Source organism: Elusimicrobiota bacterium (assembly GCA_041660925.1).
Classification (GTDB): domain Bacteria; phylum Elusimicrobiota; class Elusimicrobia; order UBA1565; family UBA1565; genus JBAZUV01.
Genome location: JBAZVI010000006.1, coordinates 229,069 through 278,495 on the forward strand (window position 1 = coordinate 229,069; position 49,427 = coordinate 278,495).

At 70.1% G+C, this 49,427-nt stretch carries 42 protein-coding genes and 2 tRNA genes (1 of these 44 running past the window's edge); 16 read left to right on the forward strand and 28 right to left on the reverse strand.

Annotated elements, in window-relative coordinates; translation table 11 throughout:
• From WC969_10265 to WC969_10290, 6 genes are all read right to left on the reverse strand, one after another.
• Positions 1-429, reverse strand: the beginning of a protein-coding gene (locus tag WC969_10265; GenBank protein MFA6030228.1) for a hypothetical protein. 534 nt of this gene lie to the left of the window's left edge; only the first 429 of its 963 coding nucleotides appear in the window; it begins with the start codon at positions 427-429; the stop codon falls past the left edge of the window.
• A gap of 114 nt (positions 430-543) precedes the next feature.
• Positions 544-2,328 (reverse strand): ATP-binding cassette domain-containing protein, encoded by a 1,785-nt coding sequence (locus WC969_10270; GenBank protein MFA6030229.1) that lies wholly within the window; start codon positions 2,326-2,328, stop codon positions 544-546.
• Positions 2,329-2,403: 75 nt separating this feature from the next.
• Positions 2,404-2,811, reverse strand: coding sequence for a response regulator (locus tag WC969_10275; protein ID MFA6030230.1), 408 nt, complete (start codon positions 2,809-2,811; stop codon positions 2,404-2,406).
• A gap of 422 nt (positions 2,812-3,233) precedes the next feature.
• The gene (locus WC969_10280) at positions 3,234-3,545 is read right to left on the reverse strand and encodes a hypothetical protein (protein ID MFA6030231.1); all 312 of its coding nucleotides are present in this window, start codon (positions 3,543-3,545) and stop codon (positions 3,234-3,236) included.
• The gene (locus WC969_10285) at positions 3,542-4,693 is read right to left on the reverse strand and encodes a hypothetical protein (protein MFA6030232.1); all 1,152 of its coding nucleotides are present in this window, start codon (positions 4,691-4,693) and stop codon (positions 3,542-3,544) included. The genes WC969_10280 and WC969_10285 overlap by 4 nt, the downstream gene beginning before the upstream one ends.
• A complete protein-coding gene (locus WC969_10290) occupies positions 4,694-6,130 on the reverse strand; it encodes a hypothetical protein (GenBank protein ID MFA6030233.1) in 1,437 nt (478 codons plus the stop codon).
• Positions 6,131-6,279: 149 nt separating this feature from the next.
• On the opposite strand from WC969_10290, the gene WC969_10295 reads away from it, so the two are divergent.
• The 8 genes from WC969_10295 to WC969_10330 all read left to right on the forward strand — a co-directional run bounded on the left by WC969_10295 (position 6,280) and on the right by WC969_10330 (position 17,624).
• Positions 6,280-7,104 (forward strand): hypothetical protein, encoded by an 825-nt coding sequence (locus tag WC969_10295; GenBank protein MFA6030234.1) that lies wholly within the window; start codon positions 6,280-6,282, stop codon positions 7,102-7,104.
• A gap of 67 nt (positions 7,105-7,171) precedes the next feature.
• Positions 7,172-8,161, forward strand: coding sequence for a hypothetical protein (locus WC969_10300; GenBank protein ID MFA6030235.1), 990 nt, complete (start codon positions 7,172-7,174; stop codon positions 8,159-8,161).
• Positions 8,162-8,392: 231 nt separating this feature from the next.
• Positions 8,393-8,707 (forward strand): ferredoxin family protein, encoded by a 315-nt coding sequence (locus WC969_10305; protein MFA6030236.1) that lies wholly within the window; start codon positions 8,393-8,395, stop codon positions 8,705-8,707.
• Positions 8,704-10,593: a C39 family peptidase gene (locus tag WC969_10310; GenBank protein MFA6030237.1), complete on the forward strand. Its 1,890-nt coding sequence runs from the start codon at positions 8,704-8,706 to the stop codon at positions 10,591-10,593. Before WC969_10305 ends, WC969_10310 begins: the two co-directional genes overlap by 4 nt.
• Complete coding sequence (locus WC969_10315; GenBank protein ID MFA6030238.1) at positions 10,590-12,533, forward strand: N-acetylmuramoyl-L-alanine amidase; 1,944 nt, start codon at positions 10,590-10,592, stop codon at positions 12,531-12,533. The genes WC969_10310 and WC969_10315 overlap by 4 nt, the downstream gene beginning before the upstream one ends.
• Complete coding sequence (locus WC969_10320; GenBank protein MFA6030239.1) at positions 12,530-13,375, forward strand: GAF domain-containing protein; 846 nt, start codon at positions 12,530-12,532, stop codon at positions 13,373-13,375. The genes WC969_10315 and WC969_10320 overlap by 4 nt, the downstream gene beginning before the upstream one ends.
• Positions 13,376-13,847: 472 nt before the next feature.
• Positions 13,848-15,665 (forward strand): S41 family peptidase, encoded by a 1,818-nt coding sequence (locus WC969_10325; protein MFA6030240.1) that lies wholly within the window; start codon positions 13,848-13,850, stop codon positions 15,663-15,665.
• A gap of 87 nt (positions 15,666-15,752) precedes the next feature.
• Positions 15,753-17,624: an adenylate/guanylate cyclase domain-containing protein gene (locus WC969_10330; GenBank protein MFA6030241.1), complete on the forward strand. Its 1,872-nt coding sequence runs from the start codon at positions 15,753-15,755 to the stop codon at positions 17,622-17,624.
• A 130-nt stretch (positions 17,625-17,754) separates the two neighbouring features.
• Here WC969_10330 and WC969_10335 read toward each other — a convergent pair whose 3' ends face one another.
• On the reverse strand, positions 17,755-18,408 hold the full coding sequence (locus WC969_10335; GenBank protein MFA6030242.1) for a hypothetical protein: 654 nt from the start codon (positions 18,406-18,408) through the stop codon (positions 17,755-17,757).
• 216 nt (positions 18,409-18,624) lie between these two features.
• Here WC969_10335 and WC969_10340 point away from each other — a divergent pair, with 216 nt between their 5' ends.
• Together WC969_10340 and WC969_10345 are read left to right on the forward strand one after the other, a co-directional pair.
• On the forward strand, positions 18,625-19,215 hold the full coding sequence (locus tag WC969_10340; protein ID MFA6030243.1) for a L,D-transpeptidase family protein: 591 nt from the start codon (positions 18,625-18,627) through the stop codon (positions 19,213-19,215).
• A gap of 18 nt (positions 19,216-19,233) precedes the next feature.
• Positions 19,234-20,727, forward strand: coding sequence for a S41 family peptidase (locus tag WC969_10345; protein MFA6030244.1), 1,494 nt, complete (start codon positions 19,234-19,236; stop codon positions 20,725-20,727).
• A 148-nt stretch (positions 20,728-20,875) separates the two neighbouring features.
• Here WC969_10345 and WC969_10350 read toward each other — a convergent pair whose 3' ends face one another.
• Positions 20,876-22,042: a hypothetical protein gene (locus WC969_10350; GenBank protein ID MFA6030245.1), complete on the reverse strand. Its 1,167-nt coding sequence runs from the start codon at positions 22,040-22,042 to the stop codon at positions 20,876-20,878.
• Between the two features lie 187 nt (positions 22,043-22,229).
• Here WC969_10350 and WC969_10355 point away from each other — a divergent pair, with 187 nt between their 5' ends.
• On the forward strand, positions 22,230-24,164 hold the full coding sequence (locus WC969_10355; protein ID MFA6030246.1) for a TonB-dependent receptor: 1,935 nt from the start codon (positions 22,230-22,232) through the stop codon (positions 24,162-24,164).
• On the opposite strand, the gene WC969_10360 is transcribed toward WC969_10355, so the two are convergent.
• From WC969_10360 to WC969_10400, 9 genes are all read right to left on the reverse strand, one after another.
• Positions 24,161-24,475: a DUF190 domain-containing protein gene (locus WC969_10360; protein ID MFA6030247.1), complete on the reverse strand. Its 315-nt coding sequence runs from the start codon at positions 24,473-24,475 to the stop codon at positions 24,161-24,163. The genes WC969_10355 and WC969_10360 overlap by 4 nt on opposite strands.
• Complete coding sequence (crcB, locus tag WC969_10365) at positions 24,472-24,864, reverse strand: fluoride efflux transporter CrcB (protein MFA6030248.1); 393 nt, start codon at positions 24,862-24,864, stop codon at positions 24,472-24,474. Before crcB ends, WC969_10360 begins: the two co-directional genes overlap by 4 nt.
• Before the next feature lie 214 nt (positions 24,865-25,078).
• On the reverse strand, positions 25,079-25,507 hold the full coding sequence (locus tag WC969_10370) for a hypothetical protein (protein MFA6030249.1): 429 nt from the start codon (positions 25,505-25,507) through the stop codon (positions 25,079-25,081).
• A 93-nt stretch (positions 25,508-25,600) separates the two neighbouring features.
• Entirely contained in the window at positions 25,601-26,122 is a 522-nt protein-coding gene (folK, locus tag WC969_10375) for a 2-amino-4-hydroxy-6-hydroxymethyldihydropteridine diphosphokinase (protein MFA6030250.1), read from the reverse strand.
• A complete protein-coding gene (folB, locus tag WC969_10380) occupies positions 26,119-26,484 on the reverse strand; it encodes a dihydroneopterin aldolase (protein ID MFA6030251.1) in 366 nt (121 codons plus the stop codon). The genes folK and folB overlap by 4 nt, the downstream gene beginning before the upstream one ends.
• Before the next feature lie 39 nt (positions 26,485-26,523).
• The gene (locus WC969_10385) at positions 26,524-26,865 is read right to left on the reverse strand and encodes a 4a-hydroxytetrahydrobiopterin dehydratase (protein ID MFA6030252.1); all 342 of its coding nucleotides are present in this window, start codon (positions 26,863-26,865) and stop codon (positions 26,524-26,526) included.
• Between the two features lies 1 nt (position 26,866).
• Positions 26,867-29,089, reverse strand: coding sequence for an ATP-binding protein (locus WC969_10390; GenBank protein MFA6030253.1), 2,223 nt, complete (start codon positions 29,087-29,089; stop codon positions 26,867-26,869).
• Between the two features lie 16 nt (positions 29,090-29,105).
• A complete protein-coding gene (locus WC969_10395; GenBank protein MFA6030254.1) occupies positions 29,106-31,367 on the reverse strand; it encodes an ATPase, T2SS/T4P/T4SS family in 2,262 nt (753 codons plus the stop codon).
• The gene (locus tag WC969_10400; protein MFA6030255.1) at positions 31,364-32,455 is read right to left on the reverse strand and encodes a type IV pilus twitching motility protein PilT; all 1,092 of its coding nucleotides are present in this window, start codon (positions 32,453-32,455) and stop codon (positions 31,364-31,366) included. Before WC969_10400 ends, WC969_10395 begins: the two co-directional genes overlap by 4 nt.
• A gap of 64 nt (positions 32,456-32,519) precedes the next feature.
• Between WC969_10400 and WC969_10405 the strand changes: the two genes are divergently transcribed.
• On the forward strand, positions 32,520-33,269 hold the full coding sequence (locus WC969_10405; protein MFA6030256.1) for a response regulator transcription factor: 750 nt from the start codon (positions 32,520-32,522) through the stop codon (positions 33,267-33,269).
• Here WC969_10405 and WC969_10410 read toward each other — a convergent pair.
• From WC969_10410 to WC969_10460, 11 genes are all read right to left on the reverse strand, one after another.
• A complete protein-coding gene (locus WC969_10410) occupies positions 33,241-34,449 on the reverse strand; it encodes a hypothetical protein (GenBank protein MFA6030257.1) in 1,209 nt (402 codons plus the stop codon). The two genes, WC969_10405 and WC969_10410, sit on opposite strands and share 29 nt — an antisense overlap.
• A complete protein-coding gene (locus WC969_10415; GenBank protein MFA6030258.1) occupies positions 34,446-34,664 on the reverse strand; it encodes a DUF167 domain-containing protein in 219 nt (72 codons plus the stop codon). The genes WC969_10410 and WC969_10415 overlap by 4 nt, the downstream gene beginning before the upstream one ends.
• 153 nt (positions 34,665-34,817) lie before the next feature.
• A tRNA-Pro gene (locus WC969_10420) sits at positions 34,818-34,890 on the reverse strand.
• Between the two features lie 553 nt (positions 34,891-35,443).
• Positions 35,444-35,803 (reverse strand): hypothetical protein, encoded by a 360-nt coding sequence (locus WC969_10425; GenBank protein ID MFA6030259.1) that lies wholly within the window; start codon positions 35,801-35,803, stop codon positions 35,444-35,446.
• A 379-nt stretch (positions 35,804-36,182) separates the two neighbouring features.
• Positions 36,183-36,743, reverse strand: coding sequence for a hypothetical protein (locus tag WC969_10430; protein MFA6030260.1), 561 nt, complete (start codon positions 36,741-36,743; stop codon positions 36,183-36,185).
• Positions 36,744-36,745: 2 nt separating this feature from the next.
• Positions 36,746-36,877 (reverse strand): hypothetical protein, encoded by a 132-nt coding sequence (locus WC969_10435; protein MFA6030261.1) that lies wholly within the window; start codon positions 36,875-36,877, stop codon positions 36,746-36,748.
• A gap of 255 nt (positions 36,878-37,132) precedes the next feature.
• Positions 37,133-37,203 (reverse strand) — tRNA-Gln (locus WC969_10440).
• An 84-nt stretch (positions 37,204-37,287) separates the two neighbouring features.
• The gene (locus WC969_10445) at positions 37,288-38,253 is read right to left on the reverse strand and encodes an AI-2E family transporter (protein MFA6030262.1); all 966 of its coding nucleotides are present in this window, start codon (positions 38,251-38,253) and stop codon (positions 37,288-37,290) included.
• A gap of 23 nt (positions 38,254-38,276) precedes the next feature.
• A complete protein-coding gene (locus tag WC969_10450; GenBank protein MFA6030263.1) occupies positions 38,277-40,319 on the reverse strand; it encodes a hypothetical protein in 2,043 nt (680 codons plus the stop codon).
• A 165-nt stretch (positions 40,320-40,484) separates the two neighbouring features.
• The gene (locus WC969_10455; GenBank protein MFA6030264.1) at positions 40,485-41,687 is read right to left on the reverse strand and encodes a class I SAM-dependent rRNA methyltransferase; all 1,203 of its coding nucleotides are present in this window, start codon (positions 41,685-41,687) and stop codon (positions 40,485-40,487) included.
• Complete coding sequence (locus tag WC969_10460) at positions 41,684-42,418, reverse strand: hypothetical protein (protein MFA6030265.1); 735 nt, start codon at positions 42,416-42,418, stop codon at positions 41,684-41,686. Before WC969_10460 ends, WC969_10455 begins: the two co-directional genes overlap by 4 nt.
• Positions 42,419-42,472: 54 nt before the next feature.
• Between WC969_10460 and WC969_10465 the strand changes: the two genes are divergently transcribed.
• The 4 genes from WC969_10465 to WC969_10480 all read left to right on the forward strand — a co-directional run bounded on the left by WC969_10465 (position 42,473) and on the right by WC969_10480 (position 49,317).
• A complete protein-coding gene (locus WC969_10465; protein MFA6030266.1) occupies positions 42,473-43,996 on the forward strand; it encodes a sodium/solute symporter in 1,524 nt (507 codons plus the stop codon).
• Positions 43,997-44,176: 180 nt separating this feature from the next.
• Complete coding sequence (locus WC969_10470; protein ID MFA6030267.1) at positions 44,177-47,977, forward strand: M48 family metalloprotease; 3,801 nt, start codon at positions 44,177-44,179, stop codon at positions 47,975-47,977.
• Positions 47,978-48,207: 230 nt separating this feature from the next.
• Positions 48,208-48,360, forward strand: coding sequence for a hypothetical protein (locus tag WC969_10475; protein MFA6030268.1), 153 nt, complete (start codon positions 48,208-48,210; stop codon positions 48,358-48,360).
• A gap of 144 nt (positions 48,361-48,504) precedes the next feature.
• Entirely contained in the window at positions 48,505-49,317 is an 813-nt protein-coding gene (locus WC969_10480) for a hypothetical protein (GenBank protein MFA6030269.1), read from the forward strand.
• The last annotated feature ends 110 nt before the right edge of the window (positions 49,318-49,427 follow it).

Here is a 49,427-nt window from a genome sequence, read left to right on the forward strand (position 1 = left end):
CACATTCCGGATGAGTTCGCTGAAGATGTAGCCCAACGTCTTCGCCTGCTCATGCTCCAGGTGCAGCATCGGGATCATGTCCGTGATGAAGCGCGTCTGCTCCTCGGCGGTGCGGATCTGCGTCAAAGGGATGAAGCGGCCCGCGGGCTCGTGCTCTTGGATGACGCTGTCCGAGGAGATGCCGAGAAGTTTGAAGAGCCCCATACGGACGAGATAATGCCGCGAGGCCGCTTCGAATCTCTTGCAGTGCAGTTTCTCCGGTCCGACCCTGAGCCCGAGCGCGGCGATCATGGAGAGCACCGCCGGGTGAACGGCGATCCACTTGTCGTTCGCGGTGATTTCCAGGGTTCCGGAGTCCGCGGGGTCGAATCCGCGAATGAATGGATCGATATTCCCGAGGAAGGCGCTGTTTGGAAGGTGAATCTTCATCTAGTTACATTATACCGGGATTCCCGGTAATTTGTCAATATCCCGGGATTCCCGGTAATTACTACAATTAAAAGCTCATAAAATCACCTATTTTGGTAGATGGAAGGGACGACGTCAGGAGGCCGAGCGCAGCTTGTTGAGCGCGGATTCGACCTGCGCCATGCGCTCCTGGAGCTCGTGCATCTCGTCGCCGATGGCCGTGACCTTCGCGAAGTCGGCGTAGAGCTCCGGGTCGGAGAGCTGGCCGGCGAGCTCCTCGAGGCGCGCGGAGGCCTTGGCGGCCTCCTTCTCGAGCTTCTCGGCCTCGCGCAGGCGGGCCCGCTCCTCCATCCTTTCGGCGCGGGAGTCCTTCTCCGGGACCGGCGCGGGGGCGGGCGCCCCCCCCTTCTTCGCGGGCGCGCTCGCCGCCGCCTCGTCCTGGAGTTGCGCCTGCCGCCGCTGGAAGTACTCGTAGTTGCCCGGGTAGAGCGTGACCTTCCCGTTCTCGACGTGCACGACATGCTCGGCGATGGAGTTGACGAAGTGGAGGTCGTGGCTGATGGTGCAGATGGTGCCCTCGAACTCCTTGAGCGCGGCGATGAGGGCCTCGACGCTGGCGATGTCGAGGTGCGTCGTCGGCTCGTCGAGGAGGAGGATGTTGGGCGGGTCGAGCAGGAGCTTCACGAGCGCGAGCCGGCTCTTCTCTCCGCCGCTCAGGACCTTCACTTTCTTGAAGACGTTGTCGCCGGGGAAGAGGAAGGTGCCGAGCGCGGTGCGCGTCATGAGCTCGGAGTTCATCCGGTCGTTGTCCATGGCCTCCTGGAGCACGGTGCGCTCGGGGTCGAGGTGCCCGACGCGGTGCTGGGACATGTAGCCGACCTTGGCGTTCAAGCCCACGACGCGCTCGCCGCGGTCGGCCTCGATGAGCCCGCCGAGCATCTTGAGGAGCGTCGACTTGCCGGCCCCGTTCTTCCCGACGAAGGCCATCTTCCAGCCGCGCTCGAGCTCGAAGTCGAGCCCCTCGTAGACCTTCACGTCCCCGTAGGCCTTGGAGACGCCCTTCAGCGAGAGGACCCGGGTCCCCGCGCGCCGCGGCTGCGGGAAGCGGATGCGGACGGTCTTGTCCTCCTCGGGAAGCTCGATGCGCTCGAGCTTGTCGAGGCGCTTGATCATGCTCTGCGCGCGGTTGGCCGTCGAGACCCGGGCGCGGTTGCGGTCGATGAAGTCCTGCATCTGCGCGATCTCGATCTGCTGCTGGCGGTAGGCCGAGCGCACGCGCTCCTTCTCCGCCTCGCGCTCGCGCAGGAAGGCCTCGTAGTCGCCGCGGTAGACGCGCAGCAGATGCTCCTGGAGGCTCACGATGGCGTCGCAGATGGAGTTGATGAAGGCCCGGTCGTGCGAGATGAGGAAGATCGCGCCGGGGTAGCTCTTGAGGTAGTCCTCGAGCCAGAGCAGGGAGTCGAGGTCGAGGTGGTTGGTGGGCTCGTCGAGGAGGAGGAGGTCCGGCTCCTGGAGGAGGAGGCGGGCCATCGCCACGCGCATCGCCCAGCCGCCGCTCAAGGCGTTCACCGGGCGCTCGAAATCGGAGACCTTGAAGCCCAGGCCCATGAGCACCGACTTGGCCTCGGAGGTGCGCCGCCCGTCGGGGTCCTCGTGCTCGGCGAGCGCCTCGGCGAGCACGGTGCGCTCCGACACAGGCGCGTTCTCCTGCGGGAGGTAGCCCACGGAGACGCCGCGCTTGACCTGGATCTCGCCGGAGTCGGGCTCGACCTCGCCGAGGAGCATCTTGAAGAGCGTGGACTTGCCCGCGCCGTTGGGACCGACGAGCGCGTAGCGGTCGCGGGAATTGATCTGCAGCGAGCCGCCCTCGAAGAGAGCCTGGCCGCCGTAGGATTTATGGACTTCGCGCAGCGTGATCATCGCTTCTCCGACGGAGATGATAGCAATTCGGGGGGAGCGGCGCCCCGCCGCCCGACGAGGGAAGCCCCGTCCGCGTCAGTTCGAGCGCTTCGCGAGCACGGCCGCGACCCGGCTTCGCAGCACGTGCGGGTCGAAGGGCTTCTCCATGAAGACGGCGATGTTGGCGCACGAGATGAAGAGCTCCCGCATGTGCGGACGGGCGGTGAGGACGAGCACGGGGATGTTCCGGGTCCGCGCGTCCGCGAGCAGCCGGGCGTTGAGGGTGTAGCCGTCGATGCCCGCCATCATGATGTCGAGGATGATGAGGTCGGGCAGCGACGCCTTCGACGCGGCCGCGTCGAGGCCGAGGCGTCCGATGGCGGCCTCGCCGCCGTCGACCCCGCGCACGCGGTAGCCGTCCTTGCGCAGCACGGCCTGGAGCAGCGTCTGCATCTCGTCGTCGTCGTCGACGACCATGATGTCCCGCGGCTTCTGTTCCTCCATAAGACCCCCTGGGCGCGCAACGCGCCCATGAGAGACTTTAGCAGGCGCTCGACGGGCGCGGACGAGGCTTTCAGCCCAGGGGGCCCCGGACAAGGGGTCTATCCCGGGAGCGCACCAATACCGGAGAGGACGATAACCGTAGGTTAAGAGCACCTAAAATAACCTGGGGTGGCCTTGGAAGCCCCGAGATGGGGTCGAGACCGCGGCGGGACGCCGGGGGCATAGCCGCAGCGCTATGTACCCGGCGGCCCAACAATGGTATCGGCCCTATATCGGGGCTTCCCTTCGGGCGAGGCCGATTTCGACCCGCCTGCGTTGTTGCCGCGACGCGTACATACCTTCGGGTATGCCCGCGCCGCGGGCGCCGCGCATTCGAGCCAAACTCGGCCCCGCCAAGGCCGCCCCAGGTTATTTTAGGTGCTCTAAGAAGCGAGGAGGGCGACGAGCGCCTTGGCCAGGCGCGCCTGGAGCCCCTCGTCGAGGAAGCGGAGCTCGGCGACGAAGTAGCCGTCGAGGTCGCGGAACACCTTCAGCACGTCGGCGCGGGAGAGCTCCGCCTTCTCGGAGGCGGCCTCGAAGCTCAGGCGCACGACGTCGCCCTTCGCCAGGCGCGTCAGCGTGGCGACCCGGCCGCCCTTCGCGTGGAGCTCCACGAAGCGGCCCCAGCCCTCCATGCGCCCGTCGCTCTCGGGGAAGACGAAGGAGAGCGGGACGTGGCGCGGGGACGAGGTCATCGGGGCTCGAGCGCGACCGAATGCACGAAGACCCGGCCCGGCTCGTCGCCCTTGGGGAGGCGCTCGGCCGCGGTCCAGAAGCGCTTGCCGTCGAAGGCGAGCCCGGTCGGCTTCCAGCCGCCGCGGCGGTACTCGGGCAGGACCACGCGGCGCAGGATGCGCTGCGGGTCGGCGATGTCGTGCTCGAGGAGCTCGCGGTTGCCGCCGTCGAGCGACCAGAGGGAGCGCCCGTCGTAGGCCAGCGCGACGGAGCGCGCGCCCGGGTAGCGGTAGCTCGCCGCGATGCTGAGCTGCGCGTCGAAGACGCGCTTATGCAGGCGGTTGTCCTTCGCGTCGCAGGTCCAGAGATAGAGGCCGTCGTAGGCCATGCCGACGGTCTGCGGGGCGGCGTCGTCGAAGCGGCCGAGGACGCCGAGCTTGTCGTCGAGCATGTGCTTGACGATGCTGCGCGGAGCGGAGGCGACCCAGAGGGAGTCGGCCGCGAAGGCCATCGCGCCGGGGATCTCGTTGGGGAAGTGCCGCGTCCCCGCGACCTCGAGCGTCCGGGCGTCGTGGCGGTACACCGTCTGCGAGAACCAGTCCGAGACCCAGAGCTGCTTGTCGCGGAAGGCCAGCCCGGCCGGATGGTTGTAGGGCAGCGCCCACTCGGTGGGCTCCGGAGCCGGCGGCGGCGGCGGCGTACGGTAGGCGAGGTAGCCGGCCGCGAAGAGCAGGACCGCGAGCACGGCGGCGAAGCGGAGCACCGGCGAGCGCGTCACGACCGGCGGCGGCAGGATCTGGAACTCCGTGCCCTCCGCGCGCAGGGCTTTGGAGAGCGCGGCGGCGAGGTTCTCCGGCGTCCAGGGCGCGCCCACGACCTCGAAGGCGCCCAGGCGCAGGAGCTCGACGGCGCGCGCGGCGCTGCGCGGCTTGAGCGCGACGACGACGGGGATCAGCGGGGCCGCGCGCCGGAGCTCGGCGAGGACCCCCTCGGGGTCCTCCCGGCCTTCGACGGCGGCGAGCACGGCGGCGGGGCGCTCCCTGAGCACGAGCTCGAGGAGGTCCTTGAGCTCTCCGGCGCGCAGGGTCCGGTGCCCGCGCTCCTCGACGGCGAGGCGGAGCTCCTCGCGGGTCTCCGCGTCGCGGGCGAAGAGCGCGATGACGGACATCTATCGGGTCCTGGGAGCCGGGATGGTCAGGACGGCGTTCTCGACGGGGAGGCCGCGCTCGACCTTGTCGGGGTTCGCCTCGAAGACCTGCTCCCAGAGCCCGCCGTCCCCGTAGTACTCCTTCGAGATGCTGCGCAGGGTCTCGCCCGCCTTCACGACGTGCTTGCGCGGGAAGCCGGAGGGAGCGGCCTTGGCCGGAACGCGGGCGGGCTTCGGCCTGGCCTGCGGGGCCGGGGCGGGAGCGGGCGCGGCGGTCTCGGGGTACGGCACGGGGAGAGCGGGGAGCGCCTCGGAGCGGGGGCCGGGGCCTTCGACGGGGCTCGGGGCCCCCTGCGGATGGTTGAGCTCGTACTGCGCGCGCTCGAGGCGGAGCTCCGAGTCGCGCAGGCGCTCCTGCACCTCTTTGAGCCGCTGCTGCTGGGCCTGGACCTGCCCCTCGACGCTGGTCTTGTCGGCCTCGGCGGAGGCGACCTGCCCTTCGAGGGTCTTGCGCCGGTCCTCGAGGTCCCCGATATCGGTGCGCAGGTCCTCGGCGCGGCGCGCGGCCGAGCCCACGTAGCGCCCGGAGAAGGGCGGCGCGCCGAACTTGTAGGTGGCGGTGAGCTGGCAGCCGCCGCCGGAGCGGCGGAAGCCCGCCCACGGGACCGTCATGGCGACGTCGATGATGAGCGGGGAGAAGTTGGCCCCGAAACCGAAGGCGTAGTTGCCCACGCCGTCGAGGGGCAGGCCCTTGCCCGCGCGGACCTTCAGGAGCTGCTCGAAGAAGTCCACCTCGACGCCGGGGAAGAACTGGGTGAGGCTTTCGCGCACGCGCAGGTCGCCGGCGAGGAGGAAGCGCTTGTAGAGGCGGTAGCCCACGCCGAGGTTCAGCGAGGGGTCGGGGACCTTGAGCCCGGTGGTGAGTCCGGTCACCGAGGCGCCGGCCTTGAGCCCGCTGCCGGAGTCGAAGAGCGCGCCGAAGTCGATGCCGGGGCCGAACTTGGACGGGGAAGACGGGTCCTTCGAGACGTTGACGAAGCGCACGTTCGCACCGAGCTTCAGCGGCATCTTCAGGTAGAGCTGCGGCACGCGGATCTGGTGCGAGAAATGCAGGAGGAAGGCGTCCTTGTCGCCGCCGTTGTTCTGCCGCAGGTTCGTGAACGAGGCGCCGACGGTGGAGCCGGGGAGGATCGGGAGCGGGCGCGTGTAGGTCGCGGTCTCCAGGGTGAGCATCCCGACGGGGGAGTGCATCCTCGCCACCCCGCCGTGCACCTGCGTATAGTCGCTTCCCGCGAGGCCGGCCGGGTTGAAGTACATCGCCTCGGGGCCCTCGGCGACGGCCGTGTAGGCGTAGCCCATGCCCATGGGGCGGGCGCCGGGGACGACGTCGTTGAACATGGCCGCGCGCGCCGCCGACGGCGCGAGGAGGAAGGCGAGCAGCAGGAGGCCTTTCTTCATGGCGGCTCATTATACAACACGGGGCTTCCGACGGCTACGCGGGTCGGAAGCCCCGTGGGAGCAAATCAGCGCTTCCGGGCACGAACATGGCACGGCCCGGAAGCGCTGAGATGTTGACAAGTCCGCGCTATCTCGGTACTCTGCGCCGGATGACCCGTTCCGAGGACAGCTCCGCCATCCCGTTCATGCTGCTGGTCTTCCTCTTCGTCAACGTCGCCCTCGTGGTCGTGGGCTGGCACGTCCGCCAGATGCGCCGCGCCGAGTACGGCGGCGGCGGCCTCGATCTCTCGGCCCCCGCGTCGACGCCGAAGAGCGCCCTCGCCCGTCCGCTCGGGGGAGGGACGCCCCCCCCGGCCGAGGCGCCCGTCGGCCCGGCCCCGGAGCGCGCCGCACCGGCGGTCCTCGCGGGCGCGCCTTCCTCCGTCGTGCCGGAGCGGCTCGGCCCCGCGAAGCCCGCGCCGCGCGCGCCGGCCGCCGCGCCGAGCCCGCTGCGCGCCGCGGCCCGCCTCTACTTCAAGCTCAAGTCCTCTCCCCGCTTCCGCTCCTCCGAGACGATCCGGAAGTGGAAGCAGGAGTTCCTCGCCCAGCCCGACCTGCGCGCGCTCGACGCGCGCTACCGGCGGGACGGGGACGCGGCCGCGTTCCTCAAGGGGCTGGCCCGCTCGCCGAACCTCCGGCCCCTGCTCGCCCGGCACATCGCCGAGCCCGACGCGCAGGCCTTCGTCAAGGAGCTCGCCGCCAAGCCCGAGACGCTCTCCGCCGCCCGCTCCCTCGGCTCCGACGACGCCGTGCGCGCCGCCCTGCGCGGCCTCAAGGTCCCGGGACTCCCCTCCCTCGACGCGGCCGCGCCCGCCGTGGACCCCGGGATGAAGAAGACCTCGGAGGCCATCCGCCGGACGAAGCAGAACTCCGCGCTCAAGGGCATGCTCGAGGACGGGGGCGCCCCGGGCCTCGACGAGCGGAGCCGCAAGTGAGGAGCCCGCGCGCCCTTCTTGACACGCCGCATCCGAGGTGCCATACTTCGCGTTGACGGCCCTGACGATGAACGAGAACAAGTCCCTCTACCTCTTCGGCTCGGTCCTGGCGGTGCTCACCGTCGGGGCGCTGGGCGTCCTCTTCGTCTTCATGAAGCCGGCGAGCGTCAAGGAGGCCGAGGTCATCGGACTCTCCTCCACCCATTTCCCCGACGCGGGAGGGAAGGGCGCGAACGCCCCGGCCGCCTCCGTCGCCGCCGCTCCGACGACGACCGCCCCCGTCCAGACCGGCCCTTCCTCCCTCTCCTTCATCCAGAGGGGCGAGGGCGTCGAAGGCGCCGGCGGCGCCGGCGGGGGCATGGGGACGACGAAGGACGCGGAGACGGCCGCCGCGCGCGGCGACGCCTCCGGGGTCCTAAGCGAGCTGCGCAAGGGCAACGAGAGCGACCGCCGAGCCGCGGCGACGCGCACCCGCGCGACGATGCAGGCCGTCGTCGACGCCGTCCACGAAGCGCAGCCCTCCTGGTACCGGGAGTTCCTCTCCCACCGGGAGCTCAAGCGCATCGCCGACCAGTACGACCGGAACAAGGATTTCCGCGCCTTCGTCGGGGCCCTCGCCGACTCGGGCGTCTTCATGAAGATGCTCGCCGCGAAGGCCGGCACGAGCGGGATGCGCGCGGTCGTCCGCTCCATCTTCGGCGACGAGCGCCTCGCGCGCGACGTGCGCCGCGTGGCCGACGAGAACGCCGACGAGCCCAAGCTCGCCGCCATCGTCAAGAAGTACGGCCGCAAGTGCGGCCTCCCCAGGGACCTCCTCGCGGGCGCGGGCGCCGACGCCGCCGAGGAACCGGCGCCGGTCGCGGCGCCGAAGGCGACGCGGCGCACGAGCGCCGCCCCCAAGCTCCAGTTCAAGACCTTCGACAACGGCCGCGGCTCCTCAGGCAGCCAGTTCCGCGGCGGCCAGCTCGGCGGCGGCCAGCAGCAGCAGCAGGCCCCTGCGGGTCTCCCCCCCGGCATGGACGTCGAGCAGCTGAAAAAACAGTACGGAGCCAAGTAACGAGCTCGGCACCGTCCGCTCGGTGCCTGATACCCGGTTCCACGGGTGTCTGGCACCGCTCGATTCGGTGCCGAGCATGTACTGAGTACTAAAAGCCGGAGCTCCCCTCCCTGCCCTCCCCTGAAGGGGAGGGAGTTAGGGAAAGCAAACCCCGATAGCGCCGCTCATTCCATAATCCTCTCCGATGTTCTAGAATCGTTCACCATCGCGCGCGCGCGCGGGGAGGACATCATGCCCCATGTCGTGACCGAGAAGTGCCTGGGAGAAGTCTACGCGGCCTGCGTCGAGGGCTGCCCCGTCGAGGCGTTCCACCCCGGCGAGTACAAGGGACAGCCGTTCATGGTCATCGACCCGGACCTCTGCATCGACTGCGGGGTCTGCCTCCCCGAATGCCCGATCGGCGCCATCGTCGGCTCGGTCGACGACAGCCCGGAGTGGGCGAAGGTCAACGCCGAGCTCTCCCCCGTCTTCAAGAGCAACCCGAAGGCGACGCCTCGCGACCAGAAGGAAGCCCCGCACAAGCCGGAGAACAAGCTGGTCAAGTGAGGCTGATCCACCTCTCCCCGCGCGACCTCGAAGGCGCTTCGACCGCGGGTCTGCGCCGCCTGAGCTTCGAGAAAGGCCTCCTCGAGGGCTCGGGGACCCTGGAATCCCCCGTCCTCGAGGCGGCCTTCCCCTTCGACCGCCTGCTCGGCTCGTGGAGCGCCGACGTCCCCGTCGGCGCCGCCGTCGAGATGCGGGTGCAGGTCCGCGCGGGCGGCGCCTGGTCGAAGTGGTACCGGCTTCCCCGCTGGGAGGAAGGCGCCTCGACGAGCTTCCCCGACCAGGCCGACGAGGTCGGGCGGGTCGGCGCCGACACCCTGCTGCTCGCGCGCAAGGCCGACGCCTTCCGCTACCGCCTCATCCTCGAGGGCGGCCGCCGGGGCAAGCCGCGTCTGCGGCGCGTGGCGGTGAGCTACGACGACGCCTCCCTCCCGCTGCCTCCCGCCGCGCCGTTCGTCCACGGTCCCTGGGTCCGGGAGCTCGAGCTCGCCGCGCGCTCGCAGATGGAGGAGGACGAGCGCCACCGCAACGACATCTGCAGCCCGACTTCGCTCGCGATGGTGCTCGAGTACTACGGCCGGAAGCTCTCGACGGAGAAGGTCGCCGCGCTCGTGCGCGACACCGGCGCGGGCATCTCCGGGAACTGGACGCTCAACGTCGCCTGCGCGGGAACCCTCGGCCTCTGCGGCGAGGCGGCGTGGCTCCCCTCCCTCGAGGACCTCCAGGAGGAGATCGCCGCGGGCCGCCCGGTCGTGGTCTCCATGACCTACTCGGAGGACGAGCTCCACGGCGCCCCGCTCAAGCGCACGAAGGGGCACCTCGGCGTCGTCGCCGGCTTCACGGCCGAGGGCGACGTCGTCGTCTACGACCCCGCCGCCCCGGACCGCTCGAGCGTGCGCCGCGTCTACCTCCGCCGCGAGTTCGAGCTCGCTTGGCTGCGCAACAAGCGGGGATTGAGCTACCTCCTCGCCGAGCGCTTCCCCGAGGAGCTCCGCGTAGGAGTGGCCACGGCGGACCTGCGCACCGCGCCGCGCGCCGCCTCGCGCCCCGACCCGATGGACCGGCTCCTGGGCTCCCAGCTCCTCTACGGGGAGCGGGTGCGCGTCCTCTCCGCCCGCGGGGACTGGGCGCGCGTCGAGGCCCTCGAGCAGGAGCACTGCGCCCGCGACGGACGCTGGTCGGGCTATCCCGGCTGGGTGCGCGCCGACGCGCTCACCAAGGGCCTGCTGCCCTACCGCCCGGGGAACGTCCTGCGCGCCAAGCGCACCGAGATCCACGCGGACGACGGCTCGGTGGACCTCACCCTGCCGCTCGGCGCGCGCCTCTCCTCGGAAGGCGCGTCCCCGCGCGACACCGTGGTCCTCGTCGACGGGCGCCGCGTCCACGTCGAGACCGGCCACCTGCGTCCGCTCGAGCCGCCCGCGCCCGCCGAGGTCGCGCGCCGGGAGATCCTCGAGACCGCCGCGCTCTTCCTCGGCGACCGCTACGTCTGGGGCGGGCGCTCCTCGCTGCAGCGCCGCGCCGGCTGGGGCGTCGACTGCTCGGGGCTCACGCACCTCTCCTATCGCGCGGTGGGGCTCTCGATCCCCCGCGACGCGCACGACCAGTACCTGCGCTCCCGGCGCCTGCGGCGCGAAGAGCTCCGCCCCGGCGACCTCGTCTTCCTCACCGCGGGGGAGCGGAGCGACGAGATCGACCACGTCATGCTCTACGCGGGCGGGGACGGCCTCATCGAGAGCCGCAGCCACCCGGGGAAGACCCTGCGCACGACCTTCATGGAGCGCTTCGGCGCCGCGCTCGACTCCGTCGAGGACGGCGCCGTGCTCCTCGACCGCAGCGGCCGCAAGCCGCGGCGACGCAAGATCCGCTTCGGAGGCTTCCTGCCGTGAACCTCCTCCTCCTGCTCTTCTGCGCCGCGGCGTCGGCGCAGACCCCGCCGCCCGCCGTCTCGACGGCGACGGCGGCCGAGACCGCGGCGGGCTCCCCCGCTCCGAAGAAGCCCGCCGTCCGCCGCCGGGCGGGCGCGAAAGCCGTCTCCGCGCAGAAGCCGGCGGCCAAGGAGCCGTCCCGGCCGACCGGGCCCTCGGTGATGGTGGTCTATCCGCCGGAAGGCCAGGTCCTCGACGGCGTGCGCGCGGCCTTCATCCTCGGCGCGGTGAACGCCCCCGAGCGCCCGTTCCGGGTCAACGGCGTCGCGGTCAAGCCGCATCCGAAAGGAGGCTTCCTCGCCTACGTCCCCGTCGAGCCCGGAGTCTTCACCTTCCGCTGCGAGCTGGACCTCCCCGGAGGGACGACGACCTGGACGCGCACGGTCCAGGTGCGGACCCCGGCGCCGCTCCCCCCCGTCGACCCGCCCGCCATCCTGCCCGAGACCGTGGAGCCCTCCGAGGACGTCGAGCTGCGCCCCGGGGACTGGCTCACGGTGCGCATGCGCGGCTCCCCGGGGCTCCTCGCCTCCTACACGATCCACGGGGTCGCCGGCGCGCTCCCCATGGCCGAGTCGAGACCCGGAGTCTACGAGGGCGCCTGGCAGGTCCGCGCCGGAGACCGCTTCCAGGAGTCGGAGGTCGTCATCACCCTCAAGGGAACGGCGAAATCCCCCGCCCGCGCGACGGCGCGCGGCCGCCTCACCGTGGCCCACCAGCCCCCCGGCGTCGTCGCGGTCCGCAGCGAAGGCATCGTCAACGTGCGGGGCGCGCCCGGACAGGGCTACATCCTCTTCCCCCCCACCGGGACCCGCTTCCTGGCCACCGGCCGGTCCGGCCGCGAGCTGCGCGTGCGCCTCTCGGAAGGCCTCTCGGGCTGGATCGACGAGCGCGCCTTCGAGTGGCTGCCGCCCGGCACCCCGCCGCCTCAGGCCGTGCTCGGCGACGTCTCGCTGGCCGGCGGCGAGGACTCCGCGACGGTCGTCCTCGACCTCTCGCAGAAGGTCCCCTTCCAGGTCGACGAGGACCCCGGCCTCTCCGAGATCCGCCTGCGCCTCTACTCGACGGTCCCGCACGTCAACTGGCTCGCCTACCGCGAGGACGACGCCTTCGTGCGCAGCGTGGACTGGACCCAGCCCGAGAACGACGTCGTCGAGCTGCGCGTGCGCCTCGGCGAGCGCGTCTGGGGCTACGACGCCTCCTGGAAGAGCGGCCAGCTGCGCCTGGAGCTGCGCCGGGCTCCGCGCATCGCCCCCGCGCCCTCCTCCGTGTTCAAGGGCCGCGTCATCGCCCTCGACCCGGGACACGGCCCCTCCGCGCCCGGCGCCGTCGGGCCGCGCGGGACCTGGGAGCAGGACGCCAACATGCGCCTCGCCCGCGACGTGCAGGCGCTCCTCGCGCTCGAGGGCGCGCAGGCCTTCCTCACGCGCGGGACCGAGGACGACGACGTCCCCCTCGGCGAGCGCACCCGCCGCGCCTGGGCCCGCCGGGCCGACCTCCTCCTGAGCATCCACAACAACGCGCTCGCCGACGGTGACGACCCCTTCGCCCGCCCGCACGGCTCCGCGGTCTTCTTCTACCACCCGCACAGCCAGGCGCTCGCCGCGGCCGTCTACGGCGCCTACCGCCGCCTGGGCCCGCTGCCCGGAGAGGGTCTGCGCTACGGGAACCTCTTCGTGGCGCGCGCGCCCCAGATGCCTTCGGTGCTGACGGAATCGGCCTACCTGATGTTCCCAGCGCAGGAGGAGCTCCTCCTCGACGCCGCCTCGCGCAGGAAGTTCGCGGCGGCGATGGTGGAGGGTCTGAGGAGCTTCCTCGAGGCCGAGCGCCGCCGTCAGGGCCCCGCGGGAGCGACCCCCGCGCGCGCACCCCAGACGAAGAAGCCCCGCAGGGAGGCCCGATGACGGGCATCGACCGGCTCTACGACGTCCTCGAGTTCCTCTCCACGCTGCGCGAGCCCGAGGACGCCAAGGTGTGGTCGCGGGTCCTCGAGAAGACGGCCGCCTCCCTCGGCGCCGCCTCCGGCGGCTACCTCTGCTCGGACGCGAAGACGCGCCTGCTCACGCCCTTCCACGCCGTGGGCGCGGAAGCCTCCTCGCGCGTCCCCGTCCCCTCCGGGGAGGGGATCTGCGGCTGGGTGGCGCGCTACCGCGAGCCGGCCCTGGTCGCGGACACGGCGTCCGAACCGCGCTACCGCCGGGAGCTCGACGGCCCGGCGCGCACGCTCATGTGCCTGCCGGTCTTCGACCGCCTCGACTTCGCGGGAGCGCTCGTCTTCGCCGACAAGGACGGCGGGCCCTTCACCCCGGAGGACCTCCGCTTCGCCGCGACGGTCGTGCAGCAGACCGCGATGACGCTGCGCCGCCTGCGCCTGGAGGGGATGCTCAACCGCGTCACCGCCTACAACTCGAGCATCCTCGACAACCTTTCGGGAGGCTTCATCGCGGTGGACCTTCGCGGGCACGTGATGATCTGCAACCCCGCGGCGCGCCGCATCCTCGCGGTCCAGGGAGACGTGACGGACCTTCCCATCGAGAACGCGCTGCCGAACCTGCCGGACCTCGCGGCGGTGCTGCGCCTGGCGCTCTCGAGCAAGCAGACCGTCAAGCGCCGCGACCTTCCCTGGAAGCTCGACGGGAACCCCCGCCTGCTGGGCTACAGCACGCTCCTCATCCAGGACGCCGACGGGAAGTTCACCGGGGTCGGCGTCACCTTCCAGGACATCACGAAACCTGCGGCCGCCTGAAGGCGGCCGCAGGTTTCGTGCTCTAACCCACACCCCTCCTCCCCAAAACACACGTTCCTATCGGGAACTCGAGGCTGGGAACAACTCCATCTAAACACTGCCGGGAAATCCAAAGGATTTCCCGGCAACAGAAGAGGCCGTCGGACGACCCCGTGGGTGCGATTTCTCCGTCGACCCTGCGCTGGTCCGAACCGGCCTCTACATACATAGCATTGCGCCGGAAGCCGGTCTTTACAAGGTCTTTCTGATGTGACCTGAGTCACGCTCCTCCCGGGACATCCCGGGTCTTTCATCACCGCGAAGTATCCAAGCGCGCGCCGTTCGGTACCTTCCCGTATAGGCCCATTTCCCCTCTCCGGGTGCCCCGGAGTGCCCATGCCCCTCGCCGGGCTCCGGACTATCCTCTGCTTGGACGCCCCCCGCGGGGCGCCGGAACGAAGACGGAAGCCCGGGACCCCGGAGGTCCATCGTGATGAAGAGCGCCCTGACGCCGATCCTCTCCCTGCTGCTCGCGGGAACCGCCGCCGCCCAGGTCACCTATGTCCCCTATTCGGCCGTCCGGGGACAAGCCCTCGGCCGCGACAACTCCGCCCCCGCCGTCGGGTTCGCCGTCCCGGTCAAGTACCGGATGGAAGGGCCCGCCGTCGAGAAGCGCACGACCGCCCCGAACCTCACCGCGGCGCACGTCCAGCGCCTCTTCGAGGGGCTCGCCGCCGTCGAAGGCTCCTCCGGCCGGGTCTTCACCCTCGAGCCGAAGCACGCTCAGGCCATCAAGACCATCTTCGACAAGCTCGACGCGCAGATGCCCGAGCCCATCACCGCCCAGCGCTGGGACGAGATCATCGACGTCATGCTGAAGACCTGCCGGGAGAACTTCGCGAAGAGCGGCTTCAACTGGGACAAGACCATGACCCAGGCGCTCGACGAGGGCGTGATGAAGGCGCAGATGCCGCCGAACATCACCGAGGAGCAGGCGAACGACCTCATGGCCCGCGTCATCGGCATCATGGAGAAGGTCGACCGCAAGGAGTCTCTCTCCGACCAGCAGGTCGCCCGCCTCATGCAGGGCCTGATGATGATCGACTCGAAGTTCGTCGACCCCATCAGCACCGAACGCTGGGACGCCATCCTCAAGGACATGGGAGACCTCGCCGAAAAGGAGTACGCCGGCAAGGGCCGGAACTGGGACACCGTCATCGACCACATGCTCCAGAGCGCGATGACGGCCCTCAAGGAGCCGCACTCGGTCTACATGGACCCGGCTCAGGCGAAGATGCTCTCGGACTCGATGAGCGGGACGCTCATCGGCATCGGCGTCGGCGTCTCCTCCGACACGAAGGGCATGAAGCTGGACACGATCTACCCCGGCTCGGGCGCCGAGAAGGCGGGTCTGCGCGAGGGCGACGTCATCGTCTGGGTGCGCGACGTCGGACAGGGGAAAGTCGGCCGCTCTCTGGCCGGCCTCAAGCTCGACGACGCGGTGAAGCTCGTGCGCGGCGAGGAGGGGACGATCGTCGAGGTCAAGGTCCTGCGCGGAAGCGAGACCGTCGGCCCCATCCCCGTGACCCGCAGCAAGGTGGAGCTCCCCAACGTCTTCTCGAAGATGGCCGCCCCCGGGATCGGCTACGTCTACCTGCTGCAGTTCTCGCAGAAGAGCGACGAGCGGGTGCTCGGCGCGGTGCGCGAGCTGCGCGGGAAGGGCGCCAAGTCCGTCATCCTGGACGTGCGCGGCAACCCGGGCGGCATCGTCCAGATGGTGGCCTCCATCGTCTCCGAGTTCTTCAAGGACGGAGACCTCATCGTCGCCTTCAAGCATCAGGGCAAGACGGCCTTCCAGGCCGTGACCGAGGGGAACGGCGAGTTCGTCGACGTGCCCGTGGTCGTCCTCGTCGACGACGGCTCGGCCTCCGCCAGCGAGATCCTCTCCGGCGCCATCCAGGACAAGCGGCCCGGCTACGCCGTCATCGGCAGCCGCAGCTACGGAAAGGGCACCGAGCAGGTCATCCTCCCCCAGCTCGACGGCCGCGCGCTCAAGATCACCGAGAACCGCTGGTACACGCCCAACGACCGCAACATCGCGGCCCAGGCCGATCCCAAGACCGGCCTGGAGATGCCGGGCACCGGCGGAGTGGTCCCGAACCTCACCGTCGAGGTCTCCGAGGATCAGCGCGGGAAGATCATGAAGAGCATCATGCAGGACCTCTTCGGGAGGAAGCAGGAAGGCGAGCGCCCCCGGGACCCCGTCCTGGAGAAGGCGATCGAGGTCCTCTCCGGAGCCAACGCCGGATAGGTCGGGGTCCGCGCTTCCTCACTCCCGCCCCTCCCCCCCTCGGGGGAGGGGCGGGTCGTGAAGAACCCCCGCAGCCCCTTTCCCCTCATGCAAAAGCGTCCCGGAAGAACCTCGTCCTGGCTTCGCGCAGCCGCACTCACCGGCGCGGCCGCGCTCGCCGCGCTCGCCGCGGCCGGCGGGATCATCGCCGGTCTCCGCCTCGAGGTCGTGACCGCCTCCCTCTTCGTCGGCCCTCTCCTCGGGCTCCTCGTCGGGAGCTTGCTCGGCCGAGCCTGCGGGCGCAAAGGATTCCTCCTGCCGCCGCTGCTCATCGTCCTCCTCCTGGCCGCGGGCCGGCTCGAGTTCGGGGTCGCGTTCGGCGCCGGCGCCGCCCTCCTGCTCCTGACCCTCCCGCTCTTCTCCGCGGCGGGGGTGCTGCTGGGCGGCTGGCTCTCCGACGACGCGGGCCGCGCGGGAGCGGGCGAGACCCCCTTCGTCTACGGGCACGCGCTCTTCGCCGTCGCCCTCTCCGGCCTCTGCGCGGGGTTCATCGGGGATCAGGTACGCTCGCTCCTCCCCTCCGCGTGGGCCGCGCCTCCCGCGCTTCCCGGGGCCTTCGCGGCCGCCGGACGCGTCCTGGCGTACGCCGGGCTCCTCGTCCCGGCGGCCCTCGTGTGGTGGCTGCGGCCCGTCCAGCGCTTCCTCTCCGGACGGCATCCGGACGCGAAGGCGGCGGCGCGGGCGCGGGCGGAGCGGCTGCCCTACTTCCTCGCCGTCCTGGGCGCGGCCTGGGCCCTGCCGCGCATCGCCGGCGGGATCGTCCTGAGCGCGACCCTCGCGTCGCCGGCGCCGCTCTTCCGCTACGCGCTGCCCGCGGCCGCGGAGGCCTACTATCTGGCCTACCTGTGCCTGCTCTACTTCGAGCCCTATCTCTTCACGCGGGTGACTCCCAGGCTCCACGCGGGAGACGAGCTCTACGCGCGCAAGGACGGGCCCGCGCTGAGCATCCGCCTGCGGCTCTGGCTCATGGTGCTCAACCTGGTCGTGCTCCCCATGCTGCTCATCGCGGCCTCGCTCATCGAGCAGCACAGCTCCCTGGCGGCCGTCTGGCCGCTCCCCCTCGTCGTCCTCATCGTGGCGCTCTGCTGGCTCGTCGGCTACTGCGAGGTCCTCTATCAGAGCATCACCCGGCCGCTCGACGAGCTCGCGCGCAAGATGGAGGCCGTCGCCGGCGGGGACCTCACGGTGCGGACCTCGGTGCTCTCGAGCGACGAGCTCGGGAGGATCAAGTCCCACTTCAACGGCATGGTGGAGGGTCTCGCCGAACGCGAGCGCCTGCGCGACACCTTCGGACGCTACGTCTCCGTGGAGGTCGCCAAGCAGCTCCTGCGCTCCGGACGCATCGAGCTCGGCGGCGAGAGCATCACCGCGACCGTGCTCTTCTCCGACATCCGCGATTTCACGCCGATGAGCGAACGGATGCCCCCCCAGGAGCTCGTCGCCTTCCTGAACCGCTACTTCTCCTACATCACCGAGCCCGTCGCCGCGCACCGCGGGGTCGTCAACAAGTTCATCGGCGACGCCGTCATGGCGATCTTCGCTCCCCAGTTCGGCTCCGCGGAGCACGCGGCCGACGGAGTCCGCGCCGCCCTCGCCATGCGCGAACGCCTCGCGGCGTTCAACGCCGGAGGCTTCGTACCGCATCCCGTCCGCTTCGGGGTCGGGATCCACACCGGGGTCCTCGTGGCCGGGAACATCGGCACGGAGAAGCGCCTCGAATATACGGTCATCGGCGACACGGTCAACATCGCTTCGCGCATCGAGTCGCAGACCAAGACCCTCGGCTGCGACCTGCTCATGAGCGACGCCGTGCATGCGGCGCTGCCCGAGGACCTGCGGGCCGGCCTGCGCGCGGAGCGCTGCGAAGGAGTCCGCGTGAAGGGGAAGGAGAGCGCGCTGGTCCTCTATAAGCTTCTCTGAAGGCGGCGAAAGAAAAAGGAGCCGGGAATCCCGAAAGGGATTCCCGGCTCCTCTTTCAACAGACGACAAGACGAAAGCTCCCCCTCCTCCGTCCCCCTCCCGCAGGAGGGGGCAGTGAGGAAAAGGGTCCCTACTGGATGGATACCCTGGACCCTCCAGAATCATACACCAGCGCCACCCGCATGCTGGGGACGATGGCCGCGGCGGAGCCCGAGTAGACCTCGACGCCGGCGATGAGGTTCCCGTGGATGTCCACCTGGAGCTGGGTCAGGGCGCTGTTGCTCGCGTCCGCGTACTCCCGGTTCCAGCGCAGGGTGCCGAAGCGGTCGTACTTCCAGATCCGAGCGATGGAGCGGCCGTCTCTGAGCACGCGGCCGCCCACGTAGATGTTCCCGTCCCGGTCCGCCGCGAGCGCGGTCGGGACGTTGCGGCCGCCGTCCGTGAAATCCGTCTCCCAGTCCACCGAACCGTCGAGCCGGTAGCGGATGAGGTTCATGACGCGGGAGCCCCCGCGTCCGCGCAGGGAGGTGATCAGCAGATGGCCGGACGGATCGGCGGCGACGGTCGCGGCCTGGAGGTCCGAGCCGACCGAGCGCCGCCAGTCCTCCCACAGCAGGGCCCCGGTCGCGTCGAGCCGCTTGACGTGCATGTAGACGTCGAGGCCGTCGGACCGGTTGCTCACGGAGTAGAAGCCGCCCTGGGCGTCGGTGACGGTGAACGGAGTCTCGCCGGCCCACAGGGGACCCGCGGCGAGGAGGAGTGCGCATAGCGCTGTTCTTTTCATGCCTCGATTCTAACAGTCCTCCCCTCCGGCTCCATACGACCGCGCCCCCGGCCGCGCGCTTGATCCCGGTCAACGATGGCGGTCGTACGGAGCCGGAACAAACCGCTGATGGATCCGGTCTTCCTGGAAACTCCCGCGGATAGGCCGGATGCTGGGACCGCGCGGCCCCTTTGCCCATGCTTCTGAAAAAGGCGGAGGGCTATCCTGTCGGTACCGATGCCCCGCTGTCTCGCGCCGCTCCTCCTGCTGGCCGCGTTCGCCGCCCCCGCGCGCGGCTTCGACGTCCCCCCCGCGAGCGGCGCGCCGCTGCCGCAGCAGGAAGTCCGCGCGCGCTGGGCGCGCTCCGCCTGCGCTGCGAGCACGACCCCCAGCGCCCGGAAGGGCCCCGCCCGCACCGAGCTGATCATCGTGCTCAAGTCTCTGCGCGAGATGGCCCTCTGCGCGCGCGGGGAGCTCCTGGCGCACTACCGCGTGGCCCTCGGACCGAACCCGCTGGGGCACAAGCGCCGCCGCGGGGACGGACGCACGCCGGAAGGGTTCTACCGCGTGACGATGAAGCAGGACTTCTACCACCGCTCGCTGCGCCTCTCCTACCCGAACGAGGACGACCGGCGCCGCGCCCGAGAAGACGGCGTCGACCCCGGCGGCGGAGTCCTCATCCACGGCCTCTCCGACTCCAAGGAGGGGCTGGGGGAGCTGCACGTCCTGCGGGACTGGACCGAGGGCTGCATCGCGGTGACCAACGAGGAGATCGACGAGGTCGACCGGCTGACGCCGGTCGGGACCGTCGTCGAGATCCGCCCTTAGGACCGAGAGGACATCGACATGAAGAAGACCCTGACGGCGTGCCTCTCCATGCTCCTGCTCGCGGGCGGCGCCGCGGCTCAGCTTTCCTACGTCCCTTTCACGGAGATCCGCGGGAAGGCCCTCGGCCGCGACGCCGCGGCCCCCGGCGTCGGGTCGGCCGTCCCGGTGAAGTACCGCGTGGAGAACCCGCCCGACGGGCAGAGCGCTCCCCCCCCGAACCTCACCGAGATGCAGACCGACACCCTCCTCGTGCGGCTCGCCGGCATCATGCAGGCCGTCGACGGCAAGCGCTCGATGACGCACGCTCAGGCCGTCCGGCTCATGCAGGGCCTCATCACCATCGACTCGAAGTTCGTCGACCCCGTCAGCACCGCGCGCTGGAACGCCATCCTCCAGGACGTCGGCGACGTGGCCGAAAAGGAATACTCCGCCGAAGGCCGCGACTGGGACGTCGTCATCGATCACATGCTCCAAAAGGCGATCCAGGACCTCCGGGAGCCGCATTCCGCCTACATGGACCCGGCGCAGGCGAAGGCCGCCGCCGATTCGTCCAACGGGACCTTCACCGGCATCGGCGTCGTCGTCTCCCCCGACGCGATGGGGATGCGGCTGGACACGCTCTACCCCGGCTCGGGCGCCGAGGCGGCGGGACTCCTCGAGGGCGACGTCATCGCCTGGGTGGACGGAAGCTCCGTGTCGGGCCTCGCGGTCGACGACATCGTCAAGGTGGTGCGCGGCGAGCCCGGGACGGTCGTGAAGGTCAAGGTTCTGCGCGACGGGAAGCTCGGAGAGCCCGTCCCCGTGACCCGCAGCCGCATCGCGATCCCGAACCTCTTCTCGCGGATGGCGGCGCCCGGGATCGGCTACCTCTACCTCCGGCAGTTCTCCCCGTCGGTCGACGAGGCCGTGCTCGCCGCGCTGCGCGCGCTGCGGGAGCAGGGGGCCCGCGCCCTCATCCTGGACGTGCGCGGCAACGGCGGCGGCCGCATCGCGGCGGTCTCCTCCATCGCCTCCGAGTTCCTCAAAGACAAAGACCTCATCGTCGCCTTCAAGCACCAGGGGAAGACGGCCTTCCGGAACGTGACCTCCGGGGACGGGGAGTTCTCCGGCGTCCCCGTGGCCGTGCTCATCGACGAGAAGTCGGCCTCCGCCAGCGAGATCCTCTCGGGCGCCCTGCAGGACAAGCGCGCCGGCTTCACGGTCATCGGCAGCCGCAGCTTCGGGAAGGGGACCGAGCAGGTCACCTTGTCCCAACCCGGCGGCCGCGCGCTCAAGCTCACCGAGAACCGCTGGTTCACGCCCGACGACCGCAGCATCGCGGCCGAGAACGACCCCGACGGCAACGAGCTCCCGGGGACCGGCGGGATCGTCCCGGACCTCGTCGTCGAGGTCTCCTCCGCGCAGCGCGTGCAGGTCATGAAGAGCATCCTGCTCGACCTCTTCGAGCGCCCCCAGAACGGCCCGCGCCCCCAGGACCCCGTCCTGGAGAAGGCCGTCGAGGTCTTACAGTAGGGTTCGTTCTTCCTTACTGCCCCCTCCCCTCTCGGGGGAGGGTCGGGGAGAGGGAGAACCTTGGCCGCGATGAGACCCCGAGAAGGCTCGGGGGCGGGTAAGGGGTGGGGGAGGACATGAGGGAGCCTATCGCTCGGGGAATGACTTCCTACTCGAGCTCGGAGGAGTGGCCGGGGTTCTCGGCCGCGTCCCGCTCCGAGAGCGTCTTGAGCTCCTCCCAGCCGATCCCCCCCGCGGGCTCCGGGCCCGGCCTCGGACGGACCCTCCCGGCGAGCGCCGTGCGCAGTTCGCCGAGGGCCCTCTGGAGCCGGGCCGCGAGCCGGACGCCGTAGCGGGGGTCGTCGGGCGCCGCGCGCAGCGCCGCGAGCAGCGCGGCGCCCTCTGAGGATCGCAGGACGGCGGCCTGAGCGCGCACGGCGGCCTCCGTCTCGGCGCAGTCCGCGAGTTCGTCGGGCAGGCTTCGGAGCTCCCCCTCGACCTGAGCGTGCAGCTCCGCGAGCTTCGGCCCGAGGCCGTGGAGGCGCTCGAAATGCGCGATGCGCCGCTGCGCCCTGCGGACGGCGGCCAGGGACTCCGAGAGGTCCGCGCGCCGGCGCGCGAGCGCGCGCAGGCGGGCGTCGTAGGCCGCGAGAGGGTCCCGCATCTCCGGAAGGTCGAGTTGGACCGCGTAGCCGGGGCTCCAGAGCTTGAGCTCCTCCCAGCAGGCGCGGGGGTCGTCGAGGACCTTCCAGGCGTTGAGGACGTCGAGGGTGAGCGGGCCTCCGCGCTGGACGGCGGCCGCGTAGCCGACCAGACGGGCGAGGACCTCGTTGGAGAGGTCCCAGCGGAGCACCTCGGCATAGCGCGGGGTCTCGCGCAGGACCCGCTCGGCCAGGAGCAGGTGGCTCAGCTCGTGCGCCACGGTGCCCGCCGCCTGGAGCCGCGCGGCCTCCGGGTCGCGGAAGCGGAGGAAGGCCGCGTTGAGGTCGATGTAGCCCGCGGCGTTCGCCACGGCGCTCGGAGCGCCCGAGATGCGCTCGACCCCGTCCTCGACGACGGACTCTCCCTCCGGCCACTCCCGCAGGAAGAGCCCGTACGGACGGCCCCGGCGGCCGCTGGCGGAAGAGAGGTCGTCGAGGAGGCCTCGCCCGGCGGGGGTCGCCCGCAGTCCCGCCAGCACGGCGCGCAGGAAGGACATCTCGCGGCGATGCTCGGGCGAAGCGGCCCCCGCGCGCTCGGCTTCACGGGACGGGAAGGGTTCGAGCGCTGCGGCCGCCGCGCGCGGCGGGGCCGCGAGCAGGAGCGCGAGGAGGAAGGACGCACACGACGAACGCACGCCTCAGAGTAGAGCGCGCGCGCAAACGCCGCCTGAGCTGTTAGGTCCATGCGCGGCCCGTACGGAAGACCCGGGAAGTGCGCCCCTCCTCGTCGCCCCCTCCCGGACGATTGACGGGCCCGGAACATATCCCTATACTATTTGTACCGTTGATTGCTTTCATTGCGTTGGACAAAGACGCCGGTCCATGAACAAAACGCTTCTTCCGACCGCCTTCACGCTGGTCCTCGGCCTCCTTTCCCCGGGAACGGCGCGCGCCGCGACGCTCGAAGAGGACATGCTCTTCTTCTCTGAAGAGGCGAAGGTCGTCACCGCTTCCCGTCGGGAGCAGCCCCTCCAGACGGTCCCCATGGCCGCGGACGTCATCACCTCCGAGGAGATCGAGGCCTCCGGGGCGACCTCCCTGTGGGACCTGATGCGCTTCCGGGCGGGGATGGACGTCCTCAACGGCCGCTCCGTCGACGCGCAGCGCGGGATCGTCGCCATCCGGGGCTTCCCTCAGGAATACGTCCACAACATCCAGGTGCTCCTGGACGGGCGGAGCGTTTACGAGCCGATCGACGGCGGGGCCTACTGGGAAGAGCTGCCCGTGCAGATGCAGGACATCGAGCGCATCGAGATCATCCGGGGGCCGAACGCGGCCCTCTACGGGTCGGGGGCGGCGCTCGGCGTGATCAACATCATCACCCGCAGGCCGAACGGCCCCACGAAGGTCTTCCTGCGCTCTTCCGGCGGCAGCCTGCACTCCGTCGAGACGGCCGAAGCCGTCGAGAGCGCCGCCGGCCCTCTGGCCTACCGCGCGAGCCACAGCTTCCGCTATCAGGACGGCTTCCCTTACGCCGACGGACGCGGACGGGGGAACGACCACCTCCGCGGCCACAAGGCGAACATCCGGACGCTGTGGAGCGGGAGCGCGGGGACGACCCTCGAGTTCTTCACCGGCGGGTCCTGGACCGACAGCGGGCTGAAGGCCGAGCCCCGCGGCCAGAGCCACTACGCCCAGGACTTCGAGATGCTCAAGCTCTCCCAGAAGCTCGGGGATCGCTCGACCGTCGAGGTTCTGGGCTCCCGGAACAACTACATCCAGACGATCTCCCCCGCCGTCGTCCTGCACGAGGGCGAGATCCAGGCGCTTCAGTACGACGCCGAGATCCTCCACCGCCTTTCCTGGTGGGACGACCGCCTCGCCACGACCTATGGGCTCAACCATCGCCACGTCCGCACGAACTCGGTCTACTATTTCGGCTCGTCGACGCCCGAGGAACACCTCACGAACGGCTACTTCAACCAGTCGATCCAGTTCTCGGAGAAGCTCGCGCTGACCGGAGGGGTTTCCGTCGAGCACTGCAACATCGGCAGCGGCGGGACGCAGCCCAACTACCAGGTCGCGCCCATCTGGACCCCGGTCCCCGACCACTCCCTGCGGGCCTCCTACTCCGTCGCGCACACCATCCCCGTGATCTACGCGACCGACGCCCATCAACTCCTGGCCGACGGAGGGCTCTTCGGCAGGAGCCCCGAGCTCAAGCCGCAGACGGCGGCCTCCTACGAAGCGGGCTATCGGGGAACGGCGAACGAGAAGCGCCTGCAGATGAACGCCAGTCTCTATTACACCGAGATCCACGACATCGACACCTTCGCCACGAGCACGAACGATCCCGCGTACGCGTACGTCCTCAGCTTCAACAACAAGGAACGCGCCATCGCGCGCGGCGTGGAGACCGAGCTGAGATATCGCTTCAGCGCGAGCCGGTCCGTCTATCTCAACTACACCTACGAGCACATCTCGGACTGGAAGAACAACACGACCGAGGTGACCCGGAACACCCCCGCGCACAAGGTGAACTTCGGAGGGATCGCGGCGCTGGGCGGAGGGTTCACGGGGACGCTGAACGTCGGCTACAAGGACGCCTACCTCACGTCCTCGACCTCGCGCAGCGTGACCGGGGCCGTCCCCTCCCATTGGCGGCTGGACGCGCGCCTCGCCTACGCGCTGCCCGGAAGGGAGAAGATCAAGCTCTTCGCGGCCGGCCAGAACCTGCTTCAGCCCGAACGGGTGGAGTTCGCCGACGGACTCACGACGCCCCGCACCTTCCAGGGCGGCGTCTCGATCGAGTTCTAGGCCGTCTCGCCGAACTCGGCGGGGACCTTCGCGTAGACGAGCCGGACCTTCTCAGCCCTCAGGAGCGCGAGCAGTTCGCGTTCCTGCTCCCCCGTGACGATGAACTCCACCTCGACGGCGAGGTCGCCGGCGAGCTCATAGAAGTGCTGCTCGTGCAGGACCCCGTGGCGGCCGAAGCCGGCGATGGCGCGGAACGCCGAGCCGCCCTGCAGGCCCAGCCCCTTCCCCTTCTGAAGCAGCCATTCGTAGAGCACGGCGCTCCCGTGCTTGCGGGACTCGTGCATGTAGAAGCGCAGATAGGACGCCTTCATGTGCCCCTCCGGGACAGCCAGCCGACGGCGGCCATCCCCGCGAACGTCATCGCGACCGAGCCGAACAGGTGCGCCCCGACGAGCAGCGAGGTCCACCCGTACTGCCGGCGCAACAGCAGCGTCGCCGTCTCCGCCGAGAAGGTCGAGAACGTCGTCAGACCGCCCAGGAACCCGGTCATCAGAAGGAGGCGGCTCGTCGGGCCCAGCGCGTCGAAGCGGACCACCAGGCCCATCGCGACGCCCATCAGGAGCCCTCCGACGAGGTTCGCCGCAAGGGTGCCCAGCGGGAGGGTCGGCAGCAGCGGGTTCAACGCGAGGCCCAGCGCCCAGCGCAGCCAGGCGCCGAGGGCGGCTCCCGCTCCGACGGCTATCAGGCCCGAGAAACTCATACCCGGCGCCGTCCTCTCGGTGCCTGACACCCGGCACCCCTGGCGTGTCTGGCACCGCTCGATTCGGCGCCGGGCGTAGGAAAGTGTACCGCGTGCCTAGAGCAAGTGATTGGGATTCTCCCCCTCCCTGCCCTCGCTGCCGCCTTCGGCGCCAGGAGCGAGCGCAGTAAGGAATCTGATAGCTCGCACTCCCGAAAGGGAGGGAGTCAAGGACTTAACGCAGCTTCAGTCGGCTTCCGCCGCCGCCGGGGAGGCCGCCGAGGCCGCCCGGGCCGAGGCCGCCGGGGCCCATGCCGCCGGAGCCGCCCTGCGGGAGCACGAGCGAGGAGCTCGCCCGGCGCCGCATCTCGCGAAGTTCCTCCATCGCCTCGTTGAAGGCCGCCTGGACGGCGGGGCCGTACTTGGCCGCCGCCTCCTCGAGGTTCGCGGCGTCGATCTCGAAGCTGAGCGGCAGGGCGCCCGCGTTGGTGAGGAGCTGCGCCTCGCCGACGAAGAGGACCTTGCGGCCGGCGTCCGGAGAGCCGTCCGGCTTGATCGGAGCGAGCCGGCGCAGCACGCCGGTCTTCCGGTCGGTGAAGACCTCCTCGCGATAGAGTTCCTTCGCGTCCATCTGCGGCTCGGGGGCCTTCCCTTCGGGCTTCATGTCTCCTCCGGTCGCGGGGAACGCCTTCGGCGTTTCCCGCGTTTGCTTAATCGAGCTTAACGGAGACGGAAAGCCCCGCTGGGGATTTCCGTCTCATACCCCGAAGCGGTCTTTGAGCCGCTTCGAGAACTCCGGCAAAGGTTCGAGGACCTCGCGCTCGCGCTCCCCGATGAGGCGCGCGAGGGCTTTCCCGTCGTCGGGAAGGCGCAGGTCCGGGGAGAGTTCGAGGAGCGCCGCGGCGAGGTACGGCCGCTCGCGCAGGTCCGGGTCGGGGAGGGAGAGGCCCTCCTCGCGCACGACCTCGTCGCCGCAGAGGAGCAGGTCCAGGTCGATGGGACGCGGCCGATAGCGGTCCTCGTCGCGCACGCGGCCGAGCCGCGTCTCGATGCCCCGCAGGACCCTGGACTTCAGGTCGCGCGGGGAGAGCTCCGTGCGCACGCGGGCGACGCCGTTGACGAAGGCCGGCTGTCCCGCGGGGCCGACCGGCGCGGTGCGGTAGAAGGTCGAGAGGCCGGTCAGACGGAGTTCCACGGCGAGGGCCGCGACGGCGCGGGGGATGTTCTCCTCCGGCCCGACGTTGGAGCCGATCCCGATGAAGGCCTCGGTCCCGCTCATCCGGCGCGCTCCCGACGGACGACGACGCTCACCGTGCGCGCGAAGCGCAGGGCGCCGGGCTTCTCCACCTCGACCTCGACGGCGCGCACGCGCGGCTCCTCGAGGCAGAGCTCCGCGACGCGGCCGGCGAGCGCCTCGATGAGCTTGTAGGAGGAGGACTCCACGACGGCGAGGATGCGCTTCTTGACCGCCTTGTAGTCCACGCTGTGGGCGAGGTCGTCGCGGCGGGAGGCTTCGGAGAGGTCGGTCTCCATGCGGACCTGGATCACGACGTCCTGCTTCTCGCGCCGCTCCTCCGGATAGAGGCCGACGATGCAGCGCAGGGCCAGGTCCTTGATGCGAATCTCGTCTCGGGACGCCATCGCGGGTATTATAGCGCCGTCGGAGCCGCGGGGATACTCTCAGAGCCGGTCGACTTTGGAGGCGAGAAGGAAGTCGTTCTCGGTGAGGCCCCCGGCCTTGTGCGTCCAGAGCTCGAGAGCGACCTTCCCCCAGGAGAGGCGGACGTCGGGATGGTGCCCCTCCTCCTCCGCGAGAGCCCCGACGCGGACGACGAAGGCGAGGGCCGCGCGGAAATCCGGGAAGCGCCAGGACTTCTCGAGGCGTCCCTTCTCGTTGAGCGACCAGCCGTCGAGCTTCGTCAGCAGAGCGCAGGAGCGCTCGAAGCTCAGCGAAGGCCCGCCCTCACGGCAGGGCGCGCAGCGCGCTCCCGCCGCCGCGGCCCGGACGATCGGAGTCTTCATCTCAGGCCCCCTCCCGCTCCTGCGGGTACGGTTCCCGGGCGTTGAGCTCGGCGTAGAGCGGGTGCGCCGCGGGCGCCTCCGAGGCGAGCGGGAGGGTGAAGGAGAAGGTCGTGCCGCGGCCGGGCTCGCTCTCCAGCCAGAGGATCCCCTGCTGGCGCGCGACGAGCTCGCGCACGATCGAGAGACCGAGCCCGACCCCCTCGCGGCGCTGTCCCTTGGCCGTCACCTGGACGAACTTGTGGAAGATCCGCTCCTGGTCCTCCGGGGCGATGCCGCAGCCGGTGTCCTTGACGCTGAGGACGACCTGCCCGGGATGGGCCGCCCCACCGGCGTCGGCCGAGACCCGGATGCTCCCCCCCTCCGGGGTCGACTTGATGGCGTTGGAGATGAGGTTCGTCAGGATCTGCACGACGCGCGCGCGGTCCCCCAGCGCGGCGACGGCGTCGTCGTCGAGGCCGTCGGTCGTGACCTCGAGGGCGAGCTTGCGCGAGAGGGCCCACGGGCGCAGTCCATCGGCGGCCTCGCGGACCGCCGCGGCCACCGACATGGGCTCCGGATGCAGGACGAACTTCCCCGCCTGGATCTTCGAGAAATCGAGCATCTCGTCGATCATCTTCCCGAGCCGGATGCTGTTGTCGCGGCTGATCGCGAGGAAGCGCTTCTCCTGCGGTCCCAGCCGCGAGGCGGCCAGCTGCTCGACGAGCTCGAGGGCCGAGCGCATGGACGCGAGCGGCGCCTTCAGCTCGTGCGTCACCTGGGAGATGAAGTCCTCCTGCAGCTTCGCGGCCTCCCGGTACTTCGCCGCCGCCGGGAGCACCCCGTAGGTGCCGATGACCCGGCCTTCGTCGTTCTGCAGCAGGGCCATGGAGCTGCGGAACGCGGAGGTGACCTCGTCGACCCCGACGACGTCGAGCTTTCCCGCCTCCTCCGAGGAGGCCGCTGCGCCGATGGAGCGGGCGAGGGAGACCATCCCGTCGACGGTGTCCACGCTCTCGAGGATCGGCTTGCCGGCGATGTCGACGAGCTTTCGGCCCGTGATGCGCTCGGCCGCGGGGTCCATCATGAGCACGCGCCCCTCGCGGTCGACGACGACCTTGCCTTCGGCGAGAGTGGCGAGCACCCCCTCGGTGCGGATGCGCTCGTCGAGCACGCGCTGGGCTTCCTGCTGGAGGTGGCGCGTGCGCTCGGCGACGCGATGCTCGAGCGCCCCCTTGATGGCCGCGACGGCCTCGGTGTAGATGCGCACCCGCTCCTCGGGATCGGTCACCGCGTCCTCGACGAGCGATTTGAGGATGGTCCCGAAGTTGGTGCTCGTCACCGTCGCTTTCGACGACGCCTCCGCGCCGCCCTTCGACTCCGCCCGGGGCACGGAGGGCTCGAGCCCTGTCGAGGGGCTCGGGGCCGGCACGGAGCTCCGTCGGAGGGCCGCCGGAGCGGGGGCGGGAGCCGCAGGAGGCTTCACCGGGCTGGGCGCGGGGGCCAGGCGGAGGGACTCCTTCCCCGGAGCGGCCGCCGGCGGGAGCGCGGCCTTCGCGGGAGCCGGACCCTGGGCCGCGCTCGGGGACGGGACGGAACCCCTTCGAACGGCCGCCGGGGACGCCGGACGCTCCGGCTCGCGGCGCAGACCGGGCGAAAAGCGCCGGGGCTCCGGGCGCGGGGACGGCGCGGCGACGCGCGGCCCCGGCGCGGGCGCGGGAGCCGGAGCGTCCTGGGAGTAGGTCGGGTCGGCGGCGAAGCGGATGCCCTCGAGGTGCACGTGCACGACGTCCTTGCGGCGCAGGTACTCCGCCGGGTCGGTGCTCGCGAGCCGGGTCGCCGGCAGGGCCGCGAGCTCGCAGAAGGCCTCGAGCTCGTAGGGCTGCATCCCGGCCAGGAAGGAGACCACGTCGAAGGGGCGTCCTCCGAACACCGCCGCCAGGGAGTCGCTGAGGTGCGCGTCCCCGACGACCATCCCGTTGACGACCCAGCGCCCTTCGACGAGCGTGAAGGCCGCCTGGCGCCACTGCATGCGCGCGAAGAGCTCGGCGAGGGCCTTGCGGCAGTCCCGCATCGCCGCGACGGGGACCGGGTGGATGCTGCTGTAAAGGGCCACGGACTTCACCGCCTGGCCCAGCGCGTGGAGGAACTCGCGGACGACCGTCATCGCGTCGCGCGCCGCGGCGTGCGGGGCGAGCGCGCCTTCCTCCGACTCCTCCCATCGTCCTGCGGCTCCCTTGGCATCCATCGGTCCTCCTACGGCCTCACTCCGCGAGAATGATCTTCAACGCTTCCGCCAGAGACGTCTCCCCCTCCGCGACGAGCGCGAGGGTCGCCTCGCGCAGGGAGACCATCCCTTCCTTCACGGCCTGGGCCGTGATCCGGTCGTAGCTCCCTTCCGTCAGGATGACCTGCCGCATCTCCGGGCTGCGCACGGCCATGACCTCGAAGACGGGACGGCGCCCGACGTAGCCGGTCTGATGGCAGCGCGCGCAGCCGGCCCCGACGAAGACCTTCCCGAGCCGCGCGCGCTCCGCCTCGCTGAGCACCCGGGCCTCCTCCGGCGCGAGCGTCGCCTCCTGGCGGCAGTCGGGGCAGAGCGTCTTCACGAGCCGCTGGGCGATGACGAGCTTGACGCTCGCCGCGACGAGGTAGGGCGGCAGGCCCATGTGCGTCAGGCGGGTGATGGTCGCCGGGGCGCTGTTGGTGTGCAGCGTCGAGAGCACGAGATGCCCGGTGATCGAGGCCTTCACGGCGATCTCGGCGGTCTCCAGGTCGCGGATCTCGCCGACGAGCATGATGTCGGGGTCCTGGCGCAGGAAGGCGCGAAGGACGGACTCGAAGGTCAGGCCGACGCCGGCCTGGACGTGCACCTGGGTGATCCCGGGGAGGCGGTACTCGATGGGGTCCTCGGCCGTCATCACGTTGACGTCGCTCTGGTTGACCATCCCGATCATCGTGTAGAGCGTCGTCGTCTTCCCGCTGCCCGTCGGCCCGGTGACCAGGATGAGGCCGTGCGGCGTGAGGAGGGCGCGCTCGATGAGCTGGGAGTTCTCGGCCGAGAGCCCCAGCTCCTCCAGGCTCTTCTTGATCTTCGTGCCGCCGAGCACGCGCATGACGATCTTCTCCCCATAGGCGCTGGGCAGGGTGCTGACGCGGAACTCGGTCTTCTTCCCGTTGATGGTCGCCCGGAACTGCCCGTCCTGGGGCAGGCGGCGTTCCGTGATCGAGAGTTCGGACATGATCTTGACCCGGGCGCTGACCCGGGCGCCGAGGGAGCCGGGCAGGACCGTCAGGCGCTCGAGCGAGCCGTTGAGGCGCACGCGGACGACGAGGTCGTTCTCCTGCGGCTCGATGTGGATGTCGCTGGCGCCCATCTCGACGGCCCGCACGAGGATGCGGTTGAGACGCTTGACCAGCGGCGAGTTCTCGTCGATCTCCTCGAGCGCGCGGAGGTCCTCGGTCTTCTTCTCGGCCTTCTCGATGTCGACGAGCAGCTCCCCCGATTCCGCGAGGTCCTCGCGCTCGAGGTCCTCGAGCTGCGGCATGGCCTCCGCGTCGTCGGCCGCACGCGCGCGGACCCCGTGCCCCTCGTGCGGGTGGCCGCCGAAGGGAGACGCCGCGCCGGGAGTCGTCACCGCGGGGATGACGATCATGGGGGAGCGCCCGTTGCGCTGAGCCGGAACGGCCGGGCGCTCCGGCGGCTCGAGCGCCGGGGCCGGGGTCTCCTCGACCGGCGCGGGAGACGCCTCGGCGGAGGCCGGAGGCTCCTGCGGGACGGACGCCTCGTCGGCTTCGGCGGAGGGGAAAGGCAGCGGCGGGAGCTCCTGGGGAGCGGCGCGCTGGTCGTCGAAGCGCGGGCCTTTCTCCGCTCGCATCGCCCCGGACGCGCTCGGGGGCGCCGCCGGGGGCGCCTCCCGCGACGGACCTGCGGCGCTAGGGCCCGCCGCAGGGAGAGACGGCGCCGCGAAACCCTCCGGATGCTTGCGCGCGAGCGCCCGCGCCACGGCCTCGAGCAGGCGGGCGTTGGAGACCGGCTTCTCGAGGAAATCCTCGACGTCCATCCCCATCTCCTTGAGGTGGCGGCGGTGGGGAGCGCCGGTGAACATGATGACGGCCGCGGAGCGCAGCTCGTCGTCTTTGCGCAGCTCCTGGAGCACCTCATAGCCGTTGAGCCCGGGCATGTTGAAATCGAGGAGGATGAGGTCGGGCCGCTCCCGGCGGGCCGCCTCGAGCCCGCGCAGGCCGTCCTCGGCCGTCGTCACGTCATAACCGCTGCCGGAGAGGAGGAACTCCACGACCTCCCGGTAATCCTTCTTGTCATCGAGGACGAGGACGCGGGCGGCGCGCGCCAGGGCGGCGCCCGCGGCGGGCGCGGGCGGCGCGAGCGGCGCGGGCGGCGCTGCGGCGGCCTCGCGCTCGATGGCCGCGAAAGGATCGGCGCCCGCCGGCGCGGCCTCGGGCGACGCCCCCATGAGGGCGTCGAGCTCGCCCATGAGCTTGTCCATCCCGCCGGGGCCTTTCATGCGCGCACCCCCGCTCCGACCGGCGCCGGCGCCGCGCTCGGGCGGCCCGAGAGCCGCTGAGGGTCGTGCGCTTTGGACAGCGCCTCCGAGAGCGGGACGATCCCGCGCGCGACCATCTCCTGGAGAGACTTGTCGAGAGTGAACATGCCGAGGCGGCCGCAGGTCTCGATGGTATTCGGGATGAGGTGGCTCTTCCCCTCCCGGATGAGGTTCGAGACCGCCGGCGTCACCAGGAGAAGCTCGCGCGCCGCGATCATGCCCCGGCCGTCGCTGCGGCCCAGCAGGACCTGGGAGAGCACCCCTTTGAGCGTATCGGCGAGCTGGATGCGGACCTGCTGCTGCTGGTGCGCCGGGAAGACGTCGACGATGCGGTCGACGGTCTGCGCGGAGTCGGAGGTGTGGAGCGTGGCGAAGCAGAGGTGCCCGGTCTCCGCCGCCGTCAGCGCCATCGAGATGGTCTCGAGGTCGCGCATCTCGCCGACCATGATGACGTCGGGGTCCTGGCGCAGGGCGTGGCGCAGGGCCTCCGAGAAAGAGTGGGTGTCGGTGCCCACCTCGCGCTGGCGGACGATGCTCCGCCGGTTGGCGTAGACGTACTCGATGGGGTCCTCGAGCGTGATGATGTGCTTGCGATAGCGCTGGTTGATGTACTCGAGCATGCAGGCGAGCGTCGTCGACTTCCCGCAGCCGGTCGGCCCCGTGACGAGCACGAGGCCGCGGGGGAGGTCGGCGAGCCCCATGGCGGTCGGCCCGAGCCCCAGGTACTCGGGGGTCGGGATGGCGGCGGGGATGACGCGGAAGACGGCCTCGACCATCCCCTTCTGCTGGAGCACGTTCATGCGGAAGCGCGCGAGCCCCGGGACCTGGATGGAGCAGTCGAGCTCCAGCTTCTCCTCGAAGCGCGCCCGCTGCTCGTCATAGAGCAGGGAGAGCACCATCTTCCGGCACTCCTCGGCGGCGATGACGGGGAGGCCCGGCACCGGGACGACCTCGCCGCGCGCGCGCGCCATCGGCGGGCAGCCGGCGCTCAGGTGCAGGTCGCTGGCCCCCATGCGCACCGCGGCGGACAGCACGTCGATCAATTCCATGGCGCTTTCCTCCCCAGCCGACAGTGTAGCCGGGCGGGCTCAAATCCCCCTCAAATGGGCTAGAATGAGCAAGCGTCCGCGGGACGTTCCCATGACCGAATCCCTGCGCTACAAAGTGCTGGTCGTCGACGACGAGAGGGACGTCGCCGATTGCGTCGCGATCTGGCTGCGCAAGGCCCGCTTCGCGGTCGTGACCTGCTACTCCGGCGGGGAGGCGCTCGACAAGGTCATGGACTCCCTTCCCGATCTGGTCGTCATGGACGTCATGCTCGGCGACGCGGACGGCGTGGACATCTGCCGCCGGCTCCGCTTCGATCCCCGCACCCGTCACATCCCCATCATCCTGGTCTCCGGCTCGCGCACCAGCGAGGAGGACACCGTCACGGCCCTCTACGAGGGCGCCGACGACTACCTCGCCAAGCCGCTGACCCCGCGCAACCTCATCGCCCGGGTCTCGGCCGTCCTGCGCCGGATGCAGGCCCCGCAGGAGCTCGAGGACGTCCTGCACCGCAACGGGCTCACGCTCAACGTCTCCGAGCGGACGGCCCGGGTGAGCGGGCGCACGGTCCCGCTGACGCGCAAGGAGTTCGACCTGCTGACGCTGCTGCTGAGGCGGGAAGGGAAGGTCCTCTCCCCGAAGTACCTGCTGGAGACCGTCTGGGGCTACGAGCTGGAGGACTACAACGACACGCACACCGTCGAGGTCCACGTCTCGAGCCTGAAGCGCAAGCTCGGCCGGGCCTTCGCCGCCCGCATCGTCAACACGGTCGGCGCCGGCTACAGCTTCACGAAGTCTTCTTCGGGCCGAAGCTGAGCTCGAGGACGGCCTCGCCGGCGTCCGTACGCAGCTCGAGCGAGCCGCCGAGCAGGGAGAAGGACTCCCGGTACTCCGCGATGTCCCCCAGCACGCTCCCCCCCCCGTGCGTGAAGGCCGCGCTCATGCTCTGTCCGCCCTCGCAGGGGCGGTAGCTCACGCGCAGGACCCCCTCGGGCTCGACGCGGTCGGCCGCCCAGGCGAAGAGGTCGAGCAGCGCGTGCTTGAGCTGCACCGGGTCGACGTGGAGGGCGGGGAGCTCTCCCTGCGCGTCCTGGGACAGGGCGACGGACTTCTGGCGCAGGCGGAACTCGACGAGCGCGAGGGACTGCGCCCCCGCCTCGGGCAGGCGCAGGTCGCTGGGCTTGCCTTCTCCGCGCAGCAGCCCGATGACGTCGGCGACGAGGCGGCGCATCGAGCGCGCCGAGCCGCGGATGCGGTCGAGGTCGCGGCGGCTCGGGGCGTCGGGGGGCGCCGCCTCGAGGAGCACCTCGGCGCTGCCGAGCACCGACATGAGCTGGCTCTGCAGGTCGTAAAGGAGCTCTTCGAGCAGGATCCCGCGACGGCGAGCGCTCTGGACCCCGGGGAGCTCCGCGCGCGTCAGGCGCCGGGCCAGGCGGTCGAGGTCCCCGCGCGCCGCGTCGAGCGCGCCGTGCACGCGGCGCTCCTTGCTCGCCATGCGGAAGGTCACGGCGGCCGAGAGGGCGAGCACCGCCCCCTTGACGACGAGCTCGAGGTACTCCCAGTAGGGGCCGGTCTCCGCGAGGTCGAGGTAGAAGACCGCCATGAAGGCGACGGCGGCGAAGACGGCGAAGACCACGTGGCGGAGCTCGAGGTAGAAGCAGGCGGTGAAGATCGGCAGCAGGTACATCGGCCAGAAGTAGGACTCCCAGCGTCCGGAGGTGTCGAGGACCAGGGAGATGAGCACCGCGTTCGCGGCGATGGAGACCATGGGGACGAGCCAGAACTCCCCGCGGCGGCGCAGCAGGATCTGATAGCCGAGGTTGAAGCCGAGCAGGGCGGCGAAAGCCCAGAGCACCTCGGGGAAGTCGAGCATGGGGTTGCCCTTGCTGAGGACGGCCACGACGCCCATGCAGACGGAGAAGGCGATCTCCTGGACGCTGGTGATGCCGCCGGGCAGCCCGGGCCGGCCGGCGTCCTCGTCGATTCGCGTGCTCACGGGACCTCCACGATCTTGCTGGGGGAGCGTCCCCCCTTGATGAGGCGCAGGCGGCCGGGCGCGACTCCGAGCGCGCGGCCGAGCAGGGCGAGGCAGGCGGCGTTCGCCCGCCCGTCCTCCGCCGGGGCGCGCACCCAGAGCTCGTAGTGATCCTCCGCTTTGCGGAGGATCTCGTTCTTCTTCGAGCCCGGATGCACTCTCAGTTTGACTAACATGGCGCTTCCGGGCTTCTCGAAGTTCGGCCCGGAAGCGCCACGCGTAGGCGAGCTATTCCCGGCATCGAGTTCCCAATAAGGATTCTTCCGTTGTCCGTCATGTCTCCACGCAAACCCTCCGGGAATCCCCGTCGCGGGATTCCCGGAAAGACTTCGGGGCGCCCGGACTTGAACCGGGAACCTCCTGCTCCCAAAGCAGGCGCTCTGCCAATTGAGCTACGCCCCGTCTGTCGCTGCCGCGCTCGCCCGGCCGATCGGTAATCGGCCAGGGGGAGCGCGGTTCCCTCGCTGCGGAGAGGAAAAGTCCTTCCGACGTGGCCTCCGCTCGGCAGCTCTCCAAGGGGAAGGGCTCTGCCCTCCCCCGTTTCGTCGGCGCTCTCGGCCAGCTCGACCGAGGTTCCGCTCGGTCGAGGGCCAGGAGAGCTGAACCCCCACCCGAAGCGGAATCCTAATAAATCTTCAGTGCCGGCGCGTCCTCATTTGTCGCTGCCGCGCTCGCCCGGCCGATCGGTAATCGGCCAGGGGGAGCGCGGTTCCCTCGCTGCGGAGAGGAAGGGGTCCTTCCGACGTTCCCTCCGCTCGGCAGCTCTCCAAGGGGAAGGGCTCTGCCCTCCCCCGCTAAATCTGCCCCCTCCTTTGGCGCGTCGGCAAGCGTGCTTTGTCGGTCTTGCCGCGCTGTAACCTCCCCGGAGCGGTGTGGCGGCCGATGCCGCCACACTTAATAAGGGGATTTTACGTCAGGCCGATATTAGCACAATGGGAGAGGGGTGGAGGGAGGGTCAGGAGGAGAGCTGGAAGTAGAGGCGCAGGGCGAAGTAGGAGAGGAGGCGGAGGAGGCCGCAGGCCAGGAGGCCGACGATGGGGACGCTGAAGAGCATCCCGAAGAACATCATGGCGTTCCCCGGCCGGCTCGTGTCGCCGTCGAAACGCAGCGCGGCGATGAGCTGCGCGGAGGCGGCGAGGAACCCGGCCCAGCGTGAGATGCGCAGCGCGGGCGCGTACGCCCGATGGGAAGGCTCCGCCTCGGGCGAGCGCTTGCTCAGGACCCGGGGCAGGATGAACCCGAGCCCCGCCAGGATGAACAGGATGGACTTGTGCTCCAGGAGGAGCGAGAAAAGCCGGTCCATGAGATGCGACATCGGCAGAGTGTAGAGGTCTGCGAGGGCGATAGCAAGCCTACGGGACGAAGCCGGACAAGCCGCGGGCGAGGGTCTGGGGGGAGCCGTCCTAGGAGTCCGTCCGAGTAATAGCGTATTCCCCGGAGGCCCCAGCCTGTGTCGTGCGCAAGGCGTGAGGAGCGAGCATAGCCCCGCTATGTGAGCGAGGAGCAACGCAGCGCACGGCCGGGATGGGGCCTCCCGCTCCTCCTCGTATCCTCGTCGGAGGAGCGGGTCGCGCGCTATTGGGCTGCGCCTGCGTCGCTCGTCGCTTACAGGCCTTCAGGCCTGCGCGCTCCTCGCTCCTTGTCTCGCTCCAACAGCGCGCGACCGGAGAACACGCTATTACTCGGACGGACTCCTAGAGGGCGCTGAAGAGGCAGCCGAGGTTGGCGGGGTCGGGCTCGGGGCTGAGGTAGGGACCCATGGGGCCGGCGTCGGACTGGCCCGACGGGAGGAAGTAGAAGCCCTTCTGGACTCCGGCGCGGGCCTCCTTCCCTTCCACGATGGCGTGGAAGACGAGCGTGGGCTCGCCGACGAGGTCGACCGGGACGCCGACCGCCTTCGCGAAGAGCTTGGGGAGGATGGCGCACTCCACGAGCACCGAGGTCCCCCCTCCGACCCGGGGGTTGATGTTGACCTTCATCGAGCCTTCCTCGTCGACCCGGCAGCGGTGGCGCCAGCGCGAGCCGTCGCGGCGCTTGATGGCGATCTCGAGCTTGGAGTTGTTCCCGAGGACCCGCTCGCCGGGCTCGAGCGAGAACTCGAAGCGGACCTCATAGGATTCCCAGCCGAAGCGGCTGGAAAGCTCGACGAAGCGGCCGGTCGAGCCGAAGCCGCCCTCGTCGGAGACCTTATAGCGCTCCGCGGACGCGGGAGAAGCCCAGAGGAAGGCGAAGAAGAGGACGGCGGCGCTCTTCATCGCTACCTCGCGGTCGGGAGGGGACGCTGGGAGACGGGCTCGACGGCGTACGGGGATTCGATGCGCTGGGGGAGCACCCATACGAAGCGGTCGCGTCCTTCGCGCCGGATCATCGTGGGATGTCGCTGAGTCATGGCGATAGCATAGCCGGGCCATGTTTCGGCGGTATTGCGGAGCGTCCGGGGCTTCCACTCCTGCCCGGCAAAACAGAACGGCCCCCTCACGGGGGCCGTTCTGTCTCGATTCGATCGGACTACCCTCGAGCGCTCCGCGCTCGAGGGCGGGCCCCGATAAGATAGAGGTGCCGGGATTTGAACCTGGTCCGGACGCAGCAGGTTCTACTCCTGCCCGGCAAAACAGAACGGCCCCCTCACGGGGGCCGTTCTGTTTTGCCGGACTAGGATTTGAACCTAGACTAAGCGGTCCAGAGCCGCTTGTGCTACCATTACACCATCCGGCAATGGCGACATTTTAGCACATCTCCGTCGCTCTTCAAGAGCCGCCGGGCCCACCGAGCAGGACATCTCCGACGAGGACGGCGCCGTTATTTCGCGGGAAGGGCGCGCAGTTCCTGCTTCGCGTAGTGGAGCAGGGCGGGCGCGAGGATGATGCCGGGGATCCCCATGAGGCATTCGCCGAGCAGGATGGCGAGCAGGGTCTGCCACATCGGCGCCTTGATGCTCGAGCCGATGATGCGGCTGTTGAGGAAGTACTCCCCCTTGTGGATGACGACGAGGAAGCCGAGGGCGAAGAGCCCGTGGCGGATCGAGAGGGTCACCGCGGTGCCGACGATGATGGTGTTCGAGAGGATGTTGCCGATGATGGGCATCGTGCCGAGGATGAAGGTCGCGAGCACGAGGAAGAGGACGTGCGGGAAGCCCATGACCGACAGGAACACGGCCGTCAGCGCGGTGTTCACCAGCGAGATGAGGATCTGCGCCCCCAGGACCTTCTCGAAGCTCGCCATGAAGAGGGCCACGCGGGCCGCGCATTCGGTCCGGAGGGCGTCATAGAGGTTCTCCCCCCGCGGAGCGTCGGGCTCGCGGAAGAAGCAGAGGATGGCGACGAAGATGGCGATGAGGATGTGGAAGAAGCGCAGGGTCACGATGCCGCTCACCTTCGAGATGACGTCGGCGTTGTCCTGGATCTCCTTGATGACGACCTCGCGCAGCTCGTAGGCGTTGTCGAAGGGGAGGTCGAAGCCGTAGGACTGGACGAAGGCGATGATCTTCGGGATGGCGGTCGCCGCGATCTGGGGGAGCGTGGAGAGGGTCTGCTGGACGAAGCGCACGAACATCCAGAAGACCGAGGCCGCGACCACCAGGTAGATGACCAGGGCCAGCCAGCGCGACGCCGTCGGGCCCAGGCGCAGGCGCAGGAGCCGGTCGGTGCCCTGGAGCAGCATGAAGGAGAAGAGGCCGGCCAGGAGCACGGGGCCCAGCCCGAGCCAGACGCTCCCCGCCAGAAGGAGCGGGATGGCGAGATAGGAGAGCTTCTTCACCGTGGTCATGCCGAGAGGATACAAATTTCAGGTCAGCGCTTGGGCGGACTCGTATTGCTGGCGGCGACGCCGGCGCGCAGCTTGAGCCAGAGCAGGCCGAGCGGCACCATCGCCGCCGCGAAGACGCCGAAGGCGGCCGCGCCCGGGAAAGCCCCGAACACGAACTTCGCGGCGAGCAGGGCCAGGCCCGTGAGCGAGAGCGAGGCGATCTCGACGAAGCTCATGACGTGCGGCTGGTCGGCGGGATCGGTGACGATGGACTGCAGGCGGCTGCGCAGCTTGAGGACGACGACGTTCTGGATGAGCCCGAAGGGGATCATCGCGAGGGCCGGCAGAGAAAGGTAGCCGAGCCAGGAGAGCCAGGAGGGAAGGACGAGCGCGGCGCCCAGCGTCGGCACGGGCAGAGCCATGAGCGCGACCGCCGCGAGCCCGAAGGCCGCCATGCGCATCCACTTCAGCAGCGCGACCTTGAGCTGGGCCTTCTCCCAGGCGTGGACCTCGCCGGCGGCCATCGGCGGCCGCCGCGCGGCCAGGCGCCGGCCCTGGAACATCAGGTAGAGCCCCGAGAACATCCCCCCGAGCCCGTAGAGGCCCGAGATGAAGCCGGCGACGCCGGCGGCGGCCTCGGGGTTCGCGTTCCCCATCAGCATGAGGCCGAAGCCCGGCGCGAGCATCTTGTAGAGCAGCGGCGTCATGAGCATGTAGCCGGCGTAGGCGAGGAAGGCGGCCCGCAGGGCCGGGTCGGAGAAGACGAGCTTGGCCCCGCGCGTGAGCTCGGCCCAGGTGCCCTCCGAGGCCTCCCGCTCTCCCTTCATGTCGTCGAGCGGCCCCAGGTGCCTGAAGCCGCTGCGGGAGAACGCGGTCGCGAGGAGGAAGCCCAGGGGCACGAGCACGAGCGCGGGGATGAAGCCGTGCGCGGCGATCATGACGCCCGCGAGCATGCTCAGCGTGGTCCCCATCACGTCGCAGACGAACATGTCCCAGCCCCAGAAACGCTCGAGCTTCGCGCGGCTGCGGCCCGCGACGTGCGGGGCGACGGAGTCGTTCGCGTTCCACCACATCCCGTGGGCCACGCTGTAGACGAAGAGGCAGGCCATGAGCAGCGGCGCGCCGAGCAGGCCGAGGGCGTAGGCCCCGGCGAGGGTGACCCCGGCGCCCAGGCCGAGGACGAGTGCTCCTTGGTAGACGTTGCGCAGGCCGTAGCGGGAGATGAGGCGGGGCGAGAGCAGCTGCCCGACGATGGAACCCGCGGTGAACACGACGCCGGTCATCGAGAAGTCGCCGCTGAGCTTCTCGGCGAGCATCGGGGCCGCGACCTCCATGGCGGTGACCGCGATCCAGAGCGAGGCCGAGGACTGCAGGAAGCGCCCGGCCGTACGCCCGAGCGAGACGCTGCGCGCCTGGAGGTCCTCCTCGACGCGCGGCGCGGGGGCGGGAGGCGGGTCCGCGACCGCCGACGCCGGATCGCCCGAACGCTCGAGCCCGCTCTTCCCCGGCTCGCTCTTCCCCGCGGCGACCGGAGAGCCCGAGACGTCATCGGCGGCGAGCGAACGCGATGCGAACGCGCGGCGCAGTTCGGCGAAGTGCCGGATGACGAGAGAACGGCGGCGGACGCCGTCCGAGCGGGCGTCGTAGCGCGCGGCGCCGGAGGCGTAGCGGGTCGGGAGCGCGGCGGCCTGCGAGACGGGGACGGAAGACTCCGTCCCCAGGAGCGTCTTGACCGCGCGGTCGAGCGCGCGCTCCGGCGAGACGGACGCGGGGACGGCGGAGGGACGCGCGATGGGCGCGGCGGGAAGCTCCGCGGAGCCGAGGACGGCCGCGGCACGGACCGGAAGCCGGAGCTGCGGCGCCGGGGTCGACGGGAGCGGGGCCGGGACGGAGAGCGTCCCGGGAAGGACGAGGTTCTGCGGCAGGACCGCACCGCGGGACGCCGCCGCGCCGACGACGACGCCGGGGACGGAGGCGGAGACCGGGACGGGCTGGACGACGACCTGGGCGAACGCGGCGTAGGGCGAGAGCCCCGGAGAGAGGGCGAGCAGGACGGCGGAGAGGAGCGTGGCGAAGAAGCGTTTCATCCAGACGGGTCCGGGAATCCCGACGGGGATTCCCGGATAGTCTAGATGACGGAGCGAGGATTCCCGAGGGCCCTATGGGGAAGGCGACGGGCCCGAAGGGCCTCCGCCGCTCTAGGTCTTGCCGGTCCTATCCGGCGGTGCGGGAAGCCCGCAGGGGAACCCCGCTTAGAAGACCCGGCACCAGAGGGCCTTCAGGTACTCCCCCTCCGGATGGTCGGCCGCGAACGGATGGTCGGGGCCGACCCCGCTCTTGCGGAAGATCTGCACGCGGCGCCCGGCCGAGCCCGCGGCGGTGCGCACGAACTGCTGGAACTCCTCCCAGTGGACCATGCCGCTGCAGGAGCAGGTGAGGAGGATGCCTCCGGGCTCGACGACGCTGAAGGCGAGGCGGTTGAGGTCGATGTACTTGTGGCGGCCCTCGCCGTAGGCCTCCTTCGAGGCGATGAGCTTGTAGGGGTCGAGGACGACGAGGCCGAAGCGGTCGCCGTTGGTCGCCATCTGCCGCAGATAGGTGAAGGCGTCGGCGCAGACCGTGCGCAGCTTGTGGAGCTGGTTGATGTTCGCGTTGCGCCGGGCGAGCGCGGAGGCCTCCTCGTCGAGCTCGACGCAGGTGACCTCGGCGGCCCGGGCCCGCGCCATGTACAGGCCGAAGCCGCCCGTGTAGCTGCAGACGTCGAGCGCGCGCCGGTCCTTCGCGAAGGCGGCGGCGGCGAGCCGGTTCTCGCGCTGGTCGCAGAAGAAGCCCGTCTTGTAGCCGCCCGAAGGGGTGACCTCGAAGACGAGCCCGTTCTCGTGCACGCGGGTCTTCGCGCCCTCGGGCGTCGGGAGTTTGAAGCCCTCCATCGTCTGGGTGTGCTGGCTGGCGCGGCGCACGAAGTGCGCGCCCGGATAGTGCTCCAGGAGGGCGCGCTCGAGGACCTCCGCCTGGCGGAACATCCCGAGCGAGTAGAACTCGAGCACGATCCAGTCGTTGTAGCGGTCGACGACGAGCCCCGGCAGGCCGTCGCCGAGGTCGTGGACGAGCCGATAGGCGTCGGTGGACGCGTCGAGCCCGAGGGTCTCGCGGCGGAAGGCGACCGCCCGGCGGATGCGCTCGCCGAAGTAGGCCGCGGGGTCGAAGGCGACCACGCCGCGCTCGAGCAGGCGCAGGGCGATGAGGCTCTTCGGGTTGTAGATCGCGACGCCGTAGGGGGCGTTGGACTTGTCGAAGACCGCCACGATGTCGCCGGCGCGCGCCTTGGGGTCCGCGTCGTCGATCATGCGCTTGAAGAGCTGCGCGCCGGAAGCGGCCGAGCGCAGGCGCACCCAGGGGAGGGCGCCCTCGTAGACGGGCGGCGGGCGGCGCTCGCGGCGGACCGGTTCGCTCACTTGAACAGGCCCTTGAGGAGCTTGCCGGCCTGCTTGCCCGCGTCGCCTGCGACGCCCTCGAGGGCCTTGGCCCCGCCCTTGAGGAGGTCGCCGCCGCCGGCGACGGCCTTCCCGACGCCGCGGCCGACCTCGCCGACGACCTGAGAGAAGACGTCCTTCGCGCTCGCGCCGTTCGACTTGCGGCCGATGTCGCGCAGCTCGATGGCGGGAAGCGGGATGGAGAGCTCCTTGCCCCCCAGCAGGGCCGCGCTGAGGTTCACCTTCCCCTCGCGCACCGCGAAGAGGTCCACGATGACCTTCTTCTCGCTCCTCTTCGCCTGCCGCGACTCCTTCGGAGCGGCAGGCGAAAAGGCCTCGACGTTCTTCTGGATGCGGGCGATGTTGCTGCCGCCGGGCCCCATCTCATAGGTGATCTCGGGCGCCTCGACGACGACCTCGCGCACGACCAGGGTGTCGCTCAAGAGCGAGCGCAGGTCCACGGCGACGCGGACCGCGCCGACCTTCACGGCCGCCTCGGTCTTGTAGCCCTGGGGGTTGCCGACGAAGAGGCCGCGCAGGGAGCCGCGGCCGCTGAAGGGCGAGATGGAGACGGAGGCGAGGCGGACCTCCACGCCCGCGACGCGGGGACCGGCGGCCTCGACGGCGGCCTTCACGACGGCGCCGAGCCGGAGGTAGACGACGCCGGCGGCGACGATGAGCGCGACGAGCACGAGGAGGAGGAGCTTCTTCATGGCTTCAAGAGTATCGCATTGACGGCCCGCGCCGCAAGACGCATAATCGCCGACATGAGCTTTGGATTCCTCGACGGAGCCGTCCTGGCCGCCTACGTCGCCGCCCTCGCCTCCATCGGCTGGTGGGCCGCGCACCGGACCCACAAGACCACCGACGACTACTTCCTCGCCGGCCGCTCCATCCCGTGGCTCGTGACGCTGGCGAGCTTCCTGGCCACCTGCATCAGCGCCCTCACCTTCGTCGGCACGCCGGGCGAGGGCTACCGCGCCGACTACCGCTACCTCTTCAGCAACATCGGGGACATCGCCGCGACCTTCTTCGTGGCCGGCTTCATCCTCCCCGTCTACCAGAAGCTCGGGGTGACCTCCATCTACCAGTACGCCGCGGAACGCTTCGGCCCGCCCGTGCGCACGGCCTGCTCGGGCTACTTCCTGCTCTCGCGCACGCTGGCCTCGACGGTCCGCATCGTGGCCATCGCCAAGGTGCTCGAGGTCGTCTCGGGCGGCAGCCTCCCCTACTCCGGCTGCGTCGTCATCGTCATCGGCGTCATCCTCGCCTACACGACGATGGGCGGCGGCCGGGCGATCGCCTGGACCGACCTCATGCAGTTCATCCTCCTCATCTCCGGCGCCGTCATCGCCCTCGTCTACATCGTCATGCACGTCCCGGGCGGAGTGCACGGCATCATCGACGCCGGTCGCCACGCGGTGCGCCCGGACGGCACCGAGTACAACAAGTTCAACTTCCTCGAGCTCTTCAAGCCGGCGAACCTCGGGCTCCTCCTCCTGCTCTCGGTCTGGGGCTTCTTCCAGTCCTCGGCCGCCTACGGCACCGACCAGGACATGGTCCAGCGCCTGCTCGCCTGCAACGACCAGCGCAAGGCGCGCTGGAGCCTCATGCTCTCGGGCCTGGCGGGCATCCCCATCACCTTCCTGTTCCTCAGCATCGGGGTGGCGCTCTACGCCTACTCCCTCTCGCACCCGGAGCTCGTCGCCGGGATGAAGGACCCCGACCACATCTTCCCGCGCTTCATCCTCACGACCCTGCCCGAGGGCCTGCGCGGCCTCCTGCTCGCGGCCGTCGCATCGGCCGCCATGGGCAGCTCGGACTCGGCGCTGGCCTCGCTCTCGACGGCCTTCACGATGGACTTCTACAAGCGCTTCTGGGGGCAGGACGCGAGCGAGGAGCGCTGCGTGAAGGTCTCGAAGCTCTCGTTCGTGGGCTTCGGGCTCCTCTTCATGTTCTTCGCGCTCACCGTCAAGAACCTCGACAGCCTGCTCTGGCTGGCCTTCAAGATCGTCTCCTTCACCTACGGCCCGCTGCTCGGAGTCTTCCTGACCGCCATCTTCACGGACTGGAAGGTGCCCGCCCGACGGCTCATCGTCCTGATGCTCGCGGTGACGCTGTCCACCTTCGCGCTGGGGATGACGGCCTGGCAGCTGACCCCCGCGGGGGTCACCGAGGGCTTCTGGGCCCAGCTCCACCTGACGTACTGGCGCCTCTACATCATCTTCGGCGCCCTCGCCATCCCCGCCGGGTCGTACTTCCTGCGCGAGAAAGCCCCGACGACGGCCTGACGCGCTCGCCGGAGACGTCCGCGGCGTCCCACGGACCTACATAAGGCCCGGGCTCATCACGCCCGGTCCGCATCCCCAAAGGGCTCATCTCTCCCAGCCCCCGTCTACCGTAGAATCCGGGGTGTGAGCACCCTTCGCGCGATTCTCCCGACGGCTATCGAACGCCGTCATCCTTCCTGCATGAGGCCGACCATGAACACCCGCATCCCCTGCCGCATCCTGGCCGCGATCCTGTCCGCGGTCCTCCTCCTCGAATCCCCCGGCCTCGCGGCCGCGCAGGCCGTCGGAGCGGTCTTCTCCTCGCACGTCCCCGGCACCCCGGCGGCGGGCGCGCAGGTCGGCGTCGCGGCGACGCTCGCGCCCCCCTCCGCGAAAGGCGCGACGCTCGGCCTCCAGCCGGTCCTGCAGGGCTCGGCGCTGAAGCTCGAGACCCTGCCGCAGGTCCAGGCGCAGGTCCTGCCCGCGCTCCTCCTCCAGAAGAGCCCCTCCGCGTTCGTCGACGGCGTTCAGCCCGCCCCCGTCGCGGTCCAGACCGGAGCGAAGACGTTCGTTCCGGCGGCCGTCCCCCTCCGGCGGACGGAGGCGGCCGCGCCCGTGCAGACGGACCCCGGCGCCGCCGTCGGCCTGCGCGAGCGCTTCGTCCAGTGGTCGGCAGGCCTCGGCCAGCAGGATCGGAAGGTCTCGACCCTTCCGACCCTCCTCCACCGCCTCTTCGAGAACGGCCGCGCGGCGCAGGACGATCAGCCCGCGGCGGCCGTCGCCGGGCCCCTGACGAGCGCCGTCAGCGGGTTGGCGCCGGCGCAGGACGCTTCCTTTAAGAGTCCCGAGCAGGTCCCCGCGCCCGCGCCGGTTCCAGCCCCGCAGGCGAAGAAGAGCCTTCTGCGGCCTTTGATGATCGGGGTCCTCGCGGGAGCCATCGGCATCATCATCCCCGGGATCATCACCGCGGTGGCGGTGAACGGCTTCGGCTATCAGCTCCATTCGAACTACATGAGCCCGGAGAACATCGTCATCAAGGGCGTCGCGCAGGCCCTCCGCATCGGGACGGGCGGCGCCATCATCGCCCCCATCGCCGAAGAGGTGCTCTTCCGCGGCGGCATGATCGGCGGGCTCGCCTGGCTTGGGACGAAGGCCGCCGACTCGGGCCTCGCCCGCCGTCTCGGCCTCTCCGAGAAGCCGTTCTTCCGGAAGCTCATGACGACCTACCTCCCGCTGGTCGTCTCCTCCGCGATCTTCGTCGTCGTCCACGAGACCGGCGACCCGCTCATGATGGCCGCGCGCTTCATCCATGCGCTGATCCTCGGCTACGTCTTCCAGCAGGACGGCCTGCTCGCCTCGAGCATGATGCACATCGTCAACAACAGCATCCCCATGGCCGGGCTCGTCGGAAGCAAGCTCTACGGGGTGCCCGGCACCAGCATCTCCGGGCTGGCGTTCTCCGCGATGCTCTACTTCGCCTACAAATCCGCCCGGGCGCTCTGGAAGCAGCGGCAGGACCATCGCGAAGGGCGCATCGTGTCCACGCCGCTGACCGCGCCGATCGCCCTGTTCCTGGCCGCCGTCAGCATCTTCGGAGTGGCCTGGCCGATCACCCCGGTCACCCTGCTCATCTCGGCCACGGCCGCCGTCCTCCTCCTCGGCTACGTCCTCGCGCCGGTCTACCGTCCCTACTTCCCCCGCCTCCTCTCGCCGGGGACCGCGATGTTCCTCTCCGCCCTCCCCGCGGCGGAAGGGTTCGTCGTCAACCTCCTGGGCGCGGCCGCGAAGGCCTTCTTCCCCGCGCTGATCATGGGCAACCTCGTCCTCGTCGCCGCGGCCGCCGCGGCGCTGCTCGTCTACGTCCCCCTGGCCGCCCGCCGCAAGGGCGCGCCCGCCTCGCCGCTGACGGCGGGAGGGATCCTCCCCCTCGTCGGCGTCAGCCTGCTGGGGCTCGTCCTGACCTCGATGTCCATGCTCCCGGCGATCGCCTCCGCGACGATGGCCATCGCGCTGCTCTCCCACCTCTGGGTCATCCAGGGCCAGAGCGCCCCCGCCGCCGCCCCTTCGGACGCTCCCGCGTCCGTCCCGGCCTTCTGGAAGCGGGCGCTCGAGCGGACCCGCCGCGCCGACCACATCCGCCAGGTGCGTGAGCGCCAGACGAGGGAGGGATCGGACGCCCTCGTGAAGAGGGCGCTGGCCGTCGAAGCCGCCCTCGACCTCCAGGAGACCGGAAGGCCCGCCGCGGAAGCGCCTCCCGCCTTCCCGGCGGAACCGCCGGCGGCGCCGAAGGCTTCGTCCTCGTGGACCGCGGGTCTCCGCGGCCTGCTCCTGGGCTGGCTGGGACGCCCCCACAAACAGCGGCCCTCGAAGGGCGCTCAGTACATCCCGCCGCCGCTGCCCGTGCTCTCGACGCTGTCCCGCGTGCTGGACCCGCTCCCCGCGCCCGTGCGCGTGGGCCTCGTGGCCGGCGCGGTCGCCCTCCTGGACTTCGCCGCCCGCGCCCTGGCCCCGGCGGTCTTCGGCTTCTCGGCGGCCGCGAGCCTCTGGGCGGTGGTCGGCGTCGGCGTGGTGATCGCGCCCCTGCTCCTCGCCGACCGCCTGCGCCTGGCCGAAGAGAAGGACGCCGCCGTCCGCCCTCTCCAGAAGCGCGAGGACGTCCTCCTCGGCGTCTTCTTCGGGGCGGCGCTCGTCCTGGCGCTCGGCCTGGCTGCGAGCGCGGTCCCGGTCTCGACGCTGCTCCTCGCGGCGCTCGAGCCCTTCTCGAAAGCGGCGGGAGTGATGAGCCTCGCTCCCTTCCTCGGGCTCCTGGCCCTCGTCGCCGCCGTGCCCCTGCTCTACGGCAGCGGACACATGGCCTGGGCCCTGCGCAACCATCGCGTCATGGGGCCGGTCCTTCCGCTCGACGTCATCTTCCGGCTCCTGCTCATCAACACGCTCTGGATGCCGGGGAACCTCTTCATGTTCGCGAGCGGGACGTTCGCCCTCCCCATCGCGACCGTCGTCGTCGGACTGATGCCGCTGCTGAGCTTCTTCATGAGCGGGAGTTCGCTGCTGATGATGTCGAAGCTCGGCGCCTCGAAAGAAGCCCTCGCGCAGGACACGGCCTCCGTGCGCAGGCCCTGGACGCGAGGCCTCAACGGGGAAGCCCCCCGCTACGGTCCCGAATGGCGCATCGGGAACGGCGAAGCGACCGGCGACCTCGCCCGGGGAGCCGTGCGCTCGACCCGCATGAGCTACCTCGCGGCGCTGGGACTCCTCCTCGCGGTCTCCGTCGCCTTCTTCGGCCTCACGCACTTCTCCCTCGGAGCGTTCCTCCCCGAGTTCCTGAAGGCCGTCGCCGGCCTCAAGAACGGCCTGCCGGTCCTGCTGACCTGGGGCTTCCTGCCCGCGCTGTTCTTCGGCGCGAAGAAAGCGAAGCCCGGTCCGCTGGTCGACACCGTCGCGGAGCTGGCGGACAAGGCCGGGCTGCCGAAGCCCGGCGTCTTCGTCGGCGCCGACGAGTCGAAGGAGCCCAACAGCCTCGCCGCCGGCATCCTCCAGCGCCTCTCGACGATCTCGATCCTCGGCTCATTGAGGAAGCTCCTCACCCCGGGAGAGCTGCGCGCGTTCCTGGCGCACGAGCTCAGCCATCTCCGGCACCGCGCGATGGCGATCACGCTCTTCGGGATCGTGCTGCTCCAGACGATGCTGCTCTCCTCGGGGACCGGGAGCATCCTGCAGAGCGCGGCGATGCTCTGGGGCCCGGTCGCATGGACGCTCGCGCTGATGCTCGTTTTCCGGGCCGAGGAATTCATGGCCGACGCGGAGTCCGCGGCGCTCGCGCGCTCCCCCCGCGCGATGGGCACCGGCCTGCGCAAGACCAACACGATCGACGCGCTCACCGCGCGCAACGCCCCGGTCGAGGAGACGAACGCGCTCTACCGGCTCCTCGACGCGCATCCGACCATCCCCCAGCGCATAGCGGCCCTCAACGAGATGATGAGTCCGACCGAGCGGAAGTAGCCCGGGAAGACCGGCTCCCGGCCGGGTGACGCTGCGCCTGCGGCGACATTTCGCCGCAGGCGCGTCGTTTTCCGGGTTACGGCATGCCGCCTTTTGCGAACCGCCGTGATTAGGACCGAAGACGGCGCGGGCGGGGCCTCCCGCCTCAGCCGGACCGCGCCCCCTCCCGCTACACTCTCATCGAGGGCAGGACGAGGCCGCTCAGCGTCCGAACCCTCGCGGAGGGAGTCATGAAATCGTCCATCCTTGTCGCCCTGGCCCTGATCCTCACGGGGATCGCGCTCATGGGGGTCGCGGAAGCGTCCGCGAAGGCGAAGGTCTCGCTGCAGACCGTCGACGGCGGCCTCATCAGCCCCTGCGACAACATCCTCACCAAATGCTGAACAGGGAAGCCCGGATTCCCCGGCAAAGCGCATCGTAGGCCGCGCTGAAGCCGGGGAATCCGGGTCTCGCTTCGTCCTGACGGAATCATCTTTGGGAGAGAAAACAGTTAAAATGCGTCCGCCCGTATCCCACGGAGATATCTCATGAGTCCGTCCAACATACGTGCCCCTTGGCTTTGCTGCGCCGTCGTTCTGGCGCTGGCCGCTTCCGTCTATGCGGAAGCCCCGGTCAAAGCGGAGGCCGAAGCATCAGGAGCGAAGTCTCCCGTCCAGATCACCCTGCGCCTGCTGAAGAAAAAAATAAAGGCTGATGAACGCTTCTGGTATCAGATCGAGCTGAAGAACATCGGGAAGAAGCGCTTCCCCGTCATCAGCGAAGTCTTCTACGACCCCTTCGAGCTCTACTATAACTGCGAGCGCAAGTATGACGTTTATCTCGAGGTACTGGGACCGGACGGGAAAAAGCTCGAACGTGCTCCGCTGCTGATGGACTATGTCGATACCGGGGAAGACGACGACCCCCAGACGGATACACCGCCGACCCCCAAGGAAAAGGCTTGGCTGCTCAAACGCAATGAACTCGTCGCCAAGGGAGTCCCAGAACCCGATTTGACGCTCGCCTTGTTGGAGTACAATCGCGAGCTCAACGAAAAGGAACGCCGTGAGAAGCCCATCGGTTTCTGGCTCTACCCCGGGAAATCGACCGCGACGGTCGCCTCGAGCTTCCCTGGCCATGGGGAACGCACGGACCGCGCCCGTCGCCCCCCCATCGGGCCCTTTACTGAGATGTGGGAGTATGAATTCAAGCAACCTGGGAAATACAAGATTCGCGCCGGTTACAACTTCCTTCCAGGAAAACCCTCTTCAAAATTCAAGGAACATCGCGACCCCGATCAAATAAAGGTCGAAACGCAGTTTATCGAAGTTGAAGTGACCCCATCGACGTCTCCCCGCTAAACTAGGCCGCGCCTGATTGTGGTTCCGAGGTGCTAAACTGGCACAACGGAGGCCCGACAATGGCGCGAAAGCGATACACGGAAGAGCAGATCGTCTCGATCCTGAAGGAG

Coding starts and splice junctions, on each gene's coding strand:
- WC969_10270 (MFA6030229.1), bottom strand. CDS start 2,328: ATGATCACGCTGCGCGAAGTCCATAAATCCTACGGCGGCCAGGCTCTC.
- WC969_10275 (MFA6030230.1), bottom strand. CDS start 2,811: ATGGAGGAACAGAAGCCGCGGGACATCATGGTCGTCGACGACGACGAC.
- WC969_10280 (MFA6030231.1), bottom strand. CDS start 3,545: ATGACCTCGTCCCCGCGCCACGTCCCGCTCTCCTTCGTCTTCCCCGAG.
- WC969_10285 (MFA6030232.1), bottom strand. CDS start 4,693: ATGTCCGTCATCGCGCTCTTCGCCCGCGACGCGGAGACCCGCGAGGAG.
- WC969_10290 (MFA6030233.1), bottom strand. CDS start 6,130: ATGAAGAAAGGCCTCCTGCTGCTCGCCTTCCTCCTCGCGCCGTCGGCG.
- WC969_10295 (MFA6030234.1), top strand. CDS start 6,280: ATGACCCGTTCCGAGGACAGCTCCGCCATCCCGTTCATGCTGCTGGTC.
- WC969_10300 (MFA6030235.1), top strand. CDS start 7,172: ATGAACGAGAACAAGTCCCTCTACCTCTTCGGCTCGGTCCTGGCGGTG.
- WC969_10305 (MFA6030236.1), top strand. CDS start 8,393: ATGCCCCATGTCGTGACCGAGAAGTGCCTGGGAGAAGTCTACGCGGCC.
- WC969_10320 (MFA6030239.1), top strand. CDS start 12,530: ATGACGGGCATCGACCGGCTCTACGACGTCCTCGAGTTCCTCTCCACG.
- WC969_10325 (MFA6030240.1), top strand. CDS start 13,848: ATGAAGAGCGCCCTGACGCCGATCCTCTCCCTGCTGCTCGCGGGAACC.
- WC969_10330 (MFA6030241.1), top strand. CDS start 15,753: ATGCAAAAGCGTCCCGGAAGAACCTCGTCCTGGCTTCGCGCAGCCGCA.
- WC969_10335 (MFA6030242.1), bottom strand. CDS start 18,408: ATGAAAAGAACAGCGCTATGCGCACTCCTCCTCGCCGCGGGTCCCCTG.
- WC969_10340 (MFA6030243.1), top strand. CDS start 18,625: ATGCCCCGCTGTCTCGCGCCGCTCCTCCTGCTGGCCGCGTTCGCCGCC.
- WC969_10345 (MFA6030244.1), top strand. CDS start 19,234: ATGAAGAAGACCCTGACGGCGTGCCTCTCCATGCTCCTGCTCGCGGGC.
- WC969_10355 (MFA6030246.1), top strand. CDS start 22,230: ATGAACAAAACGCTTCTTCCGACCGCCTTCACGCTGGTCCTCGGCCTC.
- WC969_10360 (MFA6030247.1), bottom strand. CDS start 24,475: ATGAAGGCGTCCTATCTGCGCTTCTACATGCACGAGTCCCGCAAGCAC.
- crcB (MFA6030248.1), bottom strand. CDS start 24,864: ATGAGTTTCTCGGGCCTGATAGCCGTCGGAGCGGGAGCCGCCCTCGGC.
- WC969_10370 (MFA6030249.1), bottom strand. CDS start 25,507: ATGAAGCCCGAAGGGAAGGCCCCCGAGCCGCAGATGGACGCGAAGGAA.
- folK (MFA6030250.1), bottom strand. CDS start 26,122: ATGAGCGGGACCGAGGCCTTCATCGGGATCGGCTCCAACGTCGGGCCG.
- folB (MFA6030251.1), bottom strand. CDS start 26,484: ATGGCGTCCCGAGACGAGATTCGCATCAAGGACCTGGCCCTGCGCTGC.
- WC969_10385 (MFA6030252.1), bottom strand. CDS start 26,865: ATGAAGACTCCGATCGTCCGGGCCGCGGCGGCGGGAGCGCGCTGCGCG.
- WC969_10390 (MFA6030253.1), bottom strand. CDS start 29,089: ATGGATGCCAAGGGAGCCGCAGGACGATGGGAGGAGTCGGAGGAAGGC.
- WC969_10395 (MFA6030254.1), bottom strand. CDS start 31,367: ATGAAAGGCCCCGGCGGGATGGACAAGCTCATGGGCGAGCTCGACGCC.
- WC969_10400 (MFA6030255.1), bottom strand. CDS start 32,455: ATGGAATTGATCGACGTGCTGTCCGCCGCGGTGCGCATGGGGGCCAGC.
- WC969_10405 (MFA6030256.1), top strand. CDS start 32,520: ATGAGCAAGCGTCCGCGGGACGTTCCCATGACCGAATCCCTGCGCTAC.
- WC969_10415 (MFA6030258.1), bottom strand. CDS start 34,664: ATGTTAGTCAAACTGAGAGTGCATCCGGGCTCGAAGAAGAACGAGATC.
- WC969_10425 (MFA6030259.1), bottom strand. CDS start 35,803: ATGTCGCATCTCATGGACCGGCTTTTCTCGCTCCTCCTGGAGCACAAG.
- WC969_10430 (MFA6030260.1), bottom strand. CDS start 36,743: ATGAAGAGCGCCGCCGTCCTCTTCTTCGCCTTCCTCTGGGCTTCTCCC.
- WC969_10435 (MFA6030261.1), bottom strand. CDS start 36,877: ATGACTCAGCGACATCCCACGATGATCCGGCGCGAAGGACGCGACCGC.
- WC969_10445 (MFA6030262.1), bottom strand. CDS start 38,253: ATGACCACGGTGAAGAAGCTCTCCTATCTCGCCATCCCGCTCCTTCTG.
- WC969_10450 (MFA6030263.1), bottom strand. CDS start 40,319: ATGAAACGCTTCTTCGCCACGCTCCTCTCCGCCGTCCTGCTCGCCCTC.
- WC969_10460 (MFA6030265.1), bottom strand. CDS start 42,418: ATGAAGAAGCTCCTCCTCCTCGTGCTCGTCGCGCTCATCGTCGCCGCC.
- WC969_10465 (MFA6030266.1), top strand. CDS start 42,473: ATGAGCTTTGGATTCCTCGACGGAGCCGTCCTGGCCGCCTACGTCGCC.
- WC969_10470 (MFA6030267.1), top strand. CDS start 44,177: ATGAGGCCGACCATGAACACCCGCATCCCCTGCCGCATCCTGGCCGCG.
- WC969_10475 (MFA6030268.1), top strand. CDS start 48,208: ATGAAATCGTCCATCCTTGTCGCCCTGGCCCTGATCCTCACGGGGATC.
- WC969_10480 (MFA6030269.1), top strand. CDS start 48,505: ATGAGTCCGTCCAACATACGTGCCCCTTGGCTTTGCTGCGCCGTCGTT.